Origin of the sequence: Campylobacter sp. BCW_4341, assembly GCF_001764255.1 — a bacterium.
GTDB lineage: Bacteria > Campylobacterota > Campylobacteria > Campylobacterales > Campylobacteraceae > Campylobacter_D > Campylobacter_D jejuni.
The window spans coordinates 1-57,671 of record NZ_MKAH01000023.1; the positions used below are offsets into that span (position 1 = coordinate 1).

Annotated in this window: 37 protein-coding genes, 2 tRNA genes, 3 rRNA genes, 1 other RNA gene and 4 pseudogenes (1 of these 47 running past the window's edge); 22 read left to right on the forward strand and 25 right to left on the reverse strand. The window is 31.8% G+C overall.

Annotation, left to right across the window (positions count from 1 at the left end):
* Nucleotides 1-553 precede the first annotated feature (553 nt).
* The 9 genes from AJN70_RS03480 to ccsA all read left to right on the forward strand — a co-directional run bounded on the left by AJN70_RS03480 (nt 554) and on the right by ccsA (nt 14,314).
* Nucleotides 554-2,066 (forward strand): 16S ribosomal RNA (locus AJN70_RS03480).
* Nucleotides 2,067-2,167: 101 nt separating this feature from the next.
* Nucleotides 2,168-2,243 (forward strand) — tRNA-Ala (locus AJN70_RS03485).
* Nucleotides 2,244-2,251: 8 nt separating this feature from the next.
* Nucleotides 2,252-2,328, forward strand: a tRNA-Ile gene (locus AJN70_RS03490).
* Nucleotides 2,329-3,054: 726 nt separating this feature from the next.
* A 23S ribosomal RNA gene (locus tag AJN70_RS03495) occupies nt 3,055-6,113 on the forward strand.
* Nucleotides 6,114-6,368: 255 nt separating this feature from the next.
* Nucleotides 6,369-6,485 (forward strand): 5S ribosomal RNA (gene rrf, locus AJN70_RS03500).
* The 16S, 23S and 5S rRNA genes sit together here with 2 tRNA genes alongside, the layout of an rRNA operon.
* Before the next feature lie 423 nt (nt 6,486-6,908).
* Entirely contained in the window at nt 6,909-8,879 is a 1,971-nt protein-coding gene (locus tag AJN70_RS03505; protein WP_070295494.1) for a cytochrome c3 family protein, read from the forward strand.
* Nucleotides 8,880-8,919: 40 nt separating this feature from the next.
* Entirely contained in the window at nt 8,920-10,989 is a 2,070-nt protein-coding gene (locus AJN70_RS03510) for a rhodanese-like domain-containing protein (protein WP_083262312.1), read from the forward strand.
* A gap of 42 nt (nt 10,990-11,031) precedes the next feature.
* Nucleotides 11,032-11,616: a SoxW family protein gene (locus tag AJN70_RS03515; protein WP_044779349.1), complete on the forward strand. Its 585-nt coding sequence runs from the start codon at nt 11,032-11,034 to the stop codon at nt 11,614-11,616.
* The gene (gene ccsA / locus AJN70_RS03520) at nt 11,609-14,314 is read left to right on the forward strand and encodes a cytochrome c biogenesis protein CcsA (RefSeq protein WP_070295496.1); all 2,706 of its coding nucleotides are present in this window, start codon (nt 11,609-11,611) and stop codon (nt 14,312-14,314) included. Before AJN70_RS03515 ends, ccsA begins: the two co-directional genes overlap by 8 nt.
* Nucleotides 14,315-14,348: 34 nt before the next feature.
* On the opposite strand, the pseudogene ggt reads toward ccsA, so the two are convergent.
* Nucleotides 14,349-16,018, reverse strand: a pseudogene (gene ggt / locus AJN70_RS03525) (gamma-glutamyltransferase).
* A 229-nt stretch (nt 16,019-16,247) separates the two neighbouring features.
* On the opposite strand from ggt, the gene AJN70_RS03530 reads away from it, so the two are divergent.
* The 3 genes from AJN70_RS03530 to AJN70_RS03540 are packed head-to-tail and all read left to right on the forward strand — an operon-like array spanning nt 16,248 to nt 23,033.
* The gene (locus AJN70_RS03530; protein WP_070295497.1) at nt 16,248-19,970 is read left to right on the forward strand and encodes a class I SAM-dependent DNA methyltransferase; all 3,723 of its coding nucleotides are present in this window, start codon (nt 16,248-16,250) and stop codon (nt 19,968-19,970) included.
* On the forward strand, nt 19,970-21,778 hold the full coding sequence (locus AJN70_RS03535; protein ID WP_070292015.1) for a pentapeptide repeat-containing protein: 1,809 nt from the start codon (nt 19,970-19,972) through the stop codon (nt 21,776-21,778). Before AJN70_RS03530 ends, AJN70_RS03535 begins: the two co-directional genes overlap by 1 nt.
* Nucleotides 21,779-21,836: 58 nt before the next feature.
* The gene (locus AJN70_RS03540) at nt 21,837-23,033 is read left to right on the forward strand and encodes a hypothetical protein (protein WP_070295498.1); all 1,197 of its coding nucleotides are present in this window, start codon (nt 21,837-21,839) and stop codon (nt 23,031-23,033) included.
* Between the two features lie 83 nt (nt 23,034-23,116).
* On the opposite strand, the gene AJN70_RS03545 is transcribed toward AJN70_RS03540, so the two are convergent.
* On the reverse strand, nt 23,117-23,818 hold the full coding sequence (locus tag AJN70_RS03545; RefSeq protein ID WP_002842934.1) for an SIMPL domain-containing protein: 702 nt from the start codon (nt 23,816-23,818) through the stop codon (nt 23,117-23,119).
* A complete protein-coding gene (locus AJN70_RS03550) occupies nt 23,815-25,017 on the reverse strand; it encodes a multidrug effflux MFS transporter (RefSeq protein ID WP_002930130.1) in 1,203 nt (400 codons plus the stop codon). The genes AJN70_RS03545 and AJN70_RS03550 overlap by 4 nt, the downstream gene beginning before the upstream one ends.
* A gap of 105 nt (nt 25,018-25,122) precedes the next feature.
* On the opposite strand from AJN70_RS03550, the gene AJN70_RS03555 reads away from it, so the two are divergent.
* The gene (locus AJN70_RS03555) at nt 25,123-26,472 is read left to right on the forward strand and encodes a DUF2130 domain-containing protein (protein WP_032587432.1); all 1,350 of its coding nucleotides are present in this window, start codon (nt 25,123-25,125) and stop codon (nt 26,470-26,472) included.
* A 23-nt stretch (nt 26,473-26,495) separates the two neighbouring features.
* Here AJN70_RS03555 and AJN70_RS03560 read toward each other — a convergent pair whose 3' ends face one another.
* The 3 genes from AJN70_RS03560 to typA all read right to left on the reverse strand — a co-directional run bounded on the left by AJN70_RS03560 (nt 26,496) and on the right by typA (nt 30,172).
* Nucleotides 26,496-27,539 carry a c-type cytochrome gene (locus AJN70_RS03560; RefSeq protein ID WP_052949435.1) on the reverse strand — a complete coding sequence of 348 codons (1,044 nt, stop codon included), beginning with the start codon at nt 27,537-27,539 and terminating at the stop codon, nt 26,496-26,498.
* Nucleotides 27,540-27,716: 177 nt separating this feature from the next.
* Complete coding sequence (locus tag AJN70_RS03565; RefSeq protein ID WP_070292009.1) at nt 27,717-28,364, reverse strand: poly(A) polymerase; 648 nt, start codon at nt 28,362-28,364, stop codon at nt 27,717-27,719.
* Nucleotides 28,364-30,172: a translational GTPase TypA gene (typA, locus tag AJN70_RS03570; RefSeq protein WP_070295499.1), complete on the reverse strand. Its 1,809-nt coding sequence runs from the start codon at nt 30,170-30,172 to the stop codon at nt 28,364-28,366. The genes AJN70_RS03565 and typA overlap by 1 nt, the downstream gene beginning before the upstream one ends.
* Before the next feature lie 134 nt (nt 30,173-30,306).
* Between typA and AJN70_RS03575 the strand changes: the two genes are divergently transcribed.
* From AJN70_RS03575 to AJN70_RS03590, 4 genes are read left to right on the forward strand one after another with little or no spacing between them, the layout of a single operon-like run.
* Nucleotides 30,307-30,630, forward strand: coding sequence for a hypothetical protein (locus AJN70_RS03575; protein WP_070295500.1), 324 nt, complete (start codon nt 30,307-30,309; stop codon nt 30,628-30,630).
* A 17-nt stretch (nt 30,631-30,647) separates the two neighbouring features.
* Entirely contained in the window at nt 30,648-32,510 is a 1,863-nt protein-coding gene (locus AJN70_RS03580; RefSeq protein ID WP_083262313.1) for a flagellar hook-length control protein FliK, read from the forward strand.
* Nucleotides 32,511-32,568: 58 nt separating this feature from the next.
* Nucleotides 32,569-33,447 carry a flagellar basal body rod modification protein gene (locus AJN70_RS03585; protein ID WP_410002403.1) on the forward strand — a complete coding sequence of 293 codons (879 nt, stop codon included), beginning with the start codon at nt 32,569-32,571 and terminating at the stop codon, nt 33,445-33,447.
* A gap of 3 nt (nt 33,448-33,450) precedes the next feature.
* Complete coding sequence (locus AJN70_RS03590) at nt 33,451-35,088, forward strand: flagellar hook-basal body complex protein (RefSeq protein ID WP_053872546.1); 1,638 nt, start codon at nt 33,451-33,453, stop codon at nt 35,086-35,088.
* Nucleotides 35,089-35,091: 3 nt separating this feature from the next.
* Here the strand turns inward: AJN70_RS03590 and AJN70_RS03595 are convergent, their stop codons facing one another.
* Complete coding sequence (locus tag AJN70_RS03595; protein ID WP_070295508.1) at nt 35,092-36,963, reverse strand: flagellar assembly protein A; 1,872 nt, start codon at nt 36,961-36,963, stop codon at nt 35,092-35,094.
* 2 nt (nt 36,964-36,965) lie between these two features.
* Entirely contained in the window at nt 36,966-37,643 is a 678-nt protein-coding gene (locus tag AJN70_RS03600; protein WP_002860894.1) for a hemerythrin family protein, read from the reverse strand.
* 191 nt (nt 37,644-37,834) lie between these two features.
* Between AJN70_RS03600 and ffs the strand changes: the two genes are divergently transcribed.
* Together ffs and AJN70_RS03610 are read left to right on the forward strand one after the other, a co-directional pair.
* Nucleotides 37,835-37,932: signal recognition particle sRNA small type (gene ffs / locus AJN70_RS03605), an RNA gene on the forward strand.
* Between the two features lie 189 nt (nt 37,933-38,121).
* The gene (locus AJN70_RS03610; protein ID WP_070295503.1) at nt 38,122-39,930 is read left to right on the forward strand and encodes a DASS family sodium-coupled anion symporter; all 1,809 of its coding nucleotides are present in this window, start codon (nt 38,122-38,124) and stop codon (nt 39,928-39,930) included.
* Nucleotides 39,931-39,957: 27 nt separating this feature from the next.
* Here AJN70_RS03610 and mnmA read toward each other — a convergent pair whose 3' ends face one another.
* The 10 genes from mnmA to aroQ form a co-directional block, all read right to left on the reverse strand.
* Nucleotides 39,958-40,974 (reverse strand): tRNA 2-thiouridine(34) synthase MnmA, encoded by a 1,017-nt coding sequence (gene mnmA / locus AJN70_RS03615; protein ID WP_002860896.1) that lies wholly within the window; start codon nt 40,972-40,974, stop codon nt 39,958-39,960.
* Entirely contained in the window at nt 40,974-41,579 is a 606-nt protein-coding gene (locus AJN70_RS03620; protein ID WP_044779358.1) for a TIGR00730 family Rossman fold protein, read from the reverse strand. The genes mnmA and AJN70_RS03620 overlap by 1 nt, the downstream gene beginning before the upstream one ends.
* 68 nt (nt 41,580-41,647) lie before the next feature.
* Nucleotides 41,648-42,490, reverse strand: a complete 843-nt coding sequence (gene fliY / locus AJN70_RS03625; RefSeq protein ID WP_070210676.1) for a flagellar motor switch protein FliY — start codon at nt 42,488-42,490, stop codon at nt 41,648-41,650.
* Nucleotides 42,487-43,566 carry a flagellar motor switch protein FliM gene (gene fliM / locus AJN70_RS03630; protein ID WP_002851710.1) on the reverse strand — a complete coding sequence of 360 codons (1,080 nt, stop codon included), beginning with the start codon at nt 43,564-43,566 and terminating at the stop codon, nt 42,487-42,489. Before fliM ends, fliY begins: the two co-directional genes overlap by 4 nt.
* Nucleotides 43,566-44,258 carry an RNA polymerase sigma factor FliA gene (locus AJN70_RS03635; protein WP_032603269.1) on the reverse strand — a complete coding sequence of 231 codons (693 nt, stop codon included), beginning with the start codon at nt 44,256-44,258 and terminating at the stop codon, nt 43,566-43,568. Before AJN70_RS03635 ends, fliM begins: the two co-directional genes overlap by 1 nt.
* Nucleotides 44,239-44,595, reverse strand: a complete 357-nt coding sequence (locus AJN70_RS03640) for a hypothetical protein (protein ID WP_002854547.1) — start codon at nt 44,593-44,595, stop codon at nt 44,239-44,241. The genes AJN70_RS03635 and AJN70_RS03640 overlap by 20 nt, the downstream gene beginning before the upstream one ends.
* Nucleotides 44,596-44,613: 18 nt before the next feature.
* The gene (gene flhG, locus AJN70_RS03645; protein ID WP_002854691.1) at nt 44,614-45,480 is read right to left on the reverse strand and encodes a flagella biosynthesis ATPase FlhG; all 867 of its coding nucleotides are present in this window, start codon (nt 45,478-45,480) and stop codon (nt 44,614-44,616) included.
* The gene (gene flhF / locus AJN70_RS03650; RefSeq protein WP_044779360.1) at nt 45,473-46,927 is read right to left on the reverse strand and encodes a flagellar biosynthesis protein FlhF; all 1,455 of its coding nucleotides are present in this window, start codon (nt 46,925-46,927) and stop codon (nt 45,473-45,475) included. The genes flhG and flhF overlap by 8 nt, the downstream gene beginning before the upstream one ends.
* Nucleotides 46,928-46,937: 10 nt before the next feature.
* Nucleotides 46,938-47,411, reverse strand: a complete 474-nt coding sequence (folK, locus tag AJN70_RS03655) for a 2-amino-4-hydroxy-6-hydroxymethyldihydropteridine diphosphokinase (protein WP_002851803.1) — start codon at nt 47,409-47,411, stop codon at nt 46,938-46,940.
* 2 nt (nt 47,412-47,413) lie between these two features.
* Nucleotides 47,414-47,893, reverse strand: a complete 480-nt coding sequence (gene aroQ, locus AJN70_RS03660) for a type II 3-dehydroquinate dehydratase (protein WP_044779361.1) — start codon at nt 47,891-47,893, stop codon at nt 47,414-47,416.
* 90 nt (nt 47,894-47,983) lie between these two features.
* Between aroQ and AJN70_RS03665 the strand changes: the two genes are divergently transcribed.
* The 3 genes from AJN70_RS03665 to AJN70_RS03675 all read left to right on the forward strand — a co-directional run bounded on the left by AJN70_RS03665 (nt 47,984) and on the right by AJN70_RS03675 (nt 51,207).
* Nucleotides 47,984-49,213: a metal-dependent hydrolase gene (locus tag AJN70_RS03665; protein WP_070276106.1), complete on the forward strand. Its 1,230-nt coding sequence runs from the start codon at nt 47,984-47,986 to the stop codon at nt 49,211-49,213.
* On the forward strand, nt 49,201-50,097 hold the full coding sequence (gene sppA, locus AJN70_RS03670; RefSeq protein WP_044779363.1) for a signal peptide peptidase SppA: 897 nt from the start codon (nt 49,201-49,203) through the stop codon (nt 50,095-50,097). Before AJN70_RS03665 ends, sppA begins: the two co-directional genes overlap by 13 nt.
* 78 nt (nt 50,098-50,175) lie before the next feature.
* Nucleotides 50,176-51,207 carry a Cj0069 family protein gene (locus AJN70_RS03675; RefSeq protein ID WP_002933934.1) on the forward strand — a complete coding sequence of 344 codons (1,032 nt, stop codon included), beginning with the start codon at nt 50,176-50,178 and terminating at the stop codon, nt 51,205-51,207.
* Between the two features lie 241 nt (nt 51,208-51,448).
* Here the strand turns inward: AJN70_RS03675 and AJN70_RS09845 are convergent.
* The 7 genes and pseudogenes from AJN70_RS09845 to AJN70_RS09750 form a co-directional block, all read right to left on the reverse strand.
* Nucleotides 51,449-52,065 (reverse strand): annotated as a pseudogene (locus tag AJN70_RS09845) (bacteriohemerythrin).
* A gap of 173 nt (nt 52,066-52,238) precedes the next feature.
* Complete coding sequence (locus AJN70_RS03695) at nt 52,239-52,895, reverse strand: lactate utilization protein C (protein ID WP_002932947.1); 657 nt, start codon at nt 52,893-52,895, stop codon at nt 52,239-52,241.
* Complete coding sequence (locus tag AJN70_RS03700) at nt 52,888-54,327, reverse strand: LutB/LldF family L-lactate oxidation iron-sulfur protein (protein ID WP_002860914.1); 1,440 nt, start codon at nt 54,325-54,327, stop codon at nt 52,888-52,890. The genes AJN70_RS03695 and AJN70_RS03700 overlap by 8 nt, the downstream gene beginning before the upstream one ends.
* Nucleotides 54,324-55,064: a (Fe-S)-binding protein gene (locus tag AJN70_RS03705; protein WP_074470023.1), complete on the reverse strand. Its 741-nt coding sequence runs from the start codon at nt 55,062-55,064 to the stop codon at nt 54,324-54,326. The genes AJN70_RS03700 and AJN70_RS03705 overlap by 4 nt, the downstream gene beginning before the upstream one ends.
* Nucleotides 55,065-55,184: 120 nt before the next feature.
* On the reverse strand, nt 55,185-56,867 hold the full coding sequence (locus AJN70_RS03710) for an L-lactate permease (RefSeq protein WP_070233972.1): 1,683 nt from the start codon (nt 56,865-56,867) through the stop codon (nt 55,185-55,187).
* A 171-nt stretch (nt 56,868-57,038) separates the two neighbouring features.
* Nucleotides 57,039-57,604 (reverse strand): annotated as a pseudogene (locus AJN70_RS03715) (cytolethal distending toxin subunit A/C).
* A 10-nt stretch (nt 57,605-57,614) separates the two neighbouring features.
* A pseudogene (locus AJN70_RS09750) lies at nt 57,615-57,671 on the reverse strand (endonuclease/exonuclease/phosphatase family protein); its annotated part runs 551 nt beyond the window's last position; the annotation flags it as partial.

The following is a 57,671-nucleotide window of genomic DNA, read 5'->3' on the forward strand; positions in this document are numbered from 1 at the left end:
TTTAAGTTTAATTGGTTATACTTTCATTTCCTTTTTTGAAAAAAGGACTTAAAATCTTTTAAATTATAAAGTTTCACTAACTGAGTAGATTTTATAAATTAACTTTATTTTAGATTTTTTAAGTTTTTAAATTATTTGAGTTTTTAACTTTCTTAATTTTTTAATTTAAAACTAAAAAGCTTTTTTATAAATCTTGTTTTTAATTTAAAAACTTTTCTTTTAAAAATGATTTTTTGTTTTGTTCTTTTAAATTAGTATTGTTATTCAAATCTTATTAGTCAATCTTTGAAATCTAAATAAGTGATCGATTGAGCCAGAAAGATTTAGGCATAAGCAATTATGTAAAATCTATTCAATCTAATTTAAAAAGATTAAAAGCTTTTCTTTTAATCTTTTATAACTTTTTCTTTGAAGAAAAAGATTAAACTATCTATAAAAGTAATAAGGTTTATCTCTTTAATGCAATCTAAGTAGTTTATCTATATTAGGTTGGCGGGGTAGGCCTTTAGCTTGCTTCTTAGTCAAGGCTTTGCCTTGATGCTAAAGAAGGTTTATTATGGAGAGTTTGATCCTGGCTCAGAGTGAACGCTGGCGGCGTGCCTAATACATGCAAGTCGAACGATGAAGCTTCTAGCTTGCTAGAAGTGGATTAGTGGCGCACGGGTGAGTAAGGTATAGTTAATCTGCCCTACACAAGAGGACAACAGTTGGAAACGACTGCTAATACTCTATACTCCTGCTTAACACAAGTTGAGTAGGGAAAGTTTTTCGGTGTAGGATGAGACTATATAGTATCAGCTAGTTGGTAAGGTAATGGCTTACCAAGGCTATGACGCTTAACTGGTCTGAGAGGATGATCAGTCACACTGGAACTGAGACACGGTCCAGACTCCTACGGGAGGCAGCAGTAGGGAATATTGCGCAATGGGGGAAACCCTGACGCAGCAACGCCGCGTGGAGGATGACACTTTTCGGAGCGTAAACTCCTTTTCTTAGGGAAGAATTCTGACGGTACCTAAGGAATAAGCACCGGCTAACTCCGTGCCAGCAGCCGCGGTAATACGGAGGGTGCAAGCGTTACTCGGAATCACTGGGCGTAAAGGGCGCGTAGGCGGATTATCAAGTCTCTTGTGAAATCTAATGGCTTAACCATTAAACTGCTTGGGAAACTGATAGTCTAGAGTGAGGGAGAGGCAGATGGAATTGGTGGTGTAGGGGTAAAATCCGTAGATATCACCAAGAATACCCATTGCGAAGGCGATCTGCTGGAACTCAACTGACGCTAAGGCGCGAAAGCGTGGGGAGCAAACAGGATTAGATACCCTGGTAGTCCACGCCCTAAACGATGTACACTAGTTGTTGGGATGCTAGTCATCTCAGTAATGCAGCTAACGCATTAAGTGTACCGCCTGGGGAGTACGGTCGCAAGATTAAAACTCAAAGGAATAGACGGGGACCCGCACAAGCGGTGGAGCATGTGGTTTAATTCGAAGATACGCGAAGAACCTTACCTGGGCTTGATATCCTAAGAACCTTATAGAGATATGAGGGTGCTAGCTTGCTAGAACTTAGAGACAGGTGCTGCACGGCTGTCGTCAGCTCGTGTCGTGAGATGTTGGGTTAAGTCCCGCAACGAGCGCAACCCACGTATTTAGTTGCTAACGGTTCGGCCGAGCACTCTAAATAGACTGCCTTCGTAAGGAGGAGGAAGGTGTGGACGACGTCAAGTCATCATGGCCCTTATGCCCAGGGCGACACACGTGCTACAATGGCATATACAATGAGACGCAATACCGCGAGGTGGAGCAAATCTATAAAATATGTCCCAGTTCGGATTGTTCTCTGCAACTCGAGAGCATGAAGCCGGAATCGCTAGTAATCGTAGATCAGCCATGCTACGGTGAATACGTTCCCGGGTCTTGTACTCACCGCCCGTCACACCATGGGAGTTGATTTCACTCGAAGCCGGAATACTAAACTAGTTACCGTCCACAGTGGAATCAGCGACTGGGGTGAAGTCGTAACAAGGTAACCGTAGGAGAACCTGCGGTTGGATCACCTCCTTTCTAGAGTACAAAGTAATAAGTCTCACAACTATTACTTCAAATATATAAACTCAATTGATTCTTGTTTAGATTTCAAAGATTGATTAAAGCTAATTGTTTATGGGGAATTAGCTCAGCTGGGAGAGCGCCTGCTTTGCACGCAGGAGGTCAGCGGTTCGATCCCGCTATTCTCCACCATTTATTAAGGGCCTATAGCTCAGCTGGTTAGAGTGCACCCCTGATAAGGGTGAGGTCACAAGTTCAAGTCTTGTTAGGCCCACCATAAAAAAGATTTGAATAAAAAAGCTTTAAAATCTAAAGCAAGTATATAAAGTAGATTAAATATAAAATATAAACTCTATACTTAGATTTATTTTTTTATCTTTAACTATAAAAGAATATACTTTATATAGATATAAGTAGCATATACATTATGTATTTATATTTATAATGATTATATTAATATATATACTTCCTTTAGGTTTTAAACCTAAATGTTCTTTTTAATTATCATTGTTAAGAGTCACAAGCAAGTTTTAATAAAAACAATTTTACAGGACTTGTTAAAGGATAAAACCTATTTATCTTTTCTTTGGTTTAACTTATATCTTTTAATTATCTTTATCTTTAAAATAAAGAGAATATTAGATTTAAGATTTATAAATTAAAGACAAGTTTCAAACTCACAGCTTAGTTGAGACTAAATCATTTAGTTCTATATTAAGGTTTGAATGCTTTCCGTCTTAAGATAAAGAAGTCTTATCATAAAAACTTTAACAAGGAAGTGATGCGTTTTAGAATCAATAAAAAAGGTAGAAGTTAGGTTATATCTAACTTTTATGCAAATTGTTTTTTTAGTGATTAAGAATTGAAGCTTTATCTACATTAATTTTTTAATGAATGTTTAGTTTATTTCGTTTTAAGCCTAATATCTTTTAGGTTGGCGGGGTAGGCCTTTAGCTTTGGTTCTTTAAGATGAGCTTTGCTCATCTGCTAAAAGAACATCAAAAGGTAAGCTACTAAGAGCGAATGGTGGATGCCTTGACTGGTAAAGGCGATGAAGGACGTACTAGACTGCGATAAGCTACGGGGAGCTGTCAAGAAGCTTTGATCCGTAGATTTCCGAATGGGGCAACCCAATGTATAGAGATATACATTACCTATATAGGAGCGAACGAGGGGAATTGAAACATCTTAGTACCCTCAGGAAAAGAAATCAATAGAGATTGCGTCAGTAGCGGCGAGCGAAAGCGCAAGAGGGCAAACCCAGTGCTTGCACTGGGGGTTGTAGGACTGCAATGTGCAAGAGCTGAGTTTAGCAGAACATTCTGGAAAGTATAGCCATAGAGGGTGATAGTCCCGTATGCGAAAAACAAAGCTTAGCTAGCAGTATCCTGAGTAGGGCGGGACACGAGGAATCCTGTCTGAATCCGGGTCGACCACGATCCAACCCTAAATACTAATACCAGATCGATAGTGCACAAGTACCGTGAGGGAAAGGTGAAAAGAACTGAGGTGATCAGAGTGAAATAGAACCTGAAACCATTTGCTTACAATCATTCAGAGCACTATGTAGCAATACAGTGTGATGGACTGCCTTTTGCATAATGAGCCTGCGAGTTGTGGTGTCTGGCAAGGTTAAGCAAACGCGAAGCCGTAGCGAAAGCGAGTCTGAATAGGGCGCTTAGTCAGATGCTGCAGACCCGAAACGAAGTGATCTATCCATGAGCAAGTTGAAGCTAGTGTAAGAACTAGTGGAGGACTGAACCCATAGGCGTTGAAAAGCCCCGGGATGACTTGTGGATAGGGGTGAAAGGCCAATCAAACTTCGTGATAGCTGGTTCTCTCCGAAATATATTTAGGTATAGCGTTGTGTCGTAATATAAGGGGGTAGAGCACTGAATGGGCTAGGGCATACACCAATGTACCAAACCCTATCAAACTCCGAATACCTTATATGTAATCACAGCAGTCAGGCGGCGAGTGATAAAATCCGTCGTCAAGAGGGAAACAACCCAGACTACCAGCTAAGGTCCCTAAATCTTACTTAAGTGGAAAACGATGTGAAGTTACTTAAACAACCAGGAGGTTGGCTTAGAAGCAGCCATCCTTTAAAGAAAGCGTAATAGCTCACTGGTCTAGTGATTTTGCGCGGAAAATATAACGGGGCTAAAGTAAGTACCGAAGCTGTAGACTTGCACACAACTTAGATTATTTAAGTTTAGAATATAAAAAACTAAGTTATATGTTTTAAGTTATATTTTTACTGATTTTTATAGAGTAAAGATAGAAATAAAACTTAGTAAAATCAGTAAAAATATTCTTGGTTTAAAGTTTAAGTAGTTTAAGTTGTGTGCAAGTGGTAGGAGAGCGTTCTACTTGCGTCGAAGGTATACCGGTAAGGAGTGCTGGAGCGAATAGAAGTGAGCATGCAGGCATGAGTAGCGATAATTAATGTGAGAATCATTAACGCCGTAAACCCAAGGTTTCCTACGCGATGCTCGTCATCGTAGGGTTAGTCGGGTCCTAAGTCGAGTCCGAAAGGGGTAGACGATGGCAAATTGGTTAATATTCCAATACCAACATTAGTGTGCGATGGAAGGACGCTTAGGGCTAAGGGGGCTAGCGGATGGAAGTGCTAGTCTAAGGTCGTAGGAGCTTATATAGGCAAATCCGTATAAGAACACTCCGAGAACTGAAAGGCTTTTTGAAGTCTTCGGATGGATAGAAGAACCCCTGATGCCGTCGAGCCAAGAAAAGTTTCTAAGTTTAGCTAATGTTGCCCGTACCGTAAACCGACACAGGTGGGTGGGATGAGTATTCTAAGGCGCGTGGAAGAACTCTCTTTAAGGAACTCTGCAAAATAGCACCGTATCTTCGGTATAAGGTGTGGTTAGCTTCGTACTAGGATTTACTCCGAAAGCGAAGAAACTTACAACAAAGAGTCCCTCCCGACTGTTTACCAAAAACACAGCACTCTGCTAACTCGTAAGAGGATGTATAGGGTGTGACGCCTGCCCGGTGCTCGAAGGTTAATTGATGGGGTTAGCATTAGCGAAGCTCTTGATCGAAGCCCGAGTAAACGGCGGCCGTAACTATAACGGTCCTAAGGTAGCGAAATTCCTTGTCGGTTAAATACCGACCTGCATGAATGGCGTAACGAGATGGGAGCTGTCTCAAAGAGGGATCCAGTGAAATTGTAGTGGAGGTGAAAATTCCTCCTACCCGCGGCAAGACGGAAAGACCCCGTGGACCTTTACTACAGCTTGACACTGCTACTTGGATAAGAATGTGCAGGATAGGTGGGAGGCTTTGAGTATATGACGCCAGTTGTATATGAGCCGTTGTTGAGATACCACTCTTTCTTATTTGGGTAGCTAACCAGCTTGAGTTATCCTCAAGTGGGACAATGTCTGGTGGGTAGTTTGACTGGGGCGGTCGCCTCCCAAATAATAACGGAGGCTTACAAAGGTTGGCTCAGAACGGTTGGAAATCGTTCGTAGAGTATAAAGGTATAAGCCAGCTTAACTGCAAGACATACAAGTCAAGCAGAGACGAAAGTCGGTCTTAGTGATCCGGTGGTTCTGTGTGGAAGGGCCATCGCTCAAAGGATAAAAGGTACCCCGGGGATAACAGGCTGATCTCCCCCAAGAGCTCACATCGACGGGGAGGTTTGGCACCTCGATGTCGGCTCATCGCATCCTGGGGCTGGAGCAGGTCCCAAGGGTATGGCTGTTCGCCATTTAAAGCGGTACGCGAGCTGGGTTCAGAACGTCGTGAGACAGTTCGGTCCCTATCTGCCGTGGGCGTAAGAAGATTGAAGAGATTTGACCCTAGTACGAGAGGACCGGGTTGAACAAACCACTGGTGTAGCTGTTGTTCTGCCAAGAGCATCGCAGCGTAGCTAAGTTTGGAAAGGATAAACGCTGAAAGCATCTAAGCGTGAAGCCAACTCTAAGATGAATCTTCTCTAAGCTCTCTAGAAGACTACTAGTTTGATAGGCTGGGTGTGTAATGGATGAAAGTCCTTTAGCTGACCAGTACTAATAGAGCGTTTGGCTTATCTTTAATAAAGCATCACTTCCTTGTTAAGGTTTTTAATAAGACTTTGAATATAGATAATATTTAGAGTTTAATAGAAATCTTTCAAGTAAAGTTTATATTAGAACTTGCTCTTAACATTGTTTTTTAAGTATTCTATATAAAAACTTATTAAAGATAAAAGATAAGTAAAGAAGAAAGAGAATAAAGAAAAAAATAAAGAAATAAAAGATTAAGCTTTATTTATAAATTAAATCTTTCAAAGAATATTTAAATAACAATGTCCGTGATTATACAGATGTGGAAACGCCTTGCTCCATCCCGAACCAAGAAGCTAAGCACATCGTGGGTGATGATACTACGCCTTACTGGCAGGGGGAAAGTAGCTCATTGCGGACTTGTTAAATGTCTTCATTACTTACTTTATATATAAATCCTATGTTTATTTTTATTGTTGTTTTAGATGACACTTAGAATAGTGTTTAAAAAAAGTTTGTTGCTAGTTAGGGGTTTTAGAGAGAATAGGGTGTTTTTAGGGGTTTGTAAAGTTTAATATATATTTGTATGGATTGTATAAATTTAGTTCTTTTAAAAAAGTTGTTTGCGTGATCGGCTACTTGGTTTATTGATAGAATTTTAAATAAAAAATAGAAATTAATATATAAATTCACGATGAAATTGTTAATTTTATTAATTATTAAGTTTAATTAACATAAACTTTATATATAAAAGTTAATATAATTTAAATAAGATAATTTATATCTTAAACTATTTATTTCATAATTATATTATCTTAAAAATTTTATTTATAAGGTGTATCTTATGAAAAAGCTTATTTCTAAGGGAAAGGTTTTAACCCTATTACTTGGGGTGGGATTTGCTTTAAATGTGAGTAGCGCAGAAAATTCAAATGTTCTTATTCAAGGAGAAGCTGCACAAGATGGCGATACTAAACCAAGAACGCTTGAGGGTTATGTGCACCAAGAAGATGCGTTTTTTAAATATCTTAAAGAACATCATCCTATGTTTAAATATGAAAAAGAATGTCGTATAGTAGGTAAATATGCTATTAGTGATAGGGAAGAAGAATATGTAGAATTTTCTAATGGTCCTACTTTTGCACAGCAAAACAATCTAGCTCATACTTCAGTGACTTATCGTTTAGGAATGGAATCTTTTTTAGATTTTCCAAATAAATTTGTAGGTCCAAAAAAATGTGGTGAATGTCATCCTGCTCAATATAAAGCTTGGGAAAGATCACGTCATGCAAAAACCGTTCGTTTTCCTGATGAGTTTGAAGAAGTAGGAAATGATTTAAAAAAACCTATGTATAACTCACAATCTACTATTTTACCAGATGGAATTTATCCTGATGATGTCTATGCTGTAATTGGAACACCTAGAACAAAATATGGTTTTATTGATAGATGGTTGGTTCGTGGAACTTATCATGTTGAAGATGGAAATCTTAGTAATATGACAGGAAAAATTGTAGCTGGCGGCAATCAATTCTCAAGGCTTTGGAGTGAGTTTTTAACACCTGAAATGACCAAAAAAATAGCAGAATTTTCTCCAGGTTTCCCTACTACTATGGAACAATTTGGAGGTAATGGCTCTCAAGTTTGGGGAACAAATTCTTATGCAGCACAATATCGTAAAAATATGCTTTTTCAGCCTGCAAGTTCTTATTGTGAAACCTGTCATAGTTTTAAATTTGATTTTAAAAGCAAAGAAGAATTTTATAAAGCTTTAGGAAATACTCAAGAGCTTAGAAAACATACAATTTCAAAAGGTATTTCTTGTGAAGAATGTCATGGTGCAGGTGCTCATCTTTATGGTGCTAGAGGTGCAGGTATGCCATCAAACTGCGAAAGATGTCATCAAAGATTTTCTTATAATGAAGAAGATGCTAAGAAAAATCCTAGAAAACCATTTAATGCCTTCTTTAAATCTAGCTGTCCAGCTTGTGGAACTGAAGGTGCGCAAATGTATAGTTCAGCTCACTATGATAAGGGTATGAGATGTTCTACTTGCCACGATCCTCATGAGGTTACTTTCAATGATTGGAAAGATGGATATACTAAAGTAGGGCTTAAAAAAACTTGTACAGATTGTCATGACACACAAGCTAGCTTCTTTAAACAAGGAGGAATTCATTCAAAAGATAATTGTACAGCTTGTCACATGCCAAATATGATGAGTTGTGAAAACTTTGGAGCAGTTCAAAATCCCGATAAAGGTGGATTTGATAATGTTAGAGCTTCTCACATTTGGAAAATAAAAGTTGATAAAACTGCTAAAACTCTTAATCCGCCAGAAGGTAAAGAAAGATCTCCAAAAACTCCAGGATGGACCATCGCTAGAGATGATGATGGAAGATTTTTCCTTGATTTAATGTGGGCTTGTGGACGTACAAGTTTTAGTGATCCAAATTTAATGGGGCCAGGTGCAAGTGGATGTCACAGTGCGGTTCAATCAAATTTACCTAAAAAACTTCATTTTACAGATCAAGAGACTATCTATGACATTGTTGTAGGTTGGCAAAAACCTGTAAAAGATGGATATGAAAATATTCTTAAAGGCGTGAAAGAAATTGATAAAGCTATGGCTGAAAATCCTAAACTTTCTGTAGAGAAAAAATCTCGTGTTATTACTTTGGCAAATCAAGCAAGGGCTATTGCAGAAAAATTGCAAAAAGATGGTTCTTGGGGTGTGCATGGTCCTGTTTACTCCAAAAAAATAGTAGATGAGGCTTTGGTTTATATACAAGAAGCTAAAAATATTTTAAAATAAAATTTTCGCCCATTTTTTGGGCGAGTTTAAGGAGTAAATTTTGAAACAAAGTTTAATAAAATTTATATTGCTTGCTGTTTTTTGTTTTTCAACCCCTTTTTTACTTGCCGACGGAAAAATTCAAATAGGTATAGTTGAAGGTGTAACTCCTATCAGCATGAAAGATGCTGAAAAACTTTTAGGGCAAAAAAATGTATATTTTGTGGATGTTAATTCCAAGGAAGAAAGAGAAGTTGCAGGTAATATACCTAATGCTGTTTTAGTTGATGCGCAAAATTGGCAAAATTTATTACCTGATGATTTTAATACAACTTTAATTTTTTATGGGTCGAATCGTTTTACTTTTGATGCTTCTAATATTGCAAATTTAAGCCAAAAATTAGGCTATACCCATGTTTATGTTATGTTAGATGGTATAGAATCTTGGGTGCTTTCTGGAAGAAAAGTTCAAAAAGAACAAATAGAAAAATGGCAAAACGCTAAAAATTTAGATGATTTTAAAGATAGTATTCATTCAAGAATGTATTTTGGAGATGTTCCAAGTTGTAGGGATTGCCACGGAAAAGGCGAAGATAAAAAATCTATTCGCTACAATAATGCTGCAAATTTAGATTTTATCAATAAAAACTGTGCAAGTTGTCATAAAGATGTAGATAAAGAATTTAAACACAGCATTCATCAAAATATCAGCCAAATACAACTTGATAAAGATGGAAAAAAGAAAAAAATTCCAACTTGTACCACTTGTCATGATATCCACAACAACGATCCGTTAATGAATGCAATGACCTTAAAACAAAGAAGTGATTTTAAATGCGGTGAATGTCATCAAGATAAACAAGATCGCTATCATGATACTTTCCATGGTAAGGCTATGGTATTAAATAGTCCTGGTAGTGCTCCAAAAATCGCAGCCTGTTATGATTGTCACGGCAAACACAATATTTTAAAAGTTGAAGATTTAAACTCAACCCTATCGTCTTTAAATCGTGTTCAAACTTGTGCACAGTGTCATCCAAATTCTAATGAAAATTTTGCCAATTTTATTGCACATGCTGATCATAGTGATGGAGAAAACTATCCTTTACTTCACGGTGCTTATATCTTTATGACCGCTTTAGTAATAGGAGTTTTTGTGTTCTTTGGTTTGCATACTTTACTTTGGAGTATAAGACTGATTTTAGCAAGACTTTCACATCCTATAGAATGGAAAAAAGCAAAAGAAAATGCACACAATGACAAGGTTTTAATCAAACGTTTTTCAACCTTCCATAAAATTCAGCATTTCTTTATGGCGGCAAGTTTCTTAGGACTTGCTTTCTCAGGTTTGCCGCAAAAATTTTATACCGCTCCTTGGGCGCAAACCATGATAGATCTTATGGGTGGACCAATCGGTGCAACCATAGTGCATCATATTAGTGCTATTGTTATGTTTATAGTCTTTTTCTCTCATATTGAAGAAATCATACTTGTAAACTGGAAAAGAAGAGATTTAGTGCGTGATCCACAAACAGGAAAACTTGATAAAATGAAAATTTTAAAAGCCCTTTTTGGACCTGATTCTTTAATGCCAAATTGGCAGGACTTTAAAGATATGAAAGCACATTTTAAATGGTTTTTTGGCATGGGTGAAAGACCACAATTTGACCGCTGGACTTATTGGGAAAAATTTGATTATCTAGCAGTATTTTGGGGTATGTTTGTTATAGGACTTTCAGGATTGGTTTTATGGTTCCCTACTTTCTTTAGTACCTTTTTACCAGGTTGGATGATCAATCTTTGTTCTTTAGTGCACTCTGATGAAGCTTTACTTGCAACAGGATTTATCTTTGCAATCCACTTCTTCAATACTCATTTTAGAGCAGATCGCTTCCCTATGGATATGGTAATTTTCTCAGGAACCCAAAGTGAAGCCGAGATTAAACAAGAAAGAAATGCGTATTATCAACGCCTAAAAGAAAGCGGAAGGCTTGAAAGTTTATATGAGAAAAACTCTAAATTTAATTCTTATAAAAGCATTGCTAAATTAGCAGGTTATTTGATGCTGATTACGGGAATGATCTTTTTATTCTTGATGATTTATGCTTTTATAGTGGATTTGTTAAAATAATAATTGCCTAGGTTTTCTAGGCAATTTAAATGAAAGGATTTGATGTTAAAAAAACTGATTTTAGGATTTATAATATTGTTATTTTGTGCTTGTAATAATGAAAAAATAGATGAAAATATTCTTTCTAAAGGAACAAAAACTACAGAACAATACAAACAAGATGCAAACAATCTTGATCTCAATTCTTACAAAGAAATCGCAGAATTTTTTAAAGACAATCAAAATATTGTTTTTTCTGACAAACCTGTGCTAATTATTTTTAGTGCAAATAATTGTGTTTATTGCGATAAATTAAAACACGAAATTCAAAACAACAAAGAAGTTCAAAATATCTTAAAAAACACATATAATTCTTATTATATCAATACAAGTTATCATAAAATTCATAATTACGATAATAAAAAAACAAGCACAGAAGAACTTTCAAGAGAATTCAATATAGACGCTACGCCTACTTTGGTATTTTTTACTCCTAAACATAAAACTTTACTGATTTATCCTGGTTTTATGAGTGCTAAACGCCTTGCTTTGACTATGGAAATTTTAAAAGATGAAAAAAATCAAAAGCTTAATGAAGATAAGCTTTTTAAAACACTTTTTCTAGCATACAAGGAGAAAAATGTTTAAGAAAAGCTTTTTTTCCTTTTGGATGAGTCTTATTTTACTTTTTATCTATGCTCTTTCTTGTGCAGTAGCGACTTTTGTCGAAAATGATTTTGGCGCAAATGCTGCTAAAGCCTTAGTTTATAATGCTTTATGGTTTGATATCTTACACCTTTTGCTTTTAATCAATCTTATAGGTATTATTTTTATACACAAACTTTTACAAAGAAAAAAATATGCTTCCTTGCTCTTGCATAGTGCTTTTATAGTAATTTTACTTGGCGCTGCAATCACGCGTTATTTTGGCATAGAAGGAGGTATGCACATTAGAGAAGGACAAAGTTCTGATATCATTGTGACAAGAGATGAATTTATAGCCTTAATGCTTTATAATGATGAAGGTAAGGTTGTAGAATATCAATCCTTTGGAGTAGCTTTTAATCCTTTACTCCATAATAGTTTTGAAAAAAAAGTTTCCATGCAGCAAAATAAAACTATAAATTTAAAACTACTTGATTATGAAAAAGCTCCTAATGTAATGAGCAATCCTATCATCAAAATGCAAATTTCTTTTAATAATGAAAGCAAAGAAATTTTACTCACTCCAAATTACAACAATGAAAATGTTTTACCTTTTAGACTAGGAGGTGAAATTTTTGCACTCAACTGGGGTCCTGAAGAGATCAAACTGCCTTTTTCTTTGGCTTTAAAAGATTTTATCCTAGATCGCTACGCAGGTTCTATGAGTCCTTCTTCTTATGCTTCAGATATAGAAGTGATCGATCAAGATAAAAGTTTTGAGTATAAAATTTTTATGAATAATGTTTTAGATTATGGCGGATATAGATTTTTTCAAAGTTCTTATGATCAAGACGAACAAGGCACCATACTTTCAGTCAATAAAAATCCTGGAAAAATTCCAACCTATATAGGCTATACTTTGCTGACTTTAGGTTTTTTATGGATTTTATTTGCTAAAAACTCAAGATTTCAAAAATTATCAAACTATCTTAAAAATCAAAAAAATCTTTTATTAATTCTTTTTTGTCTTTTTGCTTTTAACATAAAAAGTTTTGCCGATGAAAATACCTTAAAGCTTATACAAAATATCAAAGAAAATTCTGCAAAACATTCTATGCTTTTTGGAAGCTTACTTGTGCAAGACTTTGATGGCAGGATAAAACCTATCGATACTTTAGCGATGAATTACATTCATAAGATTACCAAAAAAAATGATTTTTTAGGTTTAAACTATAATCAAATTTTTCTTGGTATGATGATGTATCCACAACATTTTAGACAAATAAAAATGATTAGCGTAAAAACTGCAAAGCTAAAAGAAATTTTAGGTGTAGATAAAAATGAAAAATATCTTGCTTATGATGATGTTTTTGATGGAGATTTTTACAAACTTTCAAACTATATAGAAGAAGTAAATCGCAAAAAACCTACTCTAAGAGATCAGTTTGATAAAGATATTTTAGCTCTTGATGAAAAAATCAACACTGCTTTTTATATCTATAGCGGAGAAATTTTTAGAATATTTCCTGATCCAAGCCAAAAAACCTATACTTGGTATTCTCCTGCTACACCTATGCCTTTTGATTTAAAGGATATAGAAAATATACAAAGCTTATTGGCAAAATATTTTTTTGATTTTGAACAAGCTTTTAGTACCAAAGATTTTTCTAAAGCCGATGAAAGTTTAGAAAGACTTAAAAATTTCCAAAATTTTTATAGATCAAATCTTATCCCTACACCTACTCAAATTTCTTTAGAGCTTTTTTTAAATCATTATAATATTTTTGACAATCTCACCCCTATTTATCTTTTACTAGGTAGTATGCTTTTTATCTTATTAGTCTATGAAATTTTAAGCCTTAAAAAAGCTCCAAAAATGCTTAAAAATGCCATTTTTATTCTCATTGCTTTAAGTGTTTTAGCTCATGCTTTAGCTTTAATCTTTCGTTGGTATGTAGGAGATCACGCTCCTTGGAGTAATGCTTATGAAAGTATGGTTTATATAGCTTTTGCTTGTGCTTTTGCGGGACTTGTTTTTTATAAAAGATCTTCTTTAGCGCTTTGTACCGCAAGTATTATGGCTGGAATTTCTCTTTTTGTAGCACATCTTGGTTTTATGGATCCACAAATTACAAATCTTGTGCCCGTTTTAAAATCCTATTGGCTTAATATCCATGTTTCTATCATCACTGCAAGCTATGGATTTTTAGGACTTTGCTTTTTGCTTGGAGTATTTAGCTTGATTTTATTTATGTTAAGAAATCCAAAAAAAGCTCAAATAGATCAAAGTATTTTAAGCTTACATTGTATCAACGAAATGGCGATGATAATAGGACTTGCTTTACTCACTATAGGAAATTTCTTAGGTGGAGTTTGGGCAAACGAAAGCTGGGGAAGATACTGGGGTTGGGATTCTAAAGAAACTTGGGCTTTAATTTCTATTATTGTTTATACTATGATTTTACATCTTAGATTTATCTCAAAATTTAACAATCCTTACGCCTTTGCAAGTGCGAGTGTTATAGGATTTTATTCTATTTTGATGACTTATTTTGGGGTAAATTTCTATCTATCAGGATTGCATTCTTATGCAGCAGGAGATCCTGTGCCTGTGCCTAAATTTTTATATTTTTTCATTGCTTTTACAGTGATTTTAATTTTAGGAGCATTTTTTAAAAGAAGACTTAAAAATCCTGTATAAATTTACCCTTGAAATTTCAAGGGTAAATAAGAAGTTAGAATTCTTTTCTTGTATCCATAGAACCTACGATTTTTCCAGTTTTTGGATCGACCATGATAGCATTTACATCACCCATATAAGGTTCTTTTGTGATTTTATAGCCCATTTTTTCAAGATTGTTTTGCACATCTTTGATGATTCCAAAAGGCTCTGTTCTGATTTCATCAGGTAGCCACTGCATGTGAAATCTTGGAGATTCTACCGCTGTTGATATATCCATTTTATGATCGATCACATTTGAAATCACTTGTAAAACTGTCGTGATGATCCTAGAACCACCTGGGCTACCTACTACCATAAATACTTTTCCATCTTTTAGTATGATAGTTGGACTCATAGAGCTTAAAGGTCTTTTTTAGGTTTTATAGCATTAGCTTCTCCGCCTACAAGTCCGTATAAATTTGGCACCCCTGGTTTGATTGAAAAATCATCGATTTCATCATTGAGTAAAAACCCTGCCCCTTCAACCGCAGCACCTGAACCATAACTCGCATTGATAGTATAGGTAATGCTTACAGCATTGCCTTTGCTATCTAGTACAGAATAATGAGTGGTATTATGTCCTTCGTGAATTTGCCCTAAACCAGGTTTTACTTTTGAGCTTGGCAAAGCCTTATCTTTTGGAATTTTTGCATAAATTTCTTTGGCGTATTCTTTGCTTGTAAGTTTATCAAGTGGGATTTTTACAAAATCAGGATCGCCCATGTATTCTGATCTATCCGCATAAGCTTGACGCATGGCTTCAGTCATTATGTGTAAAGTTTTAGAGCTTGCAAAGCCTAAATTTTCTATATTGGCATTTTCCATGATATTTAAAATTTCGATGATATGAGCACCCCCACTGCTAGGTGGTGACATGGAAATGATATCATAACCCCTATAAGTGCCTTCTACGGGTTTTCTCCAAATAGCTTGGTATTGTGCTAGATCTTCTTTAGTGATAATGCCTTTGTTTTTAGCCATATCCGTTGCTATTAAATCAGCGATTTTTCCCTTATAAAAAGCATCAGGACCTTCCTTTGCGATAAGTTTTAAAGTTTTTGCTAGATCTTTTTGGACAAACAAATCCCCGCTTTTATAAGTGCTGCCATCTTTTTTAAGGAAATATTTGCTTGAACTAGGAAATTCTTTAAACATATCTTTAGCTTCTAGCATGGTTTGTTCTTGTCTATCGTTGATGAGATAACCTTTTTCAGCTAGTTTTATAGCAGGAGCCATCAAGTCTTTTAGTTTCATAGTGCCGTAGCGATCAAGCATAGCACTCATACCTTTAACCGTTCCTGGTACTCCAGCAGCTAGATAACCTATAGTTGAAGCATCTTTTATAACTTCTCCTTTGCTATCAAGATACATATTTCTGCTTGCTTTTAAAGGTGCCATTTCTCTAAAATCAAGCGTGGTATTTTCTCCATTGGCTAGATGAATGACTGCAAAGCCACCACCACCTATGTTTCCTGCTGCAGGATGCACTACAGCCAAAGCATAACCTACTGCTACAGCTGCATCTATGCCATTTCCGCCTTTGTCAAGAACTTCTTTGCCTATTTTATTGGCTAGTTCATGACTTGATAAAACAAGTCCTGTGCCCGTTCTATCTTGTATAGGTGGATTAGCTGCACCAAAACTTAGCGTGATTGAAATCGCAAATATAGCTAAATAACGCATTTTGCTCCTTTTTAATGATATATAGAATTATTGTAACAAAACTAGGGGTATTGATAAATTTAAAAAATGATATATTTTTATAAAAATATTTAAAATTTTAAAATTTTGTATAAAATATTCTCATTTTATATAATTATTTTTTTATAAAATTACAAAAAGTAACTTTTAAATTTTATACCAAACTTGAGATTTTTTTGCTAAAATATTTAAAATTTATTGAAAGTGCAATATGAAATTTGAAGCTATAAATGAAAAAGAATTTTTAAGTCCCTACCACCGCAAAAAGCCTATCTTAGAAACAGAATTAAACGAATTTATCAAAACTTTAAAAGACTATAAAATAAATTTAGAAAACAATCTCAAAAACAACGAAGATTCTCTTGTGGCAAATGCTCTTAGCAAATTTTTTGAAAATTTATCTTTCCAATGCGAAGTCAAAAGCATACACAAAGGCAACAGCGGTATAGACTTAGCCTTAAAAAAAGATGGCCTTACTCAAGTCATCATCGAAGCAAAATTGCCTAATTCTAGAGAATTTTTTAGCCCAAGCAAACCTAATTGCAAGGCTTTGCATGAATGCATTTTATACTATCTTCGCGAAAGAAAAGCGTTAAATTCATCGCTTAAGCACATCATCATCACGGATTTTTATAGCTTTTTTATCTTTAAGGCGGATTTGTTTGAAGAGCTTTTTAACAAAAGCAAGTATTTTAAAGAAGCTTTTGAAAATTTTGAAAGCAAAAACTCGCTTTTTAAAGGCAATACCGACGAAATTTATAAAGAATTTGAAAAGATTTTAAATGGCGATAGCACTTTAAAAGGGCTTTTTGTGGATTTAAAACCTATCTTAGAGCAAGATAAATTAAGCTTTAGTAAGCTTAAGCCTTTGTTCAAAATTTTTAGCAAAGATTGTTTGCTAGGTGAGTTTAACCCCAACGATGCAAATTCACTCAACAACGCTTTTTACAAAGAGCTTTTATATATCTTAGGGCTTTGTGAGAGTAAACAAAACTCAAAACTCATCATCGCAAAAAGTGAAGAAAGCAAAGAAGAGCAAGGCACTTTCTACACCGCTATAAACTCTAAGCTTAAAGAAGAAAATTTTGAAACCATCTTAAAACTTTTGATCTTATGGCTTAATCGCATTTTGTTTTTAAAGCTTATAGAGTCAAATTTGGTGCGTTTTAATGATGATAAAAATTTGAAATTTTTAAATTTCAAAAAAATCCCTGATTTTGACAAGCTTAGCGAACTTTTCTTTGAAGTCTTAGCCAAAGAAAAAAGCATGAGAAAGAAAAGCGAATTTGCTTATCTGCCTTATCTAAATTCTTCTTTGTTTGAAAAACAAAGCATAGAAAACACACTTGAAATTTCAAGCTTAAGTAATGACTTAAAGCTTTTTTACTATAAAAACACCGTGCTAAAAGATGATAAATGCAAGGCTAAAAAAGGACAAGTGGGGCTTTTGGAATACTTGTTTGAATTTTTAGATAGCTTTGATTTTGGTAGCGATGATGAGCAAAGCGAAATTTTAAGCCAAAAAGAACTCATAAGCTCAAGCGTTTTAGGAAATGTGTTTGAAAAACTCAATGGCTACAAAGAAGGGAGCTTTTACACGCCAAGCTTTATCACTTCTTATATGTGTAAAGAAAGCATCACAAAAGTTGTGCTTGATAAATTCAATGCTCAATTTGATCTTGATGCTAAAGATATAAGCGAGTTAAGAAGATCTTTAAGGAAAGAAGATAAAAAGATACAAAAAGAGCTTTTAAACTCTATAAAAATTTGCGATCCTGCGGTGGGAAGCGGGCATTTTTTAGTTTCTGCTTTAAATGTTATGTTAAGCATTTATGATGAGCTAAATCTTTTTGATGAAGAGTTTTACCTAGAAGTGCAAAACGATGAAATTCTCATCACGGGTAGAAAAGGCGAGTTTATAGAGTATAAACGCCCAAGCACGCCTAAAGATAAAGCCCATCTTATCCAGCAAGAGCTTTTTTACACTAAAAAAGACATCATAGAAAACAACCTTTTTGGAGTCGATATCAACCCTAACTCATGCGAGATCACCAAGCTAAGGCTTTGGATAGAGCTTTTAAAACATAGTTTTTATCAAAGCTTTGATGATGAGAATTATCACGATCTTAAAATATTGCCAAATATCGATATAAACATAAAATGCGGAAATTCTTTGGTATCTTACTTTGAAACAGGCAAAAGCCTAAACCACTATCCTAACATCAAAGAACGCATCAATAAATACAAACGCATAGTAAAAGACTATAAAGAAGGCTTTTACACAGATAAAAGCCACATCAGCCAAGAGATAAAAAATCTCAAAATTTCTTTTAAAAATTTCTGCTTTGCGGATAAATTTAAAAAAGAAATGAAAGGCTTTAACGATAAATGTGAAAAATACTCTAAAAAATACGGAAATTTCTTAGCCATAAATGATGAAAATTTGAAATTCTTTGTTAGTGCGAATTTGACTCTTTTTGACTTTGATGAAAAAGAAGCCACAAAAGAATTTGCAAATCTTAAAAAAGAATACGACAATATCTTCAACCTAGAAAGCAATCATCCTTTTGAATGGCGTTTTGAATTCCCTGAAATTTTGGACGATGATGGAAATTTCAAAGGCTTTGATCTCATCATCGGCAATCCACCTTATATAAGACAAGAGGAGCTTAAAGAACTCAAGCCCCATTTAGCTAAAAATTATAAGGTTTATAAAGGCACGAGCGATATTTATACTTATTTTTATGAACTAGGATTTAATGTTTTAAAAGATAGGGGGGGGGTATTGAGCTATATCACTTCTAACAAATACACGCGTGCAGGATATGGGGAAGCTTTGCGTGAATTTTTGCTTAAAAATGTTAAGGTTTTAGAATACACTGATTTAAACGGTATAAAAGTTTTTGATAGTGCTACGGTGGATACTTCCATACTTTGTTTTGAAAAATCAAAAAGCAAAGATAATAAATTCAAATACCTTGCCCTAAGCAATGAAATTTTAAAAACTTGTGCTTATGACATTGGCTTATATAAGGACTTTGCAGAATTTTCGCAAAATTCTTTAAGCAAAGAAAGCTTCACTTTTAGCGATGAGAATACTAGTGCCTTAAAGGCCAAGATAGAACGCATAGGAACTCCACTTAAAGAATGGTATGGGCTTAATATCAACTATGGGATAAAAACGGGTTTAAATGAAGCCTTTATCATCACCACTGAAAAAAGAAATGAAATTTTAGCAAATTGCAAAGATGAAGCTGAAAAAGAACGCACCGCCAAACTCATACGGAAAATGCTACGCGGACGCAATATAAAAAGATATAGTTACGAGTGGGCGGGACTTTGGGTGATAGGAACTTTTCCAAGTTTAAAAATCAATATAGAACAATATCCTGCTTTAAAGCAATATTTATCTCAATTTTTACCACGCATAGAACAAAGTGGAGAAAAAGGTTGTAGAAAGAAAACTAGCAATAAATGGTTTGAAACTCAAGATAATATCGCTTATTATGAAGAATTTGAAAAAGAAAAGATAGTTTGGGCAGAAATGACCAAAGAAGCTTGTTTTGTATATGATAATTCAAATTTTTTTACAAATCAAACTTGCTATTTCTTTACGCATTGTGATTATAAGTATTTATTAGCAATTTTAAATTCTAGACTAATTGTTTATTATATGCAATATATATCATCTCACTTAGGACAAGGTGCTTTTAGGTGGATAAGACAATATATAGAAAAACTTCCTATACCAAAAATAAATTCCAAAAATGAAAAATTAGCCGATGAACTTATAAATTTAGCCGATGATATTTTAAAAGCCAAAGAACAAGACAAAAACGCAAATATCCAAGAACTAGAAAATAAAATCAATTCCATCGTTTATAAACTTTATAACTTAACTGAAGAAGAAATAAAAATCATTGAAGGGAAATAATGAAAGAACTAACAAAAGAACAAAGACAAATCATAGAAAACAAAATCAAACAAGAGGTTGAAAATTTTAATACTTTTTTAGATAGGCAATACTGCATTGACAAAATTTATAAAACGATTATAAATCGAATAAAATCACATTACGATATTGGATTTGATTTTTTGACAATTATTGAAAAAAATATAACCGAAATTGATAAAATTTCCTATGAAGTTATAGCAATAGAAGAAATAAAACAAATTTTAAATATTGAGGATAATATAAGATACATATCTGGTGTATTTTATATTTTTGGTTTATCTAGAACAAATTTAAAGACACAAGTTCATGGAGTTGTAGATATTTTATCATTATTTGAAACCTATCCTTTAGTGTTTGATCATTGTATATTTACCCAAAGAATAGGATATTTTAATCAAATAACAAATATTAAAAAAATATCTTTTTTAAATTGTAATTTTAAAAAAGAAGTTTATTTAAATTTTCAAGAATGCTTAGATATTTTTCAAATGGATAATTGTGTATTTGAAGATAGGGTTACCATTAAAGGAAAATTTAACGATAATGTTTATTTCAATAATTCTATTTTTAAAAATTACGCTGATTTCCACGAGTGTGAATTTGAAAAAACAGCTAGTTTTTATCGAGTGAGATTTGATAAAACTCCAAATTTTTCTCAAGCGATTTTCAAAGGAAATTTAAATGTGGTTAATATAAATTTAAATTTTACTTTTGATGATTTACAAGAGAGAGTCAAACAAGAATGCACTTCTTACGAAAGTCAAAGAACAACTAAAAAAGCAGGCGTTATACCAAATTTATATCAAGAAAAATCCTTAGATAAATTTGCCAATGATTTTAGAGATTCTTTTAGGACTTTTAAAAATGCTTTGATAAAAGATAACAATCTTTTAGACGCTTCAAATTTTCATAAATACGAGCTTTATTGTAAAGAGATAGAGCTAAAACAAAATTGGGATAAAAAAGGTGAGAATGTAAAAAATACGACAGATTTAGAAAAAAATGTTTCGAGAATTCGGGATTTTGTGGATTTTTTACTTTTAGGATTTTATAGAAAACTTTGCGATCATCACACAGACTTTTTAAAAGTTTTTAATAATCTTATATTACTAATTAGTTTATATATTTTGTTTATTTTTGTAGGAAGCTTTGAGTTTGATTTGGAAAAAAAATCTATACAAAATTTAAACAAAACTTCAGATATGTTTTCTTATTTGACAAAAGTCAAGGAAGTAATTATAAATTTTTCATTTATGCAACAATATTATAATCATATTTTAATTTCTTTTGTTGCTGTTTGTTTTATTTGTCTTATAGTAATATTTTATAAGATTTTCAAAAATATAAAATTAGATTTTATAATAATTAAAAATATAATATTTAAAGATATAATTAAAAGTATATTAATTTTATGTGTTTATTTATTATTTTTGCTAATTATCTTAATTTATATAAACATTTATATTCCAAAAAATCAAAATAATTTAAATATTTTATCTAATATAGGAATATTTTTTACATTTTGTATTTTTTATTTATGGATGGTATGTTTAAATACATTATTTCTAAGATATATTTTTATATGTATAAGTTATATTATTGTTATTATATCTATGGGTGCTAATATAACTATTTTAAATCCTTTTATTGGAAAACTTATCAATGATAAAATATTTTCAAATGATCCTTTGTTTATATATCTAACATTTGCTTATACTATTTTAATATTTTTAGTTCTTTTTTCACTCCAAAAAACCGCACGCAAAAATTCCATAGTGCCAAGTTGAAAAATTTAAGGTATTGTGATGAAAATTTGCAACAAAATATAAAAAATAAGGAATAAAAATGGAAAATTTAATTAAAGAACAAAAAAAGTTATTTTATAAAATTATAAAAAATATCAAAGATGAAAATTCTTTAAAACAATTAGAACAATTTCTTAATCTAATCGAAAATAATGCTATACAAAATTCATTAAAAGATATTGCAGAATTTAATTCTGTTTATAATGGAAATGGCAATGATGAAGAAATGTCCGTAAAAGATATGATTAAAGATATAAAAATCGGACAAAAAGATATAGATGAAATTTATTGGAAAATTTTTGATATTGAAACCGATGGTGAAAATAAAAGCAGTGCTTTAATTGAAATTGAAAAAGCTAAAGAATGTGCAAATAAAATGAAAAATGATTATATGAAATTTTATGATCAGGAAGATTCTCAAGGCAATGTTACCGAAGGGATTATTTCGAAGTTGAAACAAGCTTGTGATGATATCGAAGAAAATAAAGATAAAATAGAAAAATTTGAAAAATTTTACAATGAAATTTTTATTGGTGTTGAAGCAGATGAAAATGGAAAAGGTGGAAAGTTATCTCTTGAAAAATATTTAAATGAAAAACGGACTGAAATAAACAATTTAATTTCTAGTAAAAAACAAGAATTAGAAAATTGTTTAAATAGCTATAAAGATAAATTTGAAAATTTGTATAAAGAAAAAAATGATGAAATAGATGAATTATTACCAGGTGCAACTTCTGCGGGATTAGCCGAGGCTTATAAAGATGAAAGAGAGGTTGCACAAACAAATATCAAAACTTGGAATATAATTTTTGGAGTGTCTATATTCGTTTTTATTATTGTTTTTGGTATTTATTTTTGCTTTTCATTTGAGGAAAATTTTACATATATAAATTTTCTTAGAGCTTTGCCATTTTTATTTTTTAGCGGATTTTTTACTTATTATTCTACAAAGCAAATTGCAGAATATAAAAGAATAGCAAGTGAGTATGCTTATAAACAAAGATTAAATCAAACTTATAAAGGGTATGAAACTCAAATAAAAGAAACAGAGAACGAGGAACTAAAAAATCAACTTTTAAAAATTATGCTAGATTCTGCAGAAAATAATCCAAGCAAGATACTTGATAAAAAAGGTGAAATTCCTAGTTTAAGCTTGATTGAAAAAATGCTTGATATTCTTCCATTTAATACATTGAAAAGACTTCAAGATAAAATTAAAGCAAAAATAGAAAAATAATTATAAAAAACTATTTAAAAACCGCACGAAAAAATTCCATAGTGCCAAGCTAAGCCTTTAAAGCTTAGCTTGAAAATTTATTATCAGTCTTTCAAATAGTATTCTATAGTAGAAACCACTCTTATGGTTTTGATGTAAGGTGTGTTTTTATCCCTGTTGCTGATGCTAAATTGTCCTTGAGAAGCCTTTTTTATCTTGCCTAGATGGCTGTTTGAATCTTGTGCGAATTTTATCGCTGCATTTCTAGCATTGAGCGTTGCTTCTTCTATCATTTGTGGTTTTATCTCATTGAGTTTGGTATAAAGGTATTCTATGTCATAATTATCGATTTTTGTTACTATGCCAAATTTTGCAAGACTTGAAATGTTTTCTAGTATGCTTTTTCCAAGCTTTACATTTTGAGTATAGATGAGTAAATTCGCAGTGCCTATGTATCGGTATGTAGCTTGAGTGTCGTTGCTATAAGGATCGCTTAAACGATCTATGATATTTGGCGAGTTGTAGCTGATCTCATCTTCTTTTACGCCTTGTTCTTTTAAAAATTTGATGATATTTTCTTTATCTTGTTCTAGTTCTTCGTATAAATTTGTAAGATTGTTGTTTGATCTTGTGAATTTTATAGGAAGTATCAAAGTATCCGCTTCGACTTCTTTTTGACTTAAACCCTTTACGCTTACACTTCTTTCAAGTGTTTTAAAATCGCTTAAAGCCTTGTTAAATCCAAAAGCTAGAATCAAACTTGCTAAAACTATGGCTAAAGCCATAAAGATATTATTTGTTTTCATTTTTTCTCCTTTATTTTGATTAGAAAATATATCATATTTGCAACCAATACGCAAGCACACATTACAAAAGCAAGGATTATCGGTGTATTTGCGTTAATAGCTCCAACCACAAAAGAAATAAGCCCTGCAAAACCAAATTGCACCGTTCCAAGCACCGCAGAAGCAGTTCCGCTATGTTCTTTAAACCTTGCCATAGCCAAAGTCGTGGTATTGGGTGCGATGAAACCAAGCATAGCAATACTTGTAAAAATACTAAGTTCAAAAAGCAAGAAATTTGGGTGAAAAAAAGCATTTACAAGTAAAATCACAGTCGATATAAACATTATCATCAAAGCTTTTGCTAAGATTTTTTCGCTTTCGTATTTTAAAACCAATCTCGCATTGATATTTGCACAGATGACAAAACCTAAAGCATTTGCCCCAAAAAGCAAGGCAAATTTTTGCTCACTTAAGCCAAAAAACTGCGTAAAAACAAAGCTTGATCCTGTGATATAAGCAAACATCGCCGCCAAAGCAAAAGAAGCACATAGTATATAAACTAAAAAGCGTTTATCGCTTAAAACAAATTTGTAGCTTTTCATCGCTTCATGATGGGAAAATTTTTTGTTTTTAAGATGAGGTGCGGACTCTTTTAAGCCAAAAAGTATCATCAAAAAAAGTAAAATTCCCAAAGCAAACAAAGTTGCAAAAATACTATGCCATGAAAAATACTCTAGCAAAATTCCCCCAAAAGTTGGCGAAAGCATAGGAGCAAGAGAACTAAAAACCATCATCAAAGCAAAAATCCCTGCAGCTTCTTTGATCTCAAACAAGTCATTGACAATAGCCCTTGCGATAACCACACCTGCACAACCCCCAAGTGCTTCAAAAAATCTCAAAGCGATAAAAGCATAAATATCATCGATAATCACACAAAACAAACTCGAAACGATGAAGAAAAATATCCCCACCAAAGCTGGAATTTTACGCCCAAAAATATCACTTAAAGGCCCATATATAAGCTGTCCTAAAGCAAAAGCGATAAAAAAACTTGCGATACTAAGTTGGGTTAAAAAAGAATTAGTTTGAAAACTTTGCTCCACATGAGAAAGTGCAGGCAAATACATATCTGTAGAAAGCGGTGCTATGCTTGACATCAAAGCAAGGATAACGATGAGTTTAAATTTGGCAAAGCCGTGAATTTTGGTGTGTTTTTGCATTTGTAATCCTAATTATTCTAAAAGAATGATTTTAACAAGTCAATCTTAGAATAATCTTTGTTTTTCTATGTTAAATTTATAGAAAAATTCTCAAGGAAATTTTTTATGCAAAATTTAAACCAAAATGAACAAATCAAATGCCCAAGTTGTGGAAGTTTTATCGATATCAGCACTGCTTTATATGCTCAAATTTTAGATAAAGCTAAGCAAGAAATGCTAAAACAAAAAAAAGAATTTGATGATGAGGTAAATGCTAAAAGAGCTGAATATACCAAAGCTTTAAATGATTTAAAAACTCAAAAGATAGAACAAGAAAAACTCATAAACGAGCAAGTAAGCCAAAAGCTTCTTTTAGAAAAGCAAAAATTTGAACAAGAACTTCTTATACAAAAGCAAAATTTCCAAAAAGAATTCAGCGAGAAATTTAACAAAGAGCATGAAAATGAAATGAAAATCATGCAAGAAGAACTCGAGAAAAAAAGCAAAGAACTTAGCGAGTTTTTAAGCATAAAGGCTGAAAATGAAAGACTAAAAAGAGAGCAAAAAGAAAATGAAGAAAGATTGAAATTTCAAGCCAAAGAAGAGGCTTTTAAAGAATTTAAAGAACAAGAAAGCAAAAATTTGGAATTTGAAAGAGAAAAAATGCGTCTTGAATTTCAAAAAAGTACTCAAGAGCAAGATCTTAAATACAAAGAACTAGAAACGAATTTTAAAAGTGTAGCTCAAAAGCTAGAAGACGCACAACGCAGGATAGAACAAGGCTCACAGCAACTCCAAGGCGAAGCAGCCGAACTACTCATAGAAGAATACATACAAAGTGAGTATTTAAGTGATGAAGTAAAAGAAGTGCCAAAGGGCGTAAATGGAGCTGATTGTCTGCATATAGTAAAGGATAATTTTGGAAATATTTGCGGAAGTATTTTATATGAGAGCAAACGCACTAAAGAATTTAATAAAGAATGGCTTGATAAGCTTAAGCTAGATAGCATAGCTGCAAAAAGTGATATAGCGGTTTTGATTACAAAAACTATGCCAAAAGATAAAGAAAAAACGCATTTTAAAGAAGGAATTTTGATCTGTACTTTTAATGAATTTAAAGGTGTTTTAGCAGTGCTTAGAGAAAGCATTATAAATTCTTATAAACTCAAAAATGCCCTGCAAAACAAAGATGAAAAAAATCACATTTTATACGAATACTTAAATTCTAAGGAATTTAACACGCAAATCACTTTTATACTCAAAACTTATCAAAATATGAAAGAAGAGTTAGAAGCTGAAAAAAGGGCTTTGCAAAATATATGGAAAAAAAGAGAAAGAGCTATAGAAAATCTAAGTTTTAATTCCACTGCTATAGTGAGTTCTTTAAACGCGATATTTAGCGACTTACAAGGTGGAAATTTGATAGGTGAAGAAGGGATTAAAAGTCTTGAAAATTTAGCCAAAGATGAGGATTAATTTTGGGCTTAGCCCAAAATTAATCATTCTCCTGGGAAGTGATTTGGATTTTTCCAAGGTCCGTATTTTACTTTTATGTATTCTTTAGGGTCTAAATTTTGTTGCGGTGAGGCAAAATACTCAGGTTTTAATGATGGGGATTTGCTATAAGCTGTATCAAGTCCTGCACGATTTTCTGTAGTGGTTATAGGCATTCTTACAAAACCTGTATTGACATAAGCTGCTATATCTAGTGCATCTTCATCGCTTAATATAGGATTATCCGCACTCGCACCAAAAGGCATGGCTGATTTTAAAAATCTTGCTAAAAATGGTATCATAGCCATGTGTCCACCATCAGGATAGATAAGTAAAGATGGATATAAATGTCCACTACCTTGTTCATAATTATCATTTTTTACCCCAAGTCCTCTTTCGCCATGGCAAGCAACACAATTTTCTTCAAAGAGCTTTTTCCCACGCACAGGGTCAGCTGGACGATTTGGAAAATTCATCTTAGCAAAAAAATCTCCTTCAAGCTTTACGCCGTCTTTGATACCATAAGCTTCTTTTAGCCATTTAAAATAAGCTAAAATTGCTTTCATTTCTTTAGAATCATTAGGAAATCTATGAGAGTCAGTTCCACCCATTCCGCGAATTCTATCTTCAATAGAGATGATTTTCATCGTTTCTATATCAAGTCTTGGATAATTGTTTAGGACATTTAAAAATGGAATAACATATTTTTTTGTCCCTGGTAAACCATTGCCGTCATTGTCCATGTGACAGGAAATACAGTTTACTTCGTTGCTTGTCTTTTTTAGCTTGCTATAGGGTCCTAGAGTGCTTTCTGTCTTGCTTAAAAGCTTTATGCCATAACGGATTAAATCCCCTTGCTTGCCTTTTGGAACATCATTGATGCTTAAATTTTTATTTGGCCATTCTTGCACAGGTCTTTTAGAAAGTTCCTTAAAATACTCTACTCCTTCCTTGTCGCTTAATTCTTCTCCTACTTTGTAGTCACTCACGCTTTTAGCACTAAGACTCAAACTAAGACATAAACCAAGCAATAAAATGTGTTTTTTCATGATTTTCCTCCTTTTTATTTGTAGTTCAAATTGATTTTAGTGTATTTTTTCTTAAATATTAAGCATAATAAGAATAATTTAAATAAAATTAAATTTTAAAGTGTTACTAAAAGTAATATATTTTTAAAGTATATAATTAATATTTATTAAAATTTTATGATATTAACTTTATGTTAGTTATTTAAATAGTTTATTTTTTATAGAGTTTAGATTTTCTTCTAAATTTTTGAAATTGTTTTCTAAATCTTTTTTTATATCTATAAAGAAAGGATTGCTTAAAGTAGCGATAAGATAATGATTTTCTTTAGAAAAGATATGATTTAAAGTGAAATTTTTATCTTTAAGTTTGATATAAATTTGTTCTTCATTTTCAAAGCTAGGATTTTTGTTTGCACTTAAAATTTCGAGTAAAATTCCGCAAAAAAAGCGTTTATTTTCGTCCAAAAACTGAATATCATAAATTTTAAAATCCTTAAATTCAAAGCAGTTTTGACTTTTAAATTCTTGCAAATCTTTTGTAAGTCCTAGTTTTAAAAAGTCTTTTTGGCTTAAACTTTGCTTTTTAAATTTCGCCCCAAAACGACGCAAAAATAAATTTAAAGCGTCAATTTGTAATTCTTTTTGTGCGAGTTTTAGTTTTTTGGCTGTAAAACGAAAGAAAAAAATACCTACAAAAACAGCTAAAATTACTGCAATTAAGGAATCTCTTATAAAAACAAAGGCTAAAAAGCCTACAAGCAAGGCTTCGATAATGCTTAGGAATTTTAAGATCCCTAAGCGTTTAAGTATATAAAGTCTATTATTTTCTAAGCTTTTTAAATCCATTAAGATTTTGCTTTTTCCATTCTTTTTCTTTGAGTTGGATCAAGATAGCGTTTGCGAACACGCACATTTACAGGCGTAACTTCTACAAGTTCATCTTCTTCTATCCACTCTAAAGCTCTTTCAAGGCTTAATTTTCTAGGTGGTACAAGCTTGATTGCATCATCGCTTCCGCTTGCTCTTACATTGGTAAGATTCTTTCCTTTGATAGGATTAACATCTAAATCATTTGGACGAGAGTGCTCACCTATAATCATACCGGTATAAACTTTAGTTTGAGGCTCTATGAAAAGCACTCCACGCTCTTGAAGGTTAAACAAAGAATACCCTAAAGCTACGCCATTTTCCATAGAAATTAACGCTCCATTGTTACGCTTTTCAACCGCACCACTAAAAGGACGGAATTCTAAAAAACTATGATTCATCACGCCTTCGCCTTTAGTATCGGTTAAAAACTGGCTTCTAAAACCTATAAGTCCGCGTGCTGGAATTTCAAACTCAAGTCTTGTTTGTCCATCGCCTGTTGGTGCCATAGTTTTCATTTCAGCTTTTCTTTTGCCAAGTTTTTCTATTACCGCACCACTAAATTCCTCAGGTACATCGATAACTAAATGTTCAAAAGGTTCTGTTTTAACCCCATCTTCAACCTTTACGATAACTTCAGGTCTTCCCATGCAAAACTCAAAACCTTCACGACGCATATTTTCAGCTAAAATAGTGATTTGAAGTTCACCCCTACCGCTTACTTTAAATTTACCTTCGCCTGTGCTTTCGTATTTCATAGCGATATTAGTTTTCATTTCAGCTTCTAAGCGTTCAGCGATTTTATTTGAAGTTACATGTTTTCCTTCAGTTCCTGCTAATGGGCCATCATTTACAGAAAATACTATACTTAAAGTCGGCTCTTCAATGTGTAAAGGATCAAGTGGCATAGGATTGTTTGGATCTACAACGCTATCTCCCACATCTAAAGCTTCAAAACCTGCTATAGCTACGATATCTCCACTTCCTGCTTCTTCAATATCCATTTTTTCTAAGCCCATAAAGCCAATGAGTTTTGAAATTCTACCATTTACTTTGGTGCCATCAGCTTTTGCAAGCATTACGCTTTGGTTTTTCTTCACAACCCCATTGAAAATTCTAGCAATGCCTATTTTACCTACGAAATTATCATATCCTAAAGTGAAAACTTGAAGTTGTAAAGGATTATCATTTGTGCCACTTGGTGCTGGAATGCGTTCAAGTATGGTTTTAAAAAGTGGCTCCATATTATCACTTTCATCGTTTAGATCAAGCTTAGCATAACCATTTTTTGCTGCAGCATAAACTATGGCAAAGTCAAGTTGCTCATCGTTTGCATCTAGGGCTACAAAAAGATCAAAAATTTCATTGATCACTCTTTCAGGATCAGCAGCTGGTTTGTCGATTTTGTTGATTACAACTATAGGTTTAAGCCCTAAAGATAAAGCTTTTTTAACCACGAATTTAGTTTGTGGCATAACGCCTTCTTGAGCATCTACTAAAAGCAAAACTCCATCAATCATTTTTAAAACGCGTTCTACTTCTCCGCCAAAATCAGCATGCCCTGGAGTATCTATGATGTTGATTTTTGTACCTTTGTAATTGATCGCTGTATTTTTTGAAAGTATGGTAATGCCGCGTTCTTTTTCTATATCGTTGCTATCCATAACGCGTTCTGAAATTTGTTCTCTTTCGCTAAAGGTGCCTGATTGTTTTAACAATTCATCTACCATAGTGGTTTTACCATGGTCAACGTGAGCTATAACTGCTATATTTCTAATGTTTTCCAAATTTTCTTCTCCAAAGCTAAATTTTTAAAAGCTTAGATTATACAAAAATTTAACTTAAACTACAAAGCATCAAAACTTGGAACACTTCTTGCTTCAAAAACTTATGAAATTAAAATTTTAAAAAGGAAGTTAAAATGTCAAAACCATTAAATGAAGAGATTTTTGTTGAATTTAAAAGTGATTTAGGTGAGAGAAAAAATGAAGTTTTGCTTCAAGTTTTAGAACTTTTAGAAACTTTTAGATCAGATGAAAACGAAAAAATGGCAAGAATTTCAAGCGAGCTTACAGAAATTTTAGAAAATGAAGAAAATTTAGAGAAAATTTTAAATGCTAAAAATTTAGAAGAGCTTTTAAATATCTTAACTGCTTTAAATGAAGATAAGATGATTAAAGTATATGAAGATTCTTATTTGAAAGAAAAATTTCCTAATGTAATGGTAGATAAATTTTTAAAATAATTTTTTTTGAAGGAAAAGTGATGTCAAATTTAGCTCCGCAAAATGATGTTTTAAATCTTACGCCGAGTAAAACTTCTACTACTAGCAGTTCTTTTAGTAAAACCAGTAAAAATAAAGAACATGAAAGTAGCGATAGCAAAAATTCAACTAAAGATGATACGGAGAGTTTTTTAAATTCTTTGCTTAATTCTATCGATGAAACCAATGAATTTTTACCTGATCATATGAAGATCAGTCAAAAAGAAGTTGTTAATGAAGCGATGAATAGACTTCAAAAAGGAGCTTTTGATGAGAGTGATAAGATAAGCATTTTCGAATCTGCTTCTTTTATGCAAATTCTTTCTTTGTTGGATAAGCTAAAAACAGATACAGCAGATGTTAAACTGGCAAATCTTTCTACTCAACTTTCAAGTCTTATCAAAACAGAGGCTAATTTTAATGCTTTAAAAGGCGCATCAAATCTTAGTGAGCTTTTGGATATAGCTAAAGATCTGGGCTTAAATGTAAAAAATATTAAAGTAGATCGTCTTCTTGATCTTAAAGCAACTTTTCCAAATTTAGATAAGGCTGATTTTTTTAAAGGTGCTGTGGATAATGTTTTTAAAGAAATCATCAATAATAAAATTTCCAATATGAGTAAAAATTTAAATCACAATTTACAAAATACAACTCATACTACAAGCACTCATTCTACGCAAAAAACAAATTCTAAAGATAGCGGTTCTTTGCTTTCTCAAACTTTAAAAAATTTAGATTCCATGCTTTCATCCAAAGAAAGCAAACACGAAAAAAATGATAAAGTTAAATCAAAAATAGAAGAAGATACCACAGATGTTAAAAATACTTTAAAAAATATCAAAAATGATGAGTTTGCAAAAAATTTAACAGAAGAGTTAAATATAAAAGATAAAAAAAACCAAGATAATTTAAATAAAGATAACACAAAAGATGCAAAAAATAATGAGCAAATAAAAAAAGATGAAAAAGAATTAAACAACCTAAATAAAGAAAGCAAAGACTTAAACAAAGATTTTAATAAAGAGTTAAATAAAAATCAAGAAAAAAACAATTTAAATCAAGAGAATATACAAGATCAAAATAAAAATTTAAAGAGCAATAATCAAAATTTAAATCTTGATAAAAATTCAAATCAAGAAATTGTCAAAGATGCTCAGAATTTAGTTTCAAATTTAACACAAAAAGATTTTAGTTTAAATAAAGAGTCTAAAAACAACAACAAAGAAAATAAAGATATAAAACAGAATTTCTTTGATCAAAAATTAAATTTTGAAAATTTAAATAAAACTCAAGCAGTTCAAAACAAAGAGAATAATGCTAATTTTAACAACAATACCAATAAAGAAACTTTTACTCAAGAGCAAACAAAAACGCACAGTGAAAATGTAGATAAAAATAATTTAGATGACTTAAATTCTTTAGTCAAAGATTTAAGTAAAGTAACACAAAACAATGCTCGCAATATCACGCCTAAAGAGACTTTGCAGTATTTTTCACAAGATTTAAAAGAGGCTGTAGATCAATATAAAGCACCTATCACTAAACTTAGTATCACTCTAAATCCTAATAATCTTGGAGAAGTGGAAGTAACTTTGATACAAAGAGGTAATAACCTTCATATCAATTTCAACTCCAATACCAATGCAATGAATTTGTTTATCCAAAATCAAGTCGAGTTTAAAAATTCTCTTGTAAATATGGGATTTACTGGACTTGAAATGAATTTTAGTGATCAAGGTAAAAGAGAGCAAAATCAAAATCAAGGAAAAAATCGTAGTGGATATGGTTTTAAAGATGCTTTAGATGGAAAAAATGAAAGTGAAAAAGTCAATCTAGAGCTTGTTTTAGCGAAGTATTTCTAAGTTGGAACACTTATTGCTTTTAATTAAAAAAGACTGAATGTAAAAAAAGGATTTTATCATGGCGACAACAAATTGGAATAGCAATCTTAACTGGACAAATACTACTAATACTAACCAAACAAGCAACAAGGATACGAAAGTGGATAATTCATCTAGTAGCAATAGCTCTGGTGTGGTTAGTAATCCAAATGCTACCTTAGATAAAGATGCGTTTTTAAAACTTCTTTTGATAGAGCTTCAACATCAAGATCCAACAGATCCTATGGATAGTGATAAAATGCTTACACAAACCTCACAGCTTAGTGCACTTGAAATGCAACAAAATACCAATACAACTATGCAAAAAATGGTTGAAACTATGGAAAAACTTTCCAATTCTTTTAGCACGAGCATGAGTACTGCAGCAGTGGGAGCTATAGGAAAAATGGCTACGGTAAATGAAAACAAAGTCAAATTAACAGGCGCAGATGAGGTTATTGCACTAAAAATGTATTTGCCTGAAGATTCGGATGATAAAGGAATCACCTTAGAGGTTTATGATAAAAATAATAAGTTGGTATTTAGTGAAAAAAGTAATGAGGGAAAAGAAGTATCAAAAGGTTTATTTACATTAGAGTGGCCTGGTAGAAATAATGATGGTGTTTATGCTGGGGATGGAGAGTATAGTGTTAAAGTGGTTTATAATAATAAAAACGGGGAAAAAATAACTGCAAATTATGGAACTTATCCTATAGAGGGTATTAAATTTGTTGATGGGATTGCTTATGCAAAAATGGGTGGTCAATATGTAAGTTTTGATGATATTGGTGAAATTAGTGATTATAAACTTGGTTCATCTTCAACTTCCGTTGGAGATAGTTCAAGTGGAGACTCAAGTGATGGAGATTCTTCTAATTCTGGATCTACAGAAGATGGTAATAAAGAGGAAAAGGCATAAGCCATGATAAATTCATTTTATAATGGAATTTCTGGAGTTAAAACAAATAGTTTTGGTATTGATATTTATGCAAATAATATAGCTAATGTTAATACTACAGGTTTTAAGTATTCTGATGCTCAATTTAAAGATGTTTTTTATAGCACTATAACCACTCAATCAACTAATCCTGCTCAAGGTGGATATGGCTCAGGATCAGCTTCTTCTAATGTGGTTTTTGAGCAAGGTTCTCTTGTGGCAAGCGATAGCGAATTTGATGTGGCTTTACAAGGAAAAGGATTTTTTGGGGTTTTGGGAGCGGATGGTAATGCTTACTATACTAGAAATGGATCGTTTAAAAGAGATGCAAATGGATATTTGGTAGATTCTTATGGAAATTTTGTTTTAGGAACAATGAACCCTGCTTTTACCGGTATCAACTATAGCGATAGGGTTGCGGGGCTTATGGGGGATTATCTTAACACAGGAACTCCGGTAAATAATGGTTTTACCGTAAATTCAAATAATTCTTTCGGTATAGGCACAACTGCTTCTCAAGGGGCTATTAAAGTACCTGTGAATATGTATTTACCTCCTCAAGTAACTCAAAATGTAAAATGGAGTGGAAGTTTAAATACTAACACAACAACAGAAGTGGTCAAAGTAGATCTTGATCCTGGTAAATTTAACATTACAAAAACCGAAGATGGAAAATATGTAGTTAGCGGTAGTGTTAGCAAAGAAGATGTGTTTAGTGCTAAAGTGGGTGATAGGATCATTTTAAATTTCACTGACGATAATGGCGTAAAAAAAAGCTTTGAAGCAACTTTAGATGAAAATCTTAATTTTAAAAGCAATGAGCTTGATTTAAAGGGTTTGGATGAAAATAGCATCAAGCTTGATACAGCTCAAATTTCAACAGAACAACAAAAAGCCAATAAAGATATTTTAGAATCCCCTATTTATAATGCGGATGGAAGTAAAAGTACTTTAAGGGTTACGCTTGAAAGGGTTTTGCCGCAAGAAGGCGATAATATACAATATAAAGCCATTGCCCAAATTTATGATTCTAATGGCAATGCCGTAGGCAATCCAACTGAAGGAAATATGGTTTTTGATAAAAATGGTGCTTTGCTTCAAAACAATATTACAAGCATTGCAAACCCAAATGGCGGAACAATTAATATTGATTTAGGCTCTCCTTATGATGCTAATAAACCTGGTTCGGGTTATAGTGGGATTTATATTAAAGAAGGCGTTGAAAAAAATGTAGTTACACAGCAAGATGGTGTAGCCGAAGGATTTTTTAAACAATATGATATATCTGATGATGGAAGTATTGTAGCACAATTTAGCAATGGTAAAAATGCTATAGTTGGAAAGCTTGCTTTATATAATTTTATCAATGAGCAAGGATTGGCTGCTATGGGCGATAATATCTTTGCTGCAACAGCTAATAGTGGTGATGCAAGTTTTATTATGAAAAATGGACAGATTGTTAATACAGCTAAATTTAAAGGTGGTTTTTTAGAGCAATCTAATGTTGATTTAAGTGTAGAGCTTTCAAATCTTATAGTAACTCAAAAAGCCTTTGATGCAAGCTCAAAAAGCATTACCACAAGCGATCAAATGATACAAAAGGCTATTAATATGAAAAGATAATTTTTAGGAATTATCTTTTTCTAGTTTTTCAAAAATAATTTTAATTTCTTCTATATCGCTTTCGCTATAATCATGACTTGATTTAATATAGCTTGCTTGTTGCCCTTTTTCAAGGTATAAAACTTTTTCATAATCTTTTAAATTTATTTGATACTTTAGTTCAAGCTCGGTGTTTGTTTTAGGATAAAATTTTAAAAAATTATCCTCTCCAATATTTTCGGCTTTTATGTATATTTTTACATTATAAACCATTTCATCTAAAAAATTTAGCTTTGCGTCAATATGATATTTTAATTTTATAAGTTTTTTATACAAGACACTAAGATGATTATATTTTTTTATGATATCACGATAAAGATTTGAAAATTTCATATCTATAGCATTAAGTTTTTCAGTTTTTTGAAGTTTGATAATCTTGATTTGATTTTTGATTAGATAATCATAGTAATTTTGCATTTGACTTATGATATTATCAAGTTTACTCTTTGTTTTAAGGCTTAAATTTGTAAGATTTTCAGTTTCTGAGTTTGATTTATTGTTAATAAAATCTAGTGGAGAAATTACAATATTATTTTTAAATTTTATATTATTTGTTATGATTAGATTTTTTTTGGGATATAAGATATTATCTGCTAATAAATTGCAAATATAAATATTTTCTGCTTCTATTTTTCCGCCCATGCAGTTTTCAACAAATACATTTTTGGCTATAACTATCCCGTTTTCTAAATTTTTTATATACACAGTATCAGCTTGCAAAGTTCCTTTGTGTGTTGTAATAAAAATATCTTGTGCAAAAATTTCGCTTTTTGCATGAGTTAGGCCTTTGATGCTGATATTTCTTCCATAAAGTTTTGTCGCTCCAATGCTTCCATTTACTTTTATGTCTGAAGCTTGAACATTTACAATACCTGATTTAACAGCATCATCATTTATATCGAAATTAGTGATTTCTAAGTTTATATTTTCATCAGTATTTGTTTTGATTGAACCGGTTGTTTTAAGTCCTACTTGTGATAATTTTAAATTATTTGTAACGCTATATCCTGATCGGTCTTTATTTAAAAATCCATAATTTGCACTAAAATATTTAATTCTATCTTCTAGTTCTTCTGTATAAATGCTTTCGTCTTTTATGATAAAAGGATTATCAAAAAAAGCTATTGGATTTAAATGAAGGATTTCTCCTCTTAAATTTCTACCTTCTTTGCCAAGAATTCTATAAATGTATTCAAAAAGTAGCTCATTTTTTTCAATAGGTTTACAGTAGCTTCCTTCATCATAGCTAATATTTTCGTCAAAACATTCTTCGTTAACATCTCTATGATAAATAATTTCATCGCTTTTATGTTCAATCTTATCTACACCTTTGGCAATTTCAAGCTCTATTTCTTTAATAGATGGATTTTTTTGTATTGATAAGATAAAATCATCAATCTTGTCAAATAAATTTTTATCAAGTCTTAAGATTAAAAATTTTTGCTTGATCATTACTTTATAAATATTTTGCAAAATGTCAAATTTTAAATTTGGATAGTATTTAAAATTATCCAAAAAATTAATATTGACCTTAAGATAAGTTAAACTAGGATTAGATTTAAGCTTAACCACGAAACAATTTTTTTGTGTTTTTGGATAAATTTCTATAAGAAATTTTTGCACCATGGTATTGTAATTTTTTACAAAAAAATCATCCGCATAAAATAAGTCAAAATCCTTTCTTTCATAAGTTTTTGTTTTTGCTGGTTTTATATTAGAACACAGAAGTTTAAAATCTATAATTCTAAAATCAAGAATTTGATCTGTGCTGGCTTGTTCATATTTTAAACTTTCAAAAGGATTGAAAGTTTCTAAAGTTTTTATTTCATAGCTCATCATTACACTCCTATGTTTTCGAGGATATGATTTAACATTTCATAATTTTGATTTAAATCAATATGATCTAAATGCACTAAAATTTGTCCACATTTTTCACATTTTAAAGTATTTTCTTTGCTAACAAGTTCTTCGTGTATGGTTTGTGGAACTGCATGAGTACGCAAATAACAGTTGCAAATATAATCATAGGTTTTTTCAGTCTTTAAATCTTGCCTAATTGATTTTAATTTTATGTATTGCTCTAGATTATAATGAATCTCTTGAAGATGTAGAGCTTTTTTTGTGAAGTTAGCTATCCATAAATCTTCAATAGCAAAATGATCTAAAATCCAATCTTTGGTCAATGTTGAAAGTTCAAATGACATTTTAACAATATCATTTGAGTGTTCTAAAAGTTCTTTAGTCTTTTTTAATAATATTTGATGAGATTTTCTATGTTCTTCAATCAAAGGAAAATCAATGCTTTCCATAAATTTTTCTTCATCTTTGAAATGAATTTTTACATATTGGAATAACTTTGTAAGAATTTGTTTTAAATCATTTTTGTGTTGCACATCATTATCTTGAATTTTTAAAGCTAAATCGTTTGCAATTTCAGCAATTTCAAAAATTAGTTCGTGTTGTTTATCTAATTGTATGTTTTTAATGCTAAAATCTTTACTCCATTTGATTTCCATGATTTTTCCTTAAAAATTTTATATAATATATCTATATAATCGTATTTCCTTGAAAAAAACAATAATTTTGCAAATTAAATTTAAAAATTTATATAAAATATAACCAATTTGTTACATATTTATACATTTTTATATTTAGTTTTTATAGCTCAACACTTTTTAAGTATATTATGATATAATTTCTTTGCCTTTTCTTAGACCTGTGCAATGCTATTTTTAAGCACCGCTTCAGGGTGGGAACACAGCAGAGCACTTGATTTTAGTGTGTGCCGCAGTTATCTGGGGAAGGGTTTTCTTCATTTAAAATTCCCTATTTATTTTTCAATTAGACTAGCTTCTTTATAAAGTAAAAATTATGTATATTTGTAACAATAAATTAAAAATTTATTTAAAAATTATAATTTTAAGATTTATTAAAATATTAGTTAACTAGAATTTAAGCATTGTAAATTACATTACCAATATCAAAGGATAAACAATGGATAGAAAGAAAATTCCCTTGTTGGTGCTGTGTATTTTAATTGCAGCTGTGTTTTGGCTTATACCTACTCCTGTAGGTTTGGAAGATAATTCTTGGCATTTTCTTGGGCTTTTTATTGCTGTGATTATGGCAGTGATTTTACAAGTAATGCCTTTGGGGGCTGTTTGTATGGTAGCTATTGCCATAGTAGCTCTTAGCGGCATTACCACTACCCAAAGTTCTGTGCGTGCTACACATATAAAAACTCTTGAGGGAATTGTTTTAAGAGATAATTCTAATATCTATAAAACAACTATGGATGAGGCAGTTGAAGCCACTATTTTGCAGGCTTTAATCAATGCTAATATAAGTAGAAATTTAAAAGCAAAAGTTAATGAAATTTTAAAATCAAGCACAGATATAAATTACCAGATTGAAAATCTAAGTAAAATTTACACCAAGGCTACTTCAAAAACTTCTACGCAACAACTTATTGATGAGACTAAAATTTCAGCTTTAAATACTTTAGCACTTGATTTTTTATCTCAAAAGAGTATAGATGAAAAGGTAAATACTGCTATATCAAATTTAAAATCTAAAACAGGTATAAAAGATGCTTTAAGTGGTTTTTCAAATTCTCTTATTTGGCTTATAGTGATTTCTATTATTGTGGCTCGTGGAGTTATTAAAACAGGACTTGGAGAGCGTTTGGCTTATCATTTTATCAGTATTTTTGGTAAAAAAACCTTAGGTATTGCTTATTCTATAGCTTTTTGTGAAACCATTTTAGCTCCAGTTACTCCTTCAAATACTGCAAGAGCAGGGGCTATCATAAATCCTATAGTTCAAGCTATTGCAAGAAGTTTTAAATCCACTCCTGAAGATGGAACGCAAAATAAAATAGGCACTTATCTTTCTTTGGTAAATTATCAAGCTAATCCTATTTCATCAGCTATGTTTATTACAGCTACAGCTCCAAATCCTTTGGTGGTTGATCTTATAGCACAAGCTACAAATTTAGAAGTGCATTTAACTTGGGGGCAATGGGCTTTAGGAATGTTTTTACCTGGTATAGCTGCTATGCTTTTGATGCCTTTGGTGCTTTATTTTCTCTCTCCACCAGAAATTAAATCCACGCCTAATGCTTCCACTTTTGCTAAAGATAAATTGAAAGAACTTGGAAAAATGAAAAATAGTGAAAAAATCATGCTCAGTGTTTTTGTCTTGCTTTTGCTTTTATGGGCTGGGACTTTTGGTTTGCTTTTTGGAATTTCTCTTGATGCGACTAGTGTGGCTTTGCTTGGGTTGTCTTTGGTGTTGATTAGTGGAGTTTTAACTTTTGGGGAAGTTTTGGCTGAAAAAGCTGCTTGGAATACTTTAGTATGGTTTTCAGCTCTTGTAATGATGGCAACTTTGCTTGGCAAACTTGGTGTTACTCAGTTTTTAGCTGAAGCTTTAGGTGAATTTGCTTCTGCTATGGGACTTGGGGAAATTTCTATTATGATATTTTTAAGCCTTGCTTTTTTATATACGCACTATTTCTTTGCTTCTACTACAGCTCATATATCAGCAATGTTTTTTGTTTTTTATAGCGCAGGGCTTGCCTTAGGAACACCACCACTTCTTTATGCTTTTATTATGATAGCTTCAGGTAATGTTATGATGGCATTAACTCACTATGCAACAGGAACAGCTCCTGTTATTTTTGGAACAGGCTATGTAACTCTTAAAAAATGGTGGAGTATAGGTTTTGTGATTTCCATAGTTGATATAGTAGTGATGATAGCTGTTGGACTTATTTGGTGGAAAATTTTAGGATTTTATTAATAATTTCTAGGAATTAATTCCTAGAAATTATTCTATAAAACCGCTTGCTATGACTTTATCATAATCATAAAAGACTGCCATTTGTCCGCTAGCAAGTCCATAAACAGGATTTTTTAGAGTGATTTTTGCACTTTTATCTTCATAAATTTCTACCTTGCAAGGTGTAGATTTTGAACGATAGCGGATTTTTACTTCGCAATCAAGCTCTTTAGCATCTATAAAAAGATTGATATTTTTTAGCTTAAATTCACTGATTTTAAGTTCTTCTTTGGTTCCTACGATGATTTGATTTTGCTTAGGATTGATTTTTAAAACAAAATGTGGTTCATGTGCCCCACGCACTTCAAAGCCTCTTCTTTTGCCTATAGTATAGTGCATATAGCCCTCATGTTTGCCTACTACTTTTCCGCTGCTATCTAATACTTCTCCAGGAATTTTTGTATCCATAAACTGATCTAAAACTTGCACATAAGTATCTTCAACAAAGCAAATTTCAGAACTTTCCTTTTGAGTGGCAAAAGATTTTAAAACCTCTATAGTGGAAGCAAATTTTTTCACATCTTCTTTTTTCATTTCGCCTAGCGGAAAAATAAGATATTTTAAAGCTTCTTTATCTGCACTGGCTAAAAAATAGCTTTGATCCTTGCTTTCATCTACTGCGGTTTTTATTAAGTTGTTTTCAAGTCTTGCATAATGCCCCGTGGCAAGTTTTTCACAACCTAAACTTTTAGCAAATTCTAAAAGTTTTCCAAGTTTGATAAAACGGTTACATAAAGCGCAAGGATTTGGTGTTTTACCCTCTTTATAAGTATCTACAAAAGGCATATAAACTTTGTTTTTAAAATCTTCTTGTAAGTCTAAAATATGATAAGGAATTTGTAAAAAATTTGCAACTTTTTCTACTTTTTTGATATTTTCTTCGTGGTAATTTGGTTTGCCATGAAGCTTCATATAACAACCTATAACTTCATGACCTAAATTTTTAAGTTTATAAGCAGTGACTGTACTATCAACTCCACCGCTCATAGCGACTAGAATTTTCATTAAATTTCCTTTAAAGTATTAATTATAAAATTCAAGTCGTCAGTGATTTTATACTTTAACTCATCTCCTTTAGAAATCACTTCAAGTTTGAGCAAAGAATTTCTGACGAACTCATCAAAACCTCGCCAAAATTCACCCCCAAACAAAATAATAGGAACATCTTTTTTAAATTCTAGTTGTTTTAATGTAAGAATTTCACACAATTCATCAAGTGTTCCAAAGCCGCCTGGGAAGATCACAAAAGCTAGACTCTTTTCAATAAGAGCCATTTTGCGTATGGCTAAGCTCTCAAAAGTAATATTATATTCTACAAAATCATTAAGTTTTTGCTCGTGAGGTAAAAATATATTAAACCCTACAGAACTCATTGAATTTGTATTATTTTTTTGTGAAAAAGCACCTTCGTTGGCTGCACGCATAATACCTCCTCCTCCACCGCTTATCACACAAAAACCATTTTGAGCACATTTTTGTGCCAAAATTTTAGCCTGCTGATAATAAAAATTATCTTCTTTAAGTCTTGCTGAACCAAAAAAAGTAACAGCCTTTTCTAGTTCGGGTATATTTTCAAATTTTTCAACATCTTTTATGATTTTTGTATCCATCAAATACCTTTTTTAGCAAAACTATAAAAAATGATTATAGCTAATTTTTTTAAATTTATAGAGTAATTTTATCTTAATTGCTCTAATCTTTCTTTTTTAGATCCGATTTCTGTGATTTGAACACCAAAGTTACCATCGACAATTACTACTTCACCATAAGCAATTCTTTTATCTCCGATTAAAATTTCAAGCGGATCATTTGCAAGTTGATTAAGCTCTACAACTGAACCTATATCCATAGTTAAAACATCTTTTAAAAGCATTTTTTTATTGCCTATACGCACACGAACAGGTAAGCGTACATCCATGATAAGATTGATATTTTTAAGTTCTTCGCTAAGCATGATTGTTTTTTCTTCAGTATTGTGATTAGAATCAGTGCTTACATTTCCTGTTTCAGCAGGTTTCCCGCTTAGGATGTTATGGAGTGTTTGATCCATGGCTAAAGAAACTTGTTCTTCTAAATCGCCTATTTTTACATCATATAAAAATAATTTTTTAAAATCTTTAAAATCTACGCTTTCAGGCACAAATTCACAAGATTCTATACTAAAATCCATTTTTGGAATGTCTTTTTGGGCTCCTAAGGTTGTAGAAAATGCTGAAACGATGTTTTGGATAGCTTCTTTAGCTGCATCCATTTCATCAGGACCTAGTTTATCGTTTTTGGTGATCTCTTCTTCACCCATCATCCATTCACCAATAGCACTCATTAAAACAGCACCAGCTAAAATTCCTATTTTTCCACCATTTGCTATATCAAATATAGCATACACTAAAGGTGCTTTTAAAGTATCACTTGCATTGACATCAAATTCTTTATATTCGCTAAATTCAGCACTTTTTCCTGTTAAACCTTCAATGGTGCTGATGCATTCATTTGTAAACATTTTTAAAAAATCATTGATCATATTTCTTCATCCTCCTCTTCAGGCTCATCATAAACACTAGCTTTAGCTTTACGTTCTTCTTCGTATTTTTCCAAAATTTCTTTGATTTCATCTTTATCTGTGCGTATGAGTTCTAAAATTTTAATAGATTTTCTAAAACGATGCAATCCAATTTGTGCTAAGAAAACATCTTTTTTATCGATGCTTACTATAGCTTTATCATCTGCTTCTCTATCAAGCCTTAAAATATCGCCTTGTTTAAGTTCTAAAAATTCATGAACATTAATTAAGGTTTTTCCTAAAATTGCCTCATATACCACTTCAGCACGACCGATTAAAGTTTTAAGTTCTTTGTTACGTGATTTTTTGGCTGAGGTTTCACCCATCATAATATCGCGGTTTGCCAAACGGCTTAATATACTTTCTAAATGCACTACAGGATAGCAGATATTTACCATTCCGCTTGAATTTCCTATGATGATTTCCATTACCACCATGATAACAATCTCATTTTGAGATACGATTTGTACAACATTTGGACTTGATTCTTTAGCTTCAATACTAGGATAAATTTCAGTTACAGTAGCCCAGCTTTCTTTAAGTCTTTGCATAATGATACGCAAAATAGAATCAAGCAAATTAAGCTCAATATCCGTAAGCTCACGCGAAGCTTCATAGCTATCACCTTGACCACCTAAAAGCCTGTCTATCATAGGAAAAGCTATGCTTGGATTGATTTCTAAAACACAGTTTCCATCTAAGGGTTTGATAGAAAAAACGTTAAAGCTTGTTGGACTTGGTAAAGACATTAAAAATTCTCCATAAGTCATTTGATCGACTGAATGAAGTTTAGTTTCAACAATACTTCTCATCATCGATGAAATTTGAGAGGCTAAATTTCTTGCTAATTTATCATGTATGCCTTTGATTGTCCTAAGTTGTTCTTTTGAAACTCTGTTGGGACGCTTAAAATCATATACAACGATATTTCTTTCATCTTTTTCATCTTTTGAATTTGAGGCTATGGGTGTGTCGGTGTTATCATCGACAACTTCAAGCAGGGCATCAATTTCTTCTTGGGAAAGTATCTCAGCCATTACACTAGCCTTTCTCTAAGTTTTTTAAGGAGTTTTTTGTGAATTTGTGAAATTCTGCTTTCACTGATTTGTAAAATTTCACTGATTTCTTTTAGGCTTAATTCTTCATAATAATAAAGCTGAATAATTAACTGATCGCGCTCTTTAAGATCATCTAGCACTTTGTGAATTTTTTCTAAAAGTTCTTCTTTTTCAATTTTTTCTAAAGTATTGTCTTCGTTATAAAGTTCGATTTGCTCATCGATGGGCAGGGTATAGCTAATAGCATGAGCTGTTCTTACCTCTTTGATTTTTTCTACATCTAAATCAAGTTTTTTGGCTAGATACTCATCATCAGGTTCGCATTCATTCTCAAGGAAATATTCATCCATGATTGCATCAATATCTTTAATAATTTTGCGATTATTGCGACTCATTACATCAAGACTTCTAAGATAATCAAGCATAGAGCCATTAACTCTTTTTCTTGCAAAACCCCAGAAGTTATCATTTTGTTCTTTATCGTAACGGCGTGAAAGCTTTATCATTTCTTCAACGCCTATGCTAATAAGATCATTAACATCTATGCTTGAAGGCAAGCGTTCTTTTAGTCTAAAAGCCATAGCACGTAGGGCTGGCATGTAAGAAAGCACAAGCTCATCTTGCTCTTTCTTTAGCATTTGTGCATAAGCTTTAGGCGGCTCTTTTAGCATTTCTTCGTCTTTCTTTGGATTCATTTTTCTTTAGCTCTTCTCTTTCTTCATTGAGCTTTTCTAAAATTATATCCATTTTCTTTTCACGAATAACTAAATCGTTGATAATATTATTGCTAGTTTTTTCATAATCGTGTTTATTAAAGATTCTGCCACTAATTTTCTTTACATCTATAAAATTCATAATAGCAATATGAACAAAAACATAAAACATAAAAGTAATAAAACAAGTAAAAATCAGTATATCAAAGGCTTCATCTATACTAATAATGCTAAATGCAAGTCCTATAAAAAATCCACAAACAGTGAAAAATGCTACGTAATTTTCTGGCCTCATAATCTCTTCTCTTTATTGCTAAAATCTTTCAATAATTTTTCTAAAAAAACTTGAAAAACTACGATTTGAAACATTATCAAGCACTTTCCGTTCCAATCTATATAAAAGCTTGGAAGCTAGGGCTTTAAGCTCATCACTTGAGGCTGTGTTTTCATCGCTAAATAAAGTTCTTTTTTTAATACTACCACTTACATCTTTAGAAGCGCTTAAATGACCTAAGAATTCTAAATTTAAAGGATTTTTAATGTTTGCATCTGCAACTTTTTTAATATTTTCAAAAACTTTTAAAGCTTCATTTTCATTTTTTACAACATTAAAGAGCATTAGTAAATTTTCTTTTGTCTTAGAAGTTGTTTTTATGGTTGCATACGCATCAGTGATTGCTGCAGGATCAGGAACAGTTACTACTATAACTTCATCAGCCATTTCTAAAAAATTTAAAATATTTCCACCAATACCCGCGCCTGTGTCGATAATAAGAAAATCAAGCTCATCTAAAATACTTGCTTGATTTAAAAATCTCTCGTAAATATTTTTATCATTATATTTTAAAATCTCATCTCCACTTTCGCCTGGGATGAGCCATAAATTTGGCTTAACTTCTATTAAAATATCTTCCAAGGAGCATTCTCCACGTAAAACATGCAAGAGATTTTTTTGTATGCGTACATTTAAAATGACATCCAAATTTGCCAAGCCAATATCAGCATCAAAAAGCCCAACTTTATAGCCATTATTTGCTAAAACATTGGCTAGATTTGCGCTAATCGTACTTTTTCCAACGCCACCTTTTCCACTTGTAATAGCTATAAAATGAGTGTTTTGGGATTTTTTGGTTCCATTTTGACTCATGAGATTGCGAAGTTTATTTGCTTGGTTATTCATTATTTTTTCCTTTATTAAACCCTTCTAAAATACAATGAACTAGAAAATCACTATTGGCTACTTCTAAATCATCTGGCACTTCTTGTCCTGTAGAGAAAAAGCTTAGAGGAATATTCGTTTCATAAATAAGAGAGAAGATATTTCCAAAAACCTTTGTTTCATCAAATTTAGTAATAATCAAAGTATCAATATTTAAGAATGAAAAATTTTTATAAATTTCCATTAAATCTTCATGTTTGGTGTTTGCAGAAACCACTAAATTTACATCAATTTCTGCATTTGAGTGCATTAAAAATTCTTTAGTTTTAGAAAGTTTACTTTGATCGTATTGTGAATTTCCTATAGTATCAACCAAAATTACTTCGCAATTATTTAAGCTTTTTATCGCTTCATCTAAATCCTTTGGTTCTATGCTATCAATAATAGGAAGTTTCATCATTTTTGCATACTGAAAAAGTTGCTCAACCGCACCGATTCTATAAGTATCAAGCGTAATAATACCTGTTTTATAACGCTTATCTCCATAAGCATAGCGAAAAGCTAACTTAGCTAAGGTTGTTGTTTTTCCGACTCCTGTTGGGCCTACTAGCATCATGATTTTTTGTTTTTTTATATCGCTTTCAACACGACAAGGCAAGATATTTCTTAAAAGTGAGTGAAAATATCTTTGAACCGCATCTTTGTTGGTTTTCATAGCAGCTGGCATATTTTCTATAGTTGCCTTCATAATCGCTTCTAGATGATTTTCAAGCATTCCACTTTCTTTGGCTTGTTTATAAATACTTGCAAATTCAGGAGGTATCATAAGATTTTTTCTAGCTTCGGCTTTATCGTCCCACATCATATCTGCAAGAAGATCTATTTTATCGTTAAGCTTGTTGATTTGTTTTTCAAATTGCTTTTCAAAATTTTCTATTTTTTTATTATAATTTAGATTAGGGGTGTAATTTTCTAAAGGTGTGTTTGTGACTTTAGAAATTTCATTACTAACTTCACTTAGCTTTTCTTTAAAATCATCAAAGTCTAGAGTCTTATTTTGATGAGGGTTGATTTTGTTTTGTGGAAAATCTTGATAGGTTTTTTTAGTTAAGTCATTGTTTTTTACAGTGTTTAAATTTCTATTTAAGCGAGTATTTGAGAAATCCAAGACTACATCTTCATCTTCTTGAGGGATTTGAGATCTAATTTTTTCTTCTGCAAGAGAGGTAGAAGATGGTTTTGGCGAGCTTTTTTTTGCAGGTAAAGATTTCCCTTGTTTTTTTAAGTGTTCTTCATAGTCGCTTTCTTCTATGGCTACCATAACCTCATAAAGTGCATTGCGATTTAAGGTTTTAGGACGAATTTGTTTATTTGTTATAATTAAAGCTTTATCTCCGTAATCTTCTTTTACTTTGGGTATAATTTGTTCTGTATCTTCAACAGTAAAAGTATGTATAAGTTGTCCCATATTATATTCCTTATATCATGCCTAAAGGCAAAATTACACTCACTCTTTCTTTAGCCCCTTTATGAGGCACCTCACACCACTTATCACGCTTGACTTTTTGTGAAAAGTATAAAAGATCTAAATCAAGCGTTCTAGGAGCGTTTTTGAAAGTTCTCTTGCGTTTAAATTTTACTTCATAATAAAGTAAAACTTTCAAAAGTGCTCGTGCATGCAAATTAGTTTGTATCAACATAACAGCATTGGTAAAATCTTTTTGCTCTTTAAAACCAAAGGCTTCATTTATCAACATAGGAGATGTGGATAAAATTTTAAATCTTTTATCATCCATCATTACTCGAAAAAGCATATCAAATCTTTTTTTTTCAGGTTCTATATTGCTTCCTAAGCCTATAAGGGCTAAATATTTAAAAGATCGTATATTTTGACTAAAAAAAGGAAAAAAACGACTTTTTTCAAAGTGTTTTACTCCTTGAATTTTTAGCATTATTATTTATTCGTTTGTTGTGCTTGTTGCATCGCGCGCAAATTTTTTATTTGTTCGCAAATTTGAATTACGCCCATTAAAGCCAAGTGATAGCCAAAAGGACCAAAACCAACAATAGTTCCAGAACATACAGGTGCTATAAGACTTTTTTGACGAAATTCTTCTCTACGATAAACATTGCTAATATGCACTTCAATTGTAGGCAAAGCTACTGCTGCAATAGCATCGCGAATAGCTACTGAAGTATGAGTATAACCTGCTGCATTGATAATAATTCCATCAACTGTTCCAAGGCATTCTTGAATTTTATCTACGATTTCACCTTCAAAATTACTTTGGAAAAAGTCAAGTTCTACATTGTTTTGCGATGCTGCAAGTTTCATTTGCTCATGAATTTCTTCCATTTTCATAGCACCATAAATTCCCACTTCTCTTACGCCAAGCATATTAACATTTGGGCCTTGGATAATCATTATTTTCATGGATTTAACCTTAAAAATTTATTTTTAACCTTTTATTATAACATTTTAAAAATAAATTTTTGCTACAATGTAATTTTTGAAAGGAAAATCGTGTTTATAGCTGCTGCAAGATATCTTTTTTTATGCGATGAAGATTTTACAATACTAGAAAATCAAGCTTTTGTTTTTGAAGATAAAATTTTAGAATTGGGTGAATTGGATAATTTAAGAAAAAAATATCCCAAGGCTAAAATCATCAAAACACCTAAAAATTCGGTTATTTTACCTGCTTTTATAAATCCTCACACACACTTAGAATTTAGTGCAAATTCAACAACTTTACATTTTGGAGAATTTTTAATTTGGCTTAAAAGTGTTATAAATTCTCGTTCTATGTTAAATGCACAGGCCAAAGAAGAATTAATACTTCAAAGCATTAAAAAAATGCAAAAAAGCGGTATAGGCACTATAGGTGAAATTTCAAGTTTTGGGAGTGATTTAGATCCTTGTTTAAAGGCTAGTCAAAAGGGTATGCGTATAGTATTTTTTAATGAAATTTTGGGTACAAATGAAAATCAAGTTGAAGATAAAAAACAAGAATTTTTAAAAAGATTTGAAAATTCTTTGAAATTTAAAAATGATTTTTTTATTCCAGCAATTTCGATTCATTCTCCTTATTCAACTCATCCTAGTTTGGCTTATTTTGCTCTTGATTTAGCTAAAAAGCAAAATTTACTAGTTAGTACGCATTTTTTAGAAAGTAAGACTGAAAATATCTGGCTTAGAGAGTCTAAAGGGGGTTTTAAAAAATGGCTTGAAAATTTTACACTTCACCCTAAGCCTCTTTATACAGCAAAGGATTTTGCTAAACTCTTTAAAGGAGTAAGGACTCTTTTTACACATTGTGTTTATCTAAAAGAATATGAATGGTTAGATAAGAATTTACATTCTATTACACATTGCGCATTTTCAAATCGCCTTTTAAGTCAAAAAAGCTTAGATTTAAAAACAGCTTTAAAAAGTGGATTGAATATCCATTTAGGAACCGATGGACTTAGCTCAAATATTTCATTGTCCTTACTTGATGAAATGCGCGCGAATTTGCTTATACATAAGAATTTTGATTTATTGGAGTTAGCTTCTAAGCTTTTGCAAATGGTAACACTTTATCCTGCAAGGGCTTTAAATTTAAATTTAGGAGAGCTTAAAAAAGGTAAAATTGCTGATTTTAGCGTATTTGAGCTAGGAGAATGTGATAAAAAGCAAGCTCCTTTGCAGTTTATTTTAAATGCTAAGGAAGTGGATAAATTATTTATAAAAGGAAAAGAATGCAAATTTTAAAATCATTTTTTAAGGCTTTAGGGTGTGGAATAAAATTTATCAATACTTATTTTAAAACCTTTGTTTTATTATTGATTGTTATATGGATTTTAATGTCTAGTGCAAATTCAAGCTCCAATCTTGCAAATTTAGAACGCATTGATTTAAAGGGTGAAATTTTTGATAGCTCTGCAGTTTTGGAAAAAATTATCAACGCTAAAAATGATAGCAATATCAAAGGAGTGCTTTTTGTTGTAGACTCTCCTGGTGGAGCTTTTGCTCCTAGTATGGAACTAGCTCTAGCTATAAAGGATTTAAAAATTAAAAAGCCTGTGCTTGTCTATGCAAGCGGAACTATGGCAAGTGGAAGTTATTTAGCAGGAGTTGGAGCAAATAAAATTTTAGCCAATCCGGCAAGTTTTATAGGCTCTATCGGTGTGATTATGCAAGGAGCTGATTTAAGTGGATTGGCTAATAAACTCGGTATTAAAGAACAAACTATTCAAGCAGGTGAATTTAAAAGTGCTGGAACTTTTGCAAGAGCTTGGAATGAGAATGAAAGAAATTTTTTACAGGGTTTAATTGATCAAAGTTATGATCTTTTTACAGGTTTTGTTGCTAAGGAAAGAGCATTAGATCTTAACAAAAAAGATCAATGGGCAAATGCAAGAGTGTTTTTAGCTGCCAAGGCTAAGGAGCTTGGTCTTATAGATGAGCTTAGTAATTATGAAAATGCTAAAAAGGAGCTTGAAAAACTTGCTAATGTTTCAAATCCCGTTTGGAAAGAAGAAAATAAGATTGATAAATTTCTTAACCGCCTAGAAGGACAAGCATCAAACTTGATAAGTAAAAGCTTAATCGAAATCGCTTATAAGACTAATAGCAGTTTTATAAACGCTAGATAAAATATATAAATATTTTTATTTAATTTTTGTAATATTTTTATGCAATAATTATTTATATTTTAGATAAGGAGTAAAATAATGAAAAAAAATATTGTTTTTTTTGAAGTTAAAGGTGGGAGTGATAAAGGTGAAGATGGTTATAGAAAAGATACTATACCTATGGTAAATGCCTTAAAAGCTAAGGGTTGGAATGCTGAGGTGATTTTTTTTGAAGTGAGTAAAAAAGATGAAATTTACAAATATGTGAAAGAAAATTTTGATGGTTATGTTTCTCGCATCAATCCTGGCAATCTTAAAGAAGAAAATGAGTATTTTGATATGTTAAGAAAACTTTGTGCTGATAAGCTTGTAGGTATGCCTCATCCTGATGCTATGATAGGTTATGGTGCTAAAGATGCACTTACAAAATTAGCAGATACTGATCTTGTTCCAAGCGATACTTATGCTTACTATGATATTAAGACTTTTAAAGAAAATTTTCCAAAAAGTTTGGCTAAAGGTGAAAGGGTTTTAAAGCAAAATCGTGGCTCTACAGGAGAGGGAATTTGGCGTGTGAGTGTAGAGGGTAGCGTTAGTGGAGATAGTTTGCCTTTAAACACAAAAATCAAGTGTACGGAAGCTAAGGATAATCATGTAGAACATAGAGAGCTTGGGGAATTTATGGATTTTTGTGAGCAATATATCATAGGTGATAATGGTATGCTTGTGGATATGACTTTTTTACCGCGCATTAAAGAAGGTGAAATCAGACTTTTAATGCTTTATAACACTCCTGTAAATGTAGTACATAAAAAACCAGCCGAAGATGCCGATGCTTTTTCTGCTACGCTTTTTAGTGGGGCAAAATATCGTTATGATAAGCCAGAAGATTGGAAAACTTTGGTGGATATGTTTTTAGGCGAGCTTCCTAAGGTAAGGGAAAGATTAGGCAATTACGACTTACCATTGATTTGGACGGCTGATTTTATTTTAGATACTGATGAAAAGGGCAATGATAAATATGTTTTAGGCGAGATTAATTGTTCTTGTGTAGGCTTTACTTCTCATTTAGAGCTTGCTGATGAAGTGGCTTCAAATATTATTAATATTGTAAGTAAAACTAAGGCTTAGTTTTTAAGTTTAATGTCCATTTTATTATTGAAAAATGGACATTCTTTTTCTATTGTTTTTAAGTTTGAGCTATATTCTATTGGGAAAAAATTTTCACAAAATGAGCATTTTGTATCTTTGGTTAGTATAGGATAGGAATAGTCAAATTTATCCAAAATAAAATATTTTATTTTTTATCCATTAAATTTCCTTCTTTGACTAACTTATACTTTATTTATTATTTTAACGCATAAATAGTTAATTAGAAATTTTCTGAATATTTTTTATAAAACTGTATGGCTTCTTTACATTTTTTACATTTAAATTTTACACCCTTAAGTTGAATTTTTGATGAATTCCAAAAGGTACATCATGCATTTGTCCTACGCATTCACATGTATAAAGATAAACTACATTTTCATCATCTTTTTCTTCTTTGACTTCTTCAAAGCTTACTTCCCCATCATCTTCAGAAGCTAAAGAAGATCTTCTGTATTGTTCAACTTTCATATCTTCATAGAGTATATGTTCTAAAAGCAATTTTTTAGAAACTGTGTAAAGCTTCTCTTTTAAATCATTAGTGGTTTTTATGTTTTGTATAAGATAAGACATATCATGAACGATATTTTATACATGATTTTGTGTTCATTTAAACAAGGATAATGAATTTATTGCATATAATCTTCTTCGTTGCTAAAATGTTCTTTTATTATAGTTAAAAAGTTCTATTAAAATTTCTTTTAACTCATCTCTTTGAACAAATTTATAAACCATATTTTCTATTTTTGCTGCAAGTTCAAAAAGTTTTTGGTGTTGAATGTCAATCATTGTGTCATGAATACTGTATTTTTCATTCCAAGTTGGAATTAGTTTATCCAAAAGCACCTTCTTTAATTTTTGTATTTAAAATTAATTTCATATATTTGAGTGAAATATTATATTTTATTAAAATATTATTAATTGAAAATTATTTATTTTATTTATATTTGTATAATATAAAAAATATATATAATTAATATTAAAAATTAAGACTTACTGATTCTAGTATAGAATCAGTAAATAATAATATGTGCAATTTGTGGCCCATGAACACCAAAAATAGTGATAAGTTCTATATCTGCTGTTCTTGAAGGCCCTGCTATAAATAAGATATTAGTAGGTAAGATTTCATTTTCTTTTTTTACCAAATTTAAAGCCTCGCTAAGACTTTTAACAACATTTTCTTTTTTAAGTAGCACTATACAAAGTTTAGGTGCAAGGCTTAGCATTCTAGGTTGAGTTTTGCTTGAAGGTACAAGTGCAACTCCGTGAGAGCTTACCCCTGCTCTTGCATGAATGATGGAAAAATCACTATGAAAAACCTCAGATCTTAAATTTTCGATTTCTTTATCAAAGCAAATCTTTTTTTCTGCTTTGATTTGTTCTAAATTTAAATTTAAATCTAGCCCATAAATCATACTTTTAAAGTCATATTTTGCGATAATTTCATTGATTTTTTCTTCTAAGGTATCTTTTGTAGCATTTTCAACGATGTATTTGTTATCATTCATTTTTTGTTTCATTTCTGCAAGCATATCTTGGGTGGTTTGGATATGTTCTACAGGATCTATACTTTCAATGCGTGTGAACGTTGTTTCTTTGTAAGCTTTTTTAAGATGTTCTAAAATACTTGCTTTACTTTTGCTTGAAATTTCATCGATTTTACTCATAGCTTACTCCTTCTAGTTTTTGCACTTCTTTATAAAGATCCATTTTAATTTGAGGTAATTCTTTAAAAGCGTGCCATTTTTTAATCACAGGTAAAACGCTTGCGAAATTTTGTACCGTCCAGTTGAAATAATGTGCTTTTGAAAGTGAAAAACGCCATTTATTGCCATTGGTTGCGATATTTTTAAATTGTTTAAAAGCAAAGGCTTCTAAGGCATTGCGATGAACATTATTTGCTCCTAAAGGTGGATTTTTACCTTGTCCTATTTTATCACATCTTAATTTGCGAATAAGATCAGCCAAAGGAATTTGCACTGGACAAACTTCAGAACAACGCCCACAAAGTGAACAGAAATTTAAAATATCTCCTGTATGATCTATACCAAAAATATTAGGACTGATTACTTCTCCTATAGGTCCTGGATAAGTGGTTTGATAGGCATGTCCGCCGATTTGATCATAAACAGGGCAAAAATTCATACAAGCCCCACATCGAATACAACGCAAAGCCTCATAATAATCCTCATGAGCTAACATTTTAGAGCGATTGTGATCAAATAAAATCACATGCACTTCTTTAGGACCATCTAAATCCCCATTTTTTCTAGGGCCTGTAATGATATTATTATAAGTTGGTATAAATTGTCCTGTGGCTGAAGGAGTGAGTAAAGAAACCATAGTAGCCGCATCTTCAAAGCTTTCCATGACTTTTTCTATGCCGCAAAGTGCGATATGAATATCAGGTGCTGTAGTGCACATTCTACCGTTTCCTTCATTTTCTATAAGCCAAAAAGCTCCTTCTCTTGACATGGCAAAATTGACCCCACTAAGTCCAAGTTTTAAGCCTTCAAAATCTTTTCTTAAATGCTCTCTAGCTACCGCATTTAAACTTTCAGGTTCATTGTTTTCTAAATTCGCTCCTAATTTTTCTTTGAAAATTTCTCCGATTTCATGGCGGTTTCTATGTATAGCAGGTACAACTATATGTAAAGGAGGCTCTTCATTAAGCTGTAAAATAAGCTCTCCAAGATCGGTTTCTATAGCTTTTAAACCTTTTTTTTCTAGGTAGTGATTTAGGCCTATTTCTTCGCTTGCCATAGATTTACCTTTTAAAAGCTTGGTAATATTTTTTTCTTTCATGATTTCATAGACGATTTCACAGGCATCTTCATCACTACTTGCCCAATGCACTTTAATGCCATTTTTTGTAGCATTTTTTTCAAATTCTAAAAGCCTTTCTTCTAAACTCATTAAGGCATTGTTTTTAGCTTGTTTAGCTTTAGCTCTTAAACCCTGCCAGTCTTTAAATCTAGCATCAATAACATTGAGTCTATTTTTTTGTAAAGTATGCATGGCAGTCATTAAATTTTCTTGCATTTGCTTGTCATTGAGTTTAATTTGAACGATTTGTTCGTGAGGAATTTTTTGACTCATAGTCTTTCTCCTTCCAAGCGTTTAAGTAAAAAGTCATATAAATGTATGCCTTTTATATCTAAACCCATTCTTTTCATTGTGCCATCTATGTTTAAAAGACAACCTCCATCGCCACTGATGAGATATTTTGCACCGCTATTTTGTATATCTTTAATTTTACTTCTTACCATAGCATTTGAAATTTCAGGCTCTTTTACTGAAAAAGTTCCGCCAAAACCACAACATTCTTCCTCGTATTGAAGTTCTACTAATTCTACATTTTTTAGTTTTTTGATAAGATTTTTACTCGCTTGTATGCTTTTTTGCACTCTTAAAGCATGGCAATTAGAATGCCAAGTTACTTTTATAGGTGCACCTTTATCTTCATAATCTACTTTTAAAACTTCATCAAGGTATTGTGAAAGTTCTATGACTCTAGAGCTAAAATCTTTGACTTTAGAAAATTCAGGTTTGTTTTTAAAAAGTTCTTTATAGTCATGACTCATCATACCCGCACAAGATCCGCTTGGCACAACGATGGGGTAATCTTTATCAAATAAATCCACATTATATAAAGCAATCTCACGACTTTCATCGAAATAACCTGAGTTAAAAGAAGGTTGAGCGCAACAGGTTTGATTTTTTTTAAAAATCACTTCAATACCTTCACGCCTTAAAAGTTTTATTGCATTTAAAACGCTTTGTTGCATAGCAGCACTTCCTAAGCATGTGGCGTAAAAATACACCTTTTTCATGATCTCTCCTTTTGGGATAATTTAGGATAAATATTCTAATCCTATAAAAATAAAAGCAAAGTAAATTTTCCAACAAATATTCTAAAAACGAATATTTGTTGAAGCAAAACTTAAATTTTTTAATTATTTCACTATAACTTCAGGGATGATTTCTTGTAAGAAAAAAGCTATAATGCAAGTCCAAATTCCTATTAAAATAATAAAAGCTACAGAATATTTTAATGTGAATTTGAAAAGATCAGATTCTTTTCCTACAAGCCCAACTGCTGCGCAAGCTATAGCAATGCTTTGTGGACTGATCATCTTTCCAACGACCCCACCTACTGAATTAGCTGCTAAAAATAAAGCTTCACTAACACCTAGTTTTTGAGCACTTACTTGTTGCAAGGTTCCAAAAAGTAAATTAGCACTTGTATCAGAGCCTGTTAAAAATACCCCTATCCAGCCAATGATTGGTGAAAAGAAAGAAAAAGCATCACCTGTATGTGCAAAAGCAAGTCCTAAAGTAGTGCTCATACCACTATTTTTAGAAATAAAAGCAAAAGCCACAACTAAACCTATGGTGATACAAGGTATAGCCATTTCTTTTAAAGTAGCCCAAAAGCATTCTGCTGCATCTTCAGCTTTGATTTTTAAAATAGCTATACTTAAAAAAGCTGCAAGCAAAATCGCTGTTCCTGCTTGAGCTACGGTTTTTCCATTGATTAAATCTATACCTAAAGCCAAAGATAAAGGCTTAGCTTCTCCTATGCCTGTGATAGAAGGGCTTAAAATTCCAGTTGTGATATTGCTAAATTGTAAAGTAATGCTTGTATAGCTTAAAATTCCATCCTTATCAAAGAGAGCTTTAAACCAAGGTTGTGTCCAAATGATAATACAAACAATGAGTAAAATAAAAGGCGACCAAGCTTTTAAAATTTGATTAAAGCTTAGAGTGTTATCTTGAGTGAAATTGCTTTCATTATCAAATCTAAAAATATTTTTTGGTTTCCAAAATTTTAAAAATACAGTTGTAACCGCTAAAGAAACTACAGCTGAGATAATATCAGGTAATTCTGCTCCTAAGTGATTTGAGCTTAAAAATTGAGTAGTTGTAAAACTTAGTGCCGCAACTAAAATAGCTGGAAAAGTTTCTTTAACGCCTTTAAATCCATCCATTAAAAAAACTATGAAAAAAGGTATAGTAAGACTTAAAGGAACTAGCATTCTACCTACCATGGCAGAAACTGAATGCTGTTCTATGCCGACAAGATTTGCCATAGCAATAATAGGAATTCCCACCGCACCAAAAGCAACAGGAGCGGTATTTGCGATAAGACAAAGTCCTGCAGCTTGCAAAGGACGCAAACCAAGTCCTACTAAAAGTGCAGCAGTTATAGCCACAGGGCCACCAAAACCTATAGCACCCTCTAAAAATGAACCAAAACAAAAACCTATTAAAATCACTTGAATTCTATGATCTGGAGTAATACTCATCACGCTTTTTTTAATGATTTCAAAAGAACCCGACTTGATAGAAAGTTTGTAAAGAAAGATTGCCGCAATGATAATCCAAGCTATAGGCCACATACCATTTGTAAAGCCTTGAATAAAACTTGCGCCCACTAAATTCCAAGGCATTTTATAGGCAAATAAAGCTACCAAAGTAGCAAGTATAACAGTTAAAAAACCTGCTTGATAACCTTTAAGTTTTAAAACAACCAAACAAACTAAAAAACATAGTATAGGTAAAAATGCCACTAAAGCACTTAGCCAAATGTTTGAAAAAGGGTCGTAAACTTGTTGCCATGTTAAAATTTGCTCCAATTTTTCCTCCTTGATAATTATTTATGTATAAATTTATTGTAACAAAAAATTAAATTAAAATAAAAAAATTATAGAGTAAAGTAAATTACATTGTGTTATTATTGATTATTTTGTGTATTTTTGTAATATCATAAATATTAAATAAATATAAAAATAGAACAAGAAAAAATCTTATTCTAAAGGGGTAGAAGCTGTTAAAGGTGGAGTTATAATCATTAGTTCGTTTACTTCATAAAAAATTAGGATCTAAGGTGCAAGGGGCTATTCTAAAGCGTTTTTGTGTAGGAATATTTGGATTAAAAAGTTACCATACATTCATCAGATTCCAAAACTAAAGAACAAATTTGCACAGCTGAAGTTGTTGTTGGCATTATAGAAAATACAGTTTCTAGTTTACTATCTTTTAGATTATCTTGACAAGATTTTGCTCCAAAGGTTCCATCTTCTAGGATGGTCAAACAAAGATCGCTTTCTTTTGGATTTGTAAATTGCACATAACCAAAAGGAAGTTCATTAGCTAATTTATCTTTTTGTTTTAACTCATTGCTTAAAACAATTTCTTTAATATTCCAATTTTGATCAATAGGATCTTTTGAGATATCTCTAAAGGCACTTAAAAAAATTCCCGTTTCTAAATTTCTTATAGAAACCATTTTGGTAAAATCTTTCAAATCTCCAGTAGGAGTTGCAAAGGCTAAAGTTATAAACATAAAAAATAAAGCAACAATTTTTTTCATATTAAATGTCCTAAAATTTTCTAAAATTAACTGGAAAATGATCTTAAACTTGCAAGCATCAAAATCA

Bases quoted from the DNA above. Each gene is read 5' to 3' on its own strand.
- AJN70_RS03505 (WP_070295494.1), top strand. From the start codon at position 6,909: ATGAAAAAGCTTATTTCTAAGGGAAAGGTTTTAACCCTATTACTTGGG.
- AJN70_RS03515 (WP_044779349.1), top strand. From the start codon at position 11,032: ATGTTAAAAAAACTGATTTTAGGATTTATAATATTGTTATTTTGTGCT.
- ccsA (WP_070295496.1), top strand. From the start codon at position 11,609: ATGTTTAAGAAAAGCTTTTTTTCCTTTTGGATGAGTCTTATTTTACTT.
- AJN70_RS03530 (WP_070295497.1), top strand. From the start codon at position 16,248: ATGAAATTTGAAGCTATAAATGAAAAAGAATTTTTAAGTCCCTACCAC.
- AJN70_RS03535 (WP_070292015.1), top strand. From the start codon at position 19,970: ATGAAAGAACTAACAAAAGAACAAAGACAAATCATAGAAAACAAAATC.
- AJN70_RS03540 (WP_070295498.1), top strand. From the start codon at position 21,837: ATGGAAAATTTAATTAAAGAACAAAAAAAGTTATTTTATAAAATTATA.
- AJN70_RS03545 (WP_002842934.1), bottom strand. From the start codon at position 23,818: ATGAAAACAAATAATATCTTTATGGCTTTAGCCATAGTTTTAGCAAGT.
- AJN70_RS03550 (WP_002930130.1), bottom strand. From the start codon at position 25,017: ATGCAAAAACACACCAAAATTCACGGCTTTGCCAAATTTAAACTCATC.
- AJN70_RS03555 (WP_032587432.1), top strand. From the start codon at position 25,123: ATGCAAAATTTAAACCAAAATGAACAAATCAAATGCCCAAGTTGTGGA.
- AJN70_RS03560 (WP_052949435.1), bottom strand. From the start codon at position 27,539: ATGAAAAAACACATTTTATTGCTTGGTTTATGTCTTAGTTTGAGTCTT.
- AJN70_RS03565 (WP_070292009.1), bottom strand. From the start codon at position 28,364: ATGGATTTAAAAAGCTTAGAAAATAATAGACTTTATATACTTAAACGC.
- AJN70_RS03575 (WP_070295500.1), top strand. From the start codon at position 30,307: ATGTCAAAACCATTAAATGAAGAGATTTTTGTTGAATTTAAAAGTGAT.
- AJN70_RS03585 (WP_410002403.1), top strand. From the start codon at position 32,569: ATGGCGACAACAAATTGGAATAGCAATCTTAACTGGACAAATACTACT.
- AJN70_RS03590 (WP_053872546.1), top strand. From the start codon at position 33,451: ATGATAAATTCATTTTATAATGGAATTTCTGGAGTTAAAACAAATAGT.
- AJN70_RS03595 (WP_070295508.1), bottom strand. From the start codon at position 36,963: ATGAGCTATGAAATAAAAACTTTAGAAACTTTCAATCCTTTTGAAAGT.
- AJN70_RS03600 (WP_002860894.1), bottom strand. From the start codon at position 37,643: ATGGAAATCAAATGGAGTAAAGATTTTAGCATTAAAAACATACAATTA.
- AJN70_RS03610 (WP_070295503.1), top strand. From the start codon at position 38,122: ATGGATAGAAAGAAAATTCCCTTGTTGGTGCTGTGTATTTTAATTGCA.
- mnmA (WP_002860896.1), bottom strand. From the start codon at position 40,974: ATGAAAATTCTAGTCGCTATGAGCGGTGGAGTTGATAGTACAGTCACT.
- AJN70_RS03620 (WP_044779358.1), bottom strand. From the start codon at position 41,579: ATGGATACAAAAATCATAAAAGATGTTGAAAAATTTGAAAATATACCC.
- fliY (WP_070210676.1), bottom strand. From the start codon at position 42,490: ATGATCAATGATTTTTTAAAAATGTTTACAAATGAATGCATCAGCACC.
- fliM (WP_002851710.1), bottom strand. From the start codon at position 43,566: ATGGCTGAGATACTTTCCCAAGAAGAAATTGATGCCCTGCTTGAAGTT.
- AJN70_RS03635 (WP_032603269.1), bottom strand. From the start codon at position 44,258: ATGCTAAAAGAGCCGCCTAAAGCTTATGCACAAATGCTAAAGAAAGAG.
- AJN70_RS03640 (WP_002854547.1), bottom strand. From the start codon at position 44,595: ATGAGGCCAGAAAATTACGTAGCATTTTTCACTGTTTGTGGATTTTTT.
- flhG (WP_002854691.1), bottom strand. From the start codon at position 45,480: ATGAATAACCAAGCAAATAAACTTCGCAATCTCATGAGTCAAAATGGA.
- flhF (WP_044779360.1), bottom strand. From the start codon at position 46,927: ATGGGACAACTTATACATACTTTTACTGTTGAAGATACAGAACAAATT.
- folK (WP_002851803.1), bottom strand. From the start codon at position 47,411: ATGCTAAAAATTCAAGGAGTAAAACACTTTGAAAAAAGTCGTTTTTTT.
- aroQ (WP_044779361.1), bottom strand. From the start codon at position 47,893: ATGAAAATAATGATTATCCAAGGCCCAAATGTTAATATGCTTGGCGTA.
- sppA (WP_044779363.1), top strand. From the start codon at position 49,201: ATGCAAATTTTAAAATCATTTTTTAAGGCTTTAGGGTGTGGAATAAAA.
- AJN70_RS03675 (WP_002933934.1), top strand. From the start codon at position 50,176: ATGAAAAAAAATATTGTTTTTTTTGAAGTTAAAGGTGGGAGTGATAAA.
- AJN70_RS03695 (WP_002932947.1), bottom strand. From the start codon at position 52,895: ATGAGTAAAATCGATGAAATTTCAAGCAAAAGTAAAGCAAGTATTTTA.
- AJN70_RS03700 (WP_002860914.1), bottom strand. From the start codon at position 54,327: ATGAGTCAAAAAATTCCTCACGAACAAATCGTTCAAATTAAACTCAAT.